The sequence below is a fragment of the Sphingomonas jeddahensis genome, from assembly GCF_001981525.1.
Taxonomy (GTDB): domain Bacteria; phylum Pseudomonadota; class Alphaproteobacteria; order Sphingomonadales; family Sphingomonadaceae; genus Sphingomonas; species Sphingomonas jeddahensis.
The window spans coordinates 1-56539 of record NZ_MPSB01000014.1 but is presented as its reverse complement, the minus strand read 5'-3'; the positions used below and the strand labels follow the sequence as shown (position 1 = coordinate 56539).

Here is a 56539-nt window from a genome sequence, read left to right as displayed (position 1 = left end):
ACCACCGTTCCCGAGGATCTCGCGATCCACAAGACGCTGGCCCGGGTCATCGACGCCAAGCGCAACATGTTCGCCACCGGTGAGAACTTCGACTGGGCGACCGGCGAGGCCCTGGCCTTCGGCTCGCTGCTGTCGGAAGGCTTCGGCGTCCGTCTTTCGGGCCAGGATTCGGGCCGCGGCACGTTCTCGCAGCGTCACGCCGTCTGGGTCGATCAGAACACCGAGAAGCGCTACGTTCCGCTGTGGAGCGTAGAGCACGGCCAGTTTGAGGTGCTCGACAGCCCGCTTTCCGAATATGGCGTGCTCGGTTTCGAATATGGGTACGCGCTCGCCGATCCAAAGACGTTGGTGCTTTGGGAGGCGCAGTTCGGTGACTTCGTCAACGGCGCGCAGATCATGATCGACCAGTTCATAGCGAGCGGGGAGGCCAAGTGGCTGCGCGCCAACGGCCTCGTGATGCTGCTGCCGCATGGCTACGAGGGTCAGGGTCCGGAGCATAGCTCGGCACGTCCGGAGCGGTTCCTGCAACTCTGCGCGCAGGACAATATCCAGGTCGCGAACTGCACCACGCCGGCAAACTATTTCCACCTGCTCCGCCGGCAGATGCACCGCAGCTTCCGCAAGCCGCTGATCGTGATGACGCCCAAGTCGCTGCTGCGCCACAAGCTGGCCGTATCGAGCACGGCGGACTTCCTGGGAGATTCGCACTTCCGCCGCATCCTCTCCGATCCGTCCGCGCCAGCAGATGAGGCGACCAAGCGGCTCGTGCTGTGCACCGGCAAGGTTTCCTACGACCTGATGGAAGCGCGCGACGCCGCAGGCGACACCGGCACGCAGATCGTCCGCATCGAGCAGCTCTACCCCTTCCCCACCGAGGCCCTCGCCAAGCGGATCGCGCGCATGCCGAACCTGGAGGACGTGGTCTGGGCGCAGGAAGAGCCGCGCAACAACGGCTATTGGTTCTTCGTCGAACCGTTCATCGAAGAAGCGCTGGGCGAGGCGGGCTGCGCGATCAAGCGGCCGCGCTACGCCGGTCGTGCGGCGGCGGCTTCGCCGGCGACGGGCCTGATGAAGCGGCACCAGGCGGAGCAGGGTGCGTTGATCGCCGACGCGCTCGGCCACAATGTGCGTGAGGAAATCCGCCGTACGCGGTCCGCCGAGACGACCAAGAAGGCCGGCAGCGCGACCGCTTAAGCTCACCGTAGCTGTTCCCCGGCGAAGGCCGGGGTCCAGTTGCGACTCCGATTGTTGTTCACGCGAAGCGCTCTCCACAGGACGCCTCGCAACTGGGCCCCGGCCTTCGCCGGGGAACAAGGGAAGCGAAAAGATGGCAACCGAAGTTCTGGTCCCCACGCTGGGCGAATCGATCACCGAAGCAACGTTGGGCGAATGGCTCAAGCAGCCGGGCGACAAGGTCGCCGCTGACGAGCCGATCGCCAGCCTGGAAACCGACAAGGTGTCGGTCGAGGTGCCCAGCCCGGTCGCAGGCATCATGGGCCAGCATGCCGTGAAGGTCGGTGACACGGTGGAGGTCGGCGCGATGCTCGCGACGGTGGAGGCTGGCGACGGTGCCGCTGCCGCCGCCCCGGCGCCGCAGCCCGCCGCTACCGAGAGCGCGAAGAGCGCCGTACCGGCAGGCGGCGATCAGCCGGCGCCGGCTGCTGGCGGCTACGGCAATCACGGTGCCACCCCAATCGACAGCGACGCACCGGCCGCACTCAGCCCCTCGGTGCGTCGCGCGATGTTGGAGCATGGCGTGGATCCCGCCACGGTAAAGGGCACCGGCCGCGACGGTCGCATCACCAAGGAAGACGTCGCCACCGCCGCGTCGTCGCGCCCGGCAGCTGCGCCCGCCGCCCCCGTTGCGCCGGCCACCCCGTCGGTCGCCGCCTCGACCGGCCGCAAGGAAGAGCGCGTGCGCATGACGCGCCTGCGCCAGACGATCGCCAAGCGCCTCAAGGAAGCGCAAAACACCGCCGCGATGCTGACGACGTTCAACGACGTCGACATGACCGCGGTGATCGAGGCGCGCGCCAAGTACAAGGACCTGTTCGAGAAGAAGCACGGCGTTCGCCTCGGTTTCATGGGCTTCTTCGTGAAGGCGGCGACCATGGCCCTGAAGGACATCCCGTCGGTCAACGCCTCGATCGAGGGCGACGAGATCGTCTATCACGATTATGCCGACATCTCGGTCGCGGTCTCCTCGCCCGGCGGCCTGGTCGTGCCGGTGATACGCGACGCGCAGGACCTGTCGGTCGCGGGCATCGAAAAGACGATCGGCGACTATGGCAAGCGTGCCAAGGAAGGCACGCTCAAGATGGACGAGATGAAGGGCGGCACCTTCACCATCTCGAACGGCGGCGTGTTCGGCTCACTGATGTCCACCCCGATCATCAACCCGCCGCAGTCGGCCGTGCTCGGCCTGCACCGCATCGAGGATCGTCCGGTCGTGGTGAACGGCCAGATCGTCGTCCGCCCGATGATGTACCTCGCGCTCTCCTACGATCACCGCCTGATCGACGGTCGCGAGGCGGTGACCTTCCTCGTCGCGCTCAAGAACGCGATCGAGGATCCGACCCGCATTCTGATCGATCTGTAAGGTTCATCAAGTTAATCATTGTCGCCCCGGGCTTGACCCGGGGTCCCGCTGCCTTCGCTACGTCGAAGAGGAAGCGGGACCCCGGCTCAAGGCCGGGGTGACGTGCATCTGAAATAGAGTGGAGGTTTCGATGCGCCGCCTTCTCCCGCTTCTCGCCTTCGCCCTGGCCACCCCCGCGCTGGCGCAGCAGCAGCCCGCTCCGATCATGGAACCGGGCGCGATCGAGCGGATGAAGCCCGGCGAATATCTCTGGGCGCCGCAGATCGCCCCCGAAGGCCCGGTCACGATGATCGTCAGCCTCAAGACGCAGCGCGCCTATGTCTATCGCAACGGCGTGCCGATCGGCGTCACCACCGTTTCCTCGGGCAAGCCGGGCCACGCCACCCCGACCGGCGTGTTCACGATCCTCCAGAAACGCGTGGATCACCACTCGAACCTCTACAACAACGCCCCCATGCCTTACATGCAGCGCCTGACCTGGGACGGCATCGCGCTTCACGCCGGCTCGCTCCCCGGCTACCCTGCCAGCCACGGCTGCGTCCGCCTGCCGCTCGCCTTCGCCAAGCAGCTGTATGGCGTGACGAAGCTCGGCCTCACGGTCGTCATCACCGACGAAGGACTGGTGCCCGAAGTGGCGCCCGCGTCCAATCCGCTGACGACGCCCGCGCTCGACGGGCACAAGACACCCACCAGCTACAGCTGGAACCCCGAACTCGCCCCCACCGGCCCCGTGTCGATCATCGTCAGCGGCCGTGATCGCCGCATCGTCGTGATGCGCAACGGTAAGCAGATCGGCACCGCCTCGCTCATGCTTGATGAGCCGATCACCACCACCCAGGCGTTCAACCTGCGCGCGATCGACGCGAATGGCGCCCACTGGACCCGCCTGCCGCTTCCCGGCGGCGGCACGAACGCCGGCGGCGAACTCACCGCCGACGAGCGCACCAAGGGCCATGTGCCGGACGCCTTCCGCCAGAAGCTGGAAGCGATCCTCACCCCCGGTGCGACCATGCTGGTGACGCGCGAGACGCTGGCAACCAGCGGCACCGGCAGCAAGCTCGCGGTTCTCGTTACCGACGAGAAATAATCGCTAGCCTCCCTATATAGCGCCGCGAAGCGCGCGTCCTGCGTGCAGGAGTCATCATGCAGCCGATCATCTCGATCAGGGGCCTCGAAAAGACCTACGCCTCCGGCCACCAAGCGCTCAAGGGCGTGGACCTCGACATCAATCGCGGCGAGATCTTCGCGCTGCTCGGCCCCAACGGCGCCGGCAAGACGACGCTGATCGGCGCGATCTGCGGCCTCGTCACCGCCACAGCAGGTACAGTGACGGTGGACGGCCATGACAATGTCCGCGCCTATCGCGAGGCGCGTGCGCGCATCGGCCTCGTCCCGCAGGAACTCAACACCGACGCGTTCGAGCCGGTCGGCGCCACCGTCAGGTTCAGCCGCGGGTTGTTCGGCCGTCCGCCCAACCCGGCGCTGATCGAGCAGCTTCTCCGCGACCTGTCGCTGTGGGACAAGCGCGATGCGATCATCAAGGAACTGTCCGGCGGCATGAAGCGGCGCGTGATGATCGCCAAGGCGCTGGCGCACGAACCCGAGATCCTGTTCCTCGACGAACCCACCGCCGGCGTCGATGTCGAGCTGCGCCGCGACATGTGGAACATGGTGCGCAAGCTGCGCGAGCGCGGCGTCACCATCATCCTCACCACGCATTACATCGAGGAGGCGGAGGAGATGGCCGACCGCATCGGCGTGATCGACGGCGGCCAGCTGATGCTGGTCGAGGAGAAGCACGCGCTGATGAAGAAGCTCGGCCGCAAGGAGCTGACGATCCAGCTCGCCGAGCCGCTAGCCACGATCCCCTTCGAACTGGCCGACTGGAACCTCGAACTGATCGCCGAGAACCGCGAGCTGCGCTACGTCTTCGATCGCCACGCCGAGCGCACCGGCGTCCCGTCGCTGCTGGCGAAATTGCGCGATCTCGGCATCAACTTCTCCGATCTCAACACGCACCAGAGCTCGCTCGAAGAAATCTTCGTCGGCCTCGTTCACGGAAAGCGCGCAGCATGAGCACCGCCCCCCGCTTCAACTGGCAGGGCGTCTGGGCGCTCTACCGCTTCGAGATGCACCGTTTCCGCCGGACGCTCTGGACGGGGCTGGCGGTGCCGGTCATCACCACGTCGCTCTATTTCGTCGTGTTCGGCTCGGCGATCGGTTCGCGCATGACCGAGGTGAGCGACATTCCATACGGCAGCTTCATCGTCCCCGGCCTGATGATGCTGTCCCTGTTCCAGGAAAGCACCTTCAACGGCGCGTTCGGCATCCACATGCCGCGCTTCACCGGCACGATATACGAGCTGCTATCCGCTCCGATGTCGGCATTCGAGACGGTGCTCGGCTATGTCGGCGCCGCCGCGACCAAGGCGATGCTGGTGGCTGCCATCATCCTCGTCACCGCCAACCTCTTCGTCGATGTTCATGTCGAGCATCCGGCGATCATGCTCGCCTATCTCGTGCTCGTCGCCTGCACCTTCTCGCTGTTCGGCTTCGTGCTCGGCATCTGGGCCAAGGGGTTCGAGCAGCTACAGGTCATCCCGCTGCTGATCGTCACCCCCCTCACCTTCCTCGGCGGCGCCTTCTACTCGCTCGACATGCTGCCAGAGCCGTGGCGGACGGTGACGCTGTTCAACCCTATCGCTTACCTCATCAACGGCTTCCGCTGGACCTTCTTCGGCCAGTCCGACGTCTCCCCTCTCGCCAGCCTCGCGGTGACGGCGGCCTTCTTCGCGATATGCCTCACCACAGTCTGGTGGATCTTCCGCACCGGATACCGCCTGAAGAACTAACGCCACCCCGTCCTCCCCATGCAACGCATGGGGAGGGGGACCAGCGAAGCTGGTGGAGGGGAAAGCCGCAAGCGAAGCGCCTCTGACATTCCCCTCACCCCCGCCTGACGGCAGCGGTCCCCCTCCCCATCTTCGATGGGGAGGATGGCAGCCATTGCGCCGCCCCTCCCAACCGGCAACAAGCACGGGAAACACGGGAGATTCCAATGCGCCGCACCCTCGCCCTGATGCTCTTGCCGCTGCTGCCGCTCGCCGGCGCCGCCGCCCCGGTGCAAGCGCCCGCCGCCGCCCAGCCCGGTGCGCAGGACGCCGCGCTGCTCCAGTTCCTCGATGCCGCCTTCGACGCGCAACTCGCGCTCAGCCCGGAGTCGCAGACGCACCTCGGCTTCAAGACCAACAACGACAGGCTCGACGATTACACCGACGCCGCGGCCACGCGCGCCCGCGATCTCGCCGAACAGCAGCTCAAGCAGATGCGCGCCCGCTTCAAGCCCGATCAGCTCGGCGAAAGCGCCCGGGTCAGCTTTCGCCTGTTCGAACATGAGGTGGAGCGCGGCCGCGAATCCTTCCGCTTCCGCAAGCATCGCTTCCCCGTCTCCACCAACGGCAGCCCCGCCGGCGACATTCCCGTCCTGCTCATCAACAACCACAAGGTCGACAATGTCGCCGACGCGCAGGCGTACATCGCCCGCATCCGCGACACCGAGCGCGTGATGCGCGAAGTCACCGCCACGATGCGTGAACAGGCCGCCGCCGGCATCGTGCCCAACAAGGTGAACTTCGCCCCCGCCCGCGCCGACGCCAGGAAGGTCATCACCGGCGCGCCCTTCGACACCGGCGCGGACTCCACGCTGCTCGCCGACTTCCGCAAGAAGGCCGCCGCGCTCGACGCCCCCGCTGCGACCAAGCAGAAGCTCATCGCCGACGCCACCGCCGCGCTCACCGGCCCGTTCAAGCGCGGCTATGATCTGCTGTTCGTCGCGTTGGACGAGATCGAACCCAAGTCGAAGGGCAATTTCGGCGCGTGGAGCCTACCCGATGGCGCAGCCTATTACGCCGATCGCCTAAAGAGCTCGACCACCACGAACCTGACCGCGGACCAGATCCACGACATCGGCCTGCGCCAGGTCGCCGCAATCCGCCAGGAGATGGAGGCGATCAAGAAAGAGGTCGGCTTCACCGGCACGTTGGAGCAATTCTTTCAGCAGATCCGCACCGATCCGAAGTTCAAATATCCGAACACCGAAGCCGGCCGAGAACAATATCTCACCGACGCGCGTGCGATCATCGCCTCGGTAATGACCGCCGCGCCGCGCTACTTCCGCATTCTGCCGAAGGCGCCGTTGGAGGTCCGCGCGGTCGAGAAATGGCGTGAAGGCACCGCTTCCACCGCCTTCTACAACCCTCCGTCCGCCGACGGCGGGCGTCCGGGCATCTATTACGTCAACCTGGTCGACATGAACCAGACGCAGAAGGTTCAGGTCGCCGGCATCTCCGCACACGAAGGCGCACCCGGCCACCATTTCCAGATCGCGCGTCAGCAGGAACTGGCCGGCATCCCCAAGTTCCGCAAGTTCGGCGGTTATGGCGCGTATATGGAAGGCTGGGGCCTTTATTCGGAGCGGCTCGCCGACGAAATGGGCATCTACAAGGATCCCTATGATCGCTTCGGCATGCTCTCGCTCCAGGTCTGGCGCGCAATCCGGCTAGTGCTCGACACCGGCATCCACGCCAAGCGCTGGGACCGTGACCAGGCGATCGCCTATTTCAAGAATAACAGCTCGGTGTCGGATACCGACATCGCGCGCGAGGTCGACCGCTATTTCAACTGGCCCGGCCAGGCGACCAGCTACATGATCGGCCAGCTCAAGATTGCCGAGCTGCGCCAAAAGGCGCAAAAGGGACTAGGTACCAAGTTCGACATTCGCGACTTCCACGAAGCCGTGCTGAGCCAAGGCGCCCTGCCCCTCGACGTGCTGGAGGAACAGGTCAACCGCTACATCGCCACCAAGCGGGGCTGATCGGGCAAGCGTCAGTGGCACAAAGGCGCGTTGACCGACGCCCCGCCTTTGTGCCACTGACGCTCCCGCCGCGGGTGTAGCTCAATGGTAGAGCAGAAGCTTCCCAAGCTTACGACGAGGGTTCGATTCCCTTCACCCGCTCCAGCACAAACCGCCGTCCACCACCAGCCACGGCAACCGCTGTCCCATCGGCTGGCTGAGCACTGAAGCCGGCGAGCGTCAGCATCGCCGCGAGGCGTCCCGCCACCTCGACCTTCACGCCGTGCTCCGTGGTATGCGGGAAGGCGACGAGCCGGTCGACCAGGCCGCGAAGTGCCGCAGTGCCTCCTGACGTGCCTTCGGATCCGCCAGCTCTTCGTTGAGTTTCACGAGCCGCCGTCGATAGGCGGCGGCGATCGTCGGTGCAGGGCCACGCCGGGGAGCGCCTCCACCTCGGCCAGCTCGGCCGTGGCAAGATCCTGATCGTGCTTGGCCCTGATCCGTTCGCTACCCGGACGCTGTGCCGGAACGGACAGGCCGAGTCAGGACGCGGGAGTGATACGCTCGCGCGGCAATGAGTGACCCGCAGGCGACGGCCCCACGAGCTGGGGGTCCAGCTCCCCTGCTTCGATGGCGGCTTTGAAGGCGTCGAGCATCGCCGGCAGCTCGTCGACCCTCCAGAACGTGACCGACTGGCCACCGATGACGAGCTGCTGGCCATCGGGGCGAGTCGGCGCAAAAGCCATCCCGCCATTACCGTCTTCGGTGATCCACGGCCCGCCGGGATGATCCTCGCGCCCTTCCTCATAAGCTTCACGCGCTCGGCTCAGCTTGTTCAGCATAGCGTACCGCTCAGGAACGGGATCCGGTGCGACACCGATTGCTTCCTTCAAGGCGTCTTTCATAGACATGTCGGGGTCTCGATCGGGGAACGTAGGGTCAGTCTCATCAACCGCGCGACTGCCGGGACAGTTCCTTGCACAGGGCGCGAAGCTGCCGATAAACGGCTCACAACGAGAATGAGGCGGGCTGGCTGCGCGCACCGCTGGCGTGGGCGATGGACTTCGTGTCGCCCCATCCCACCCAGCCTGAGGCGCGTGGAGGGACTGCGGACGCGCCGCTTACGGGAGAGCTACCACAACACCGGAAGCGCGGAAAAGGGCTGCGGCGACAACAGCGCCACAGCCCTTCACTAACGGGCGACCCGGCGACGAGGTTACTTCGGCTCGCCGTTCACCGTCCGCTCGCGCGTGATGACGGGCTTCTCACCGCGCTGCTTGTAGATCGTCATCGAATTCGACCGCACGTCACCTTTCGGGTTCACGTTGGTCATGGACCGCGACCGGGCGCGCTCATCATCGTCCCGAGCCGTTGCGGTCGATCGCTGACGCGCGGTGTTGTTGGCGGTGTTGAAGCGCGCGCTCCCATCGGTCGTCGCCGTGCCACCGTTCGCCGCGGCAGCATCGGCCGTCCCGGAAACCCCGACGGTGCCGTTGTCGCTGATCCCGTCGCTGGTTGTGCCGGCGGAAACGTCGCCCGTCGTCGGCGAGGAAGTGCCCGCGCTGCTGGTGTTCGACTGCGCCGTCGCAGCGCCAGCAAGCATCAGTGCCGGTGCCAGAAGAAGAAGGGTACGCATGAAATTACTCCCGATTGGGTCGCTCGTCGATCGTGACGGTGCAGCCCTTTTCATCACGCTTTACGCGGACGGATCGGCTCTCGCCGTTGGAGGTACTGCTGCTCGACGCCGATGAGCGTCCGTCGCTAGACGAAGAGGCGGAGACCGAACTGCTGGATGACGAGCTGCCCGACGCACGCGAGCTTGCGCTGGCGCTGTTCCTGCCGTCATCCACCATCGTCGTCTCTATCCGGCCGTCAGCGAGATAATGAATTTGCCTGCATTGCGCCGGCGTTGCGGTCGCAAGGGCAAGGATCAGGGCTATTGTCATGAAAAGGCGGGGCGGACCACTCAGGTCCGCCCCTTACCCTTAGTTCTTCGGGGGGGTCGGCTCAGCGTTCGCCGAACTGTCACCGAAGACCTCGCCGGTCGATCCGTTCCGATCGGTCGAACCGTAGGCGTCCACCGACGTTCCGCTCGACGTCGCGCCGCTGCCCGTCGCCGTGCCGCCGGCTGCCACACCGCCGGTCGCCTTGGTGCGGTCGGTATAGATCGAGCCTGCGCCGTAGGTCGACGAAGAACTGCCCGACTGGCGCTGATCACGCTTCGACATACGATCCTGGCGCTTCTGCTTGCCCTGGCTCATGGTGCCGCCTGTTGCGCCACCGGCGACCGAACCCTGCGGGGTTGATGCCGCCACGCCGCCACCAGCGGTGGTCTGGGCGCCTGCGGTAGCACTCAGCAGGCCGGCTGCAGCAACGGTCGCGAACATGGAAGTGATACGCATTCTACTCTCCGATATTTTCGGCCCTCTTACGAGGAGGACGGCGGACAAGCGCACGAGGACCGTAAAGGTTCAACCGATACGGCAAGTTTTTAACTCTACGTTTCCATCCCTGTATTGCGATCATCATGCTGCAGGTGCGAACCTGGGGCGCCGACCTCCACGTCATCAATGTACGTTTCAGATGTGATCACGTCGCACATGTGTGAGCCCCCCGGCAGAGATCGATCGCTTGCGGATCGATCTGCGGAATACGCCTACCTCTGCTTCGTGATAGCCGCGGTCCCACCACAGCGGCGGCCGCAAGCATCCCGGATCGGAAAAAAGCTCCGAATGCTTCGGCAGCACCAACTCGTCGCGCGGCAGGAGGGATCATGGATCACGGCACAACAGGGATGCTGTCCTACGGTCACGAGCGATCGGCCACGTTGGTGCCGCAGCAAGATCCCCTCACCGTCTTTGCTTCTCGGCGCAGTTTCACACCGGGGCGTGATCCGTTGCAATCTGCCTTGGAAGCGATCGCCGCCCTGATAGGGGCGGAAGCGATCGCGCTGCTAACGCGATCCACCGAAAGCGGGAGTGTCGAAACGATCCTGTCTTGCCGGGAGTGCAACATCGCCCCCGGCATCATCCCACATGACGGCGCCTCCTATGTGCCGCTTTGCGAGGCGCAGTGGCTTCGCCTCGGCGGAGAGACAGCGGCGCTGGTGAAGCTTCTTCAACACCCGGATTACAGCGCATGGGCCGTGATCACCGTTCCGGAGGAATGCACCAAGATCGGCTCCCCTTTTCTTGCGCAAATGCCAGCCCTGGTGGCGCTGCTGGCGAGCCACGCCGCGGCGCTGGTGGCCCGAACCGAAGCGCGCGCCCGCAGCGATGCGGTCGCGGGCGCACTGGATCAGCATGATTGCGGCATCTTCATCCTTGGTGGCGATCATGAGATCCTGCACGCCAATCGCGCCGCAATGGCGATGCTGGAGCGCCGGGCCGGGTTGCAAGTCAGCCGCGGGAAGCTGCGGCCGCTTGGCTACAAGGACGCGGTGCGCTTCGAAACCGCGATCGACTGCGTCGTCGATGCGCAGCGCGCGGGCGGCAACGGCCGCTCGAAAGCCATGCTGCTGCTCCTGCCGCTGCCCGAGGGCGCCCGGCGATTGGCGGTGACCATAGCGCCCGCTCGCCAGCACCCGTTGAATGCTTTGGCAAAGAACGCAGCAGCAGTCATTCTGGTCGAGCCTGCCGATGATCGGGTGAACCGAAGCGTTGAGTCTATCTGCCAAGCGTATGAATTATCGCCGGTGGAGAACCAGTTGGTGTGCCATCTCGCCGCCGGGCTGAGCGTCGGCGATGCGGCGATGCGGATGCGCGTGAAGGTGGACACAGCACGCGCCTATCTCAAGCAAGTGTTCGCCAAGACAGGCACGCACCGCCAGGCGTCGCTCCTGCAATTGGTGACCCGCCACCAGCGCGTGATCCAGGGCGATCACCTGTTCGCGGCAACCTGAGGCCGCGAGGGCGCTGCCCGTCGTAACGGCCGCCCTCTACCCATCTGGGAGTGGATCCTTGTCCATCCGGTCAGTGGATTCACCGCGTCTGGGTGGGCCGGCAATTCGATGAATGTCATATGAACAATGCCGCCCGGGGGAGAGCGGCGTCCCAGCGCTGCGATCCTTTGCCTCGGCTGAACACAAGGATCGAAGCGATGAAGACCAAGCTGATCGTGACGACATCGATGGCCGCGCTGCTCGCCGCCACCAATGCCAATGCCCAAACCTCATTGCGCTCCGATGGCGGCACCTCCGCCGCGACGGACAGCAGCATTGCGGTGGGCGACGTTTCCAACAACGGCAATGCCAGCACGGGCGACGTGACCACGACGACCACCAGCACCTCGTCGGAGAACCGCTCCACCAACGACAGCTACGATTCGGCAACGACCGACAATTCAATGCGTGGCGGCCAGAATGGCGACAACATCAACACCAGCAACGCCAACGATCAGCGCAGCCGTACCAGCACCATCGGCGACGTCGCCGTGGCGGATGCCGGCAACAGCGACAGCTACAACACCGATAATTCGGTGGGCGGTCAGGCTGGCAACAACACCACGAACACCACGACCACCACCAACACCAGCAACAACGCCAATGACCAGCGTGACAATTCAGTGACGGTCGGTGACGTGGCGCTGACCGACAATTCGATGAGCGGTGGCCAGAACGGCGATAATGTGAACACCACCACGTCCACCAGCAATGCCAACGATCAGCGCGATAACTCAACCACTTTGGGCGATGTTTCCGTTGACGATACCGGCAACCAGGGCAGCTATAACACCGACAGCTCGATGAACGGTGGCCGCAATGGTGACAATGTGAATACCACCACCACGACAACCAACACCAGTTCGAACGATCAGCGTGATAACTCGACCACGCTGGGCGATGTCGATGTTGCGGATGCCGGAAACAATGGCAGCTACAACGGCGGGAACACCGACAATTCGGTCGGCGGCCAGGCCGGTGACAACACCACCAACACCACGACCAACAACAACGCCAATGATCAGCGTGACAATTCGCTCACCGTCGGGGATCTCGCGGTCGCCGACACCGGTAATCAGGATAGCTACAATGGGGGCAACACCGATAATTCGGTCGGCGGCCAGAACGGCGACAATAACACGACGACCAACAACAACGCCAATGATCAACGCGACAATTCGGTCACGGTGGGCGATGTGTCCGTGGCCGACAATTCGATGAGTGGTGGCCAGAATGGCGACAACACCACGGATTCGAACAACACCACCAACACCACCAACAATTCGAACGATCAGCGCGACAGCTCGGATCGTTCGATCAACGACAGCTACAATGCGCTGACGACCACCGAAACGGCCGGTGACTCGTCGGTCGCCACCAGCCCGACGTTCGGCGACGGTGCGGTGGTGGCTGCCTCTACCCTGTCCAACTACGTTTCGGGCGTGAAGGTCACCTTCGCCGGCACGGCCGGGGAACAGTCCGCCACCAACAACAGCATGACGACGGGCGACACCGCATTCCAGAACTTCGCTGGCATGCAGTCGCTCAACATGAACACCGGCGCCGGCGCCTCGCAGAATGCGAACGTCAGCGTTGCGGTAACGACGGGCGACGTCCTGTCGCGCTGAACGGCCATCGGTGGTGCCGCGGCGGAAACGCCCCGGCACCATTCTTTCGATCGCCTCCTTGAAAGGGGAACAGAGCCATGACGTATCGCGTGATCGCATTGGCCATCTGCTGCGCAGCCGCACCAGCAGGCGCGCAGAACGTCACCCCGTCCGATCCAACACCCACCGCATCGCTCGACGCCTTTTCGGGCACGCCCGCTGTCGCAGACGGAGCATTGGCGCAAGTCGCGGGGCGGGAGGACAGCGGCACGCAGATCGCGATCGCCACCCAACGCAACACGGTCAGCGGCAACAGCGTGGTGGGCCGATCGGTGACCGGCAATGTCGCGATCGACGGCAATGCCTTCCAGAACCTGCAAGGTCTGGCGGTGATCAGCGCCAACAGCGGGAACAATGTCGCCATCAATTCGGCCATGAACGTCACCATCAATCTGGCACCGCGCCCGTGATTCAGCGGTGGGCGGCGGTGGCAGCCGCAGCGGCCCTGCCCGGCTGCGCACCGACCGTGTCGGGCCGGGATCCGCAGTTCGTCACCTCCTCGGCTTTCGGCAGCAACTATTCGGTGCCGGTCGCCTCCCTGTTGGCGCGCAAGTTCAACACCGTGGTGCGTCAGCAATATGATTTCAGCTGTGGTTCGGCCGCATTGGCGACACTGCTTCGCTATCACTACGACATCCCGCGATCCGAAGCCGATGTGTTCACCGGCATGTGGCGCGACGGCGATCAGGCGCAGATCCGGCACGTCGGCTTTTCGCTGCTCGACATGAAGCGCTACCTCGCCGCCGCGGGGTTGCAGGCCGACGGCTACAAGGTCTCGCTGGACGCCATCAGAGATCGTGGGCTGCCCGGCATCGTGCTCATCACCTTTCGAGGCTATCGCCACTTCGTGGTGCTGAAGGGCGTCACCCACGACGAAGTTCTGGTCGGCGATCCTTCCAAGGGGCTTCACACCCTGCCGCGTGCAGCTTTCGAAGAGATGTGGAACGGCATCTACTTCGTGTTGAACGCCGAGGCGAGCACCGGCCAGCGCTACTTCAACGGTGCGGGGCAGTGGGGATTGCTCGCCCGGGCGCCAACCGCCGCGCCGTTCATCGGTCCCCTCAGCACCCAGGCGCTGTCGCTGAGCGCCCCCTTCTACCGGGATTTCTGATGCGCGTTCTCATGTTGTCCGCCCTGCTGCTCGCCACTGGGTCCGTGGCTTTCGCAAAGCCCCTCCCCTTGTCGGATGAGGAGCTTGCCGAAGTAACGGGCAAGTTCATGCTGCCAAACGGCGCCGCCATCGCCATGTCGGTGACGAGCGACACGCTGGTCGACGGACAACTCGTCCTGCGCAGCACGTTAACAGTGAACGATCGCGCGAGCCTGGCCGTGTTCGGATCGGACGGCACGCCGACGCCGCCGCGAGCAACCGCGCGGGCTGGTGCGACCCCGGCCGGCGTGACCATATTGGTCGATCGGCAATCCGGCCTGCGCTCGATCACGCCAACCTATGCCGCGCCCGCCGTCGCCGTGAACGTGAAGGACGGCCCAGCTGCCAGCGGGGCGACCGGCGTGGTCCCGCTGGCGCTCAGACCAGGCATGGCAGTCGAGACGCCGCACGGCGTGGTATCGCTCGCCGCCTCGGGCAACAGGGTAACGCTCAGCGGAAATCAGATCGACGTGACGCATCTGATGGGCCCGGCGATCGCGACCGCCATCACCAACGCCGCCAACGATCGAACGATCGACACGATCACGTCCGTCGATCTTGATCTGACGCGGATCACACCGCTCACCTTGGGCGGCGCACGACTGGGCGCTTCCGATCTCGCGCTCGACGCCACCACTCGGCTGGTTCGATGAGGAGCACCGCTCTTGGCTACGTCGCGTTTGCGGCACTGCTGGCACCTGCGCCCCTCACCGCGCAATCCCGGCAAAGCACCGCAGGGCAGGACTGGCGCGCCGAGCTGGAGCAGGCGCGCGCACAACTCGCTGAGCAGCGCCGGCTGATCGAGGCGCAGGAACGGCGTTTGCGCGCCCTCGAGGCGCGCATCGCACAGGCCCCGCCACCCGCCTCCGCCGCCTTGGTCCAGCAAAGCTCCGCCAGCACGCCGGGCGATCCCGCCACCATCCAGCAACCGACCCTGGCGAGCGTGCCCGTCGAGCGCGTCGGCCGCGCCCCCAGCGGCAGCGATCGCCCGCCGGAAGTCGCCGTTCTCGGTCAGGAGGGCAGCGTTGTTACACGTCGCGGACAACTCACGGTTGAGGCGCAGCTCGATTATGCACGTGCCGATCGCAACCGCGCCCTGTTCCGCGGCATCGAAGTGGTCGAGTCGGTGCTCGTGGGCGAGTTCAACATCAACGAGAACCGACAGGACATCATCACTAGTTCGGCGGCGCTGCGCTATGGCCTGACCGACACGATCGAAGTCGGCGTGCGCGCACCGTTCGTCGCGCGCTGGGACCGCAGCGTGCTGGTCCCGGTGCAAGGCAGCACCAACAACGATGCGGCGCGGGAAATCGATAGCTCGGCGAGTGGCCGGGGGCTCGGCGATATTGAGCTATCGGCCCGCTATCAGTTCCTCACCGGGGGGGCCGGCGTGCCGTTCCTGATCGGCAACCTTCAGGTGGTGGCGCCCACCGGCTCTAATCCCTTCTCCGTTCAACGCACCGCTTCGGGCGAGGCGCTGGAGGCCGCAACAGGCGCCGGTTTCTGGGGCATTTCACCCAGCGTCACCGCCGTGCTGCCCAGCGACCCTGCCGTGCTGTTCGGCACGCTTGGCTACACGCGCAATTTCGGGCGCAGCGTCGATGCCGTGATCGAACCGGTGCAGATCGACTACGTGAAGCCCGGAGATTCGCTGTCCTTCAGCGCGGGGATCGGCATCGCGCTCAACGATCGCACGTCGATCAACCTTGGCTATGCCCATGCCTGGGCGTTCGGTACGCGGACGCGCACGCGCCTGCTCGATCCAGGGCCGAACGATCCCGAGTTCCTGGAGGACACGTCCCGGGATCTTCAGATCGGGCGTTTTCTGTTCGGCGTCACTTATCGCGTCACGGACCGCGCCAGCATCAACTGGTCGGTCGAAATGGGCGCGACTGATGACGCTGCGGATGTCCGCAGCATTCTGCGAATCCCGCTGGTGCTGCTGTCACCCTAAGGCGCAGCCGGCGATGCCCTCACTCTTCCGCTGGGCCGAAATCCGATCGCCGCCGCCGGACGTCGGTGACGCCGCGCTGGCTCAACGCCTGTCGTACGCGGTCGAGCAAGTCGGTGCGGCGATAAGGCTTGCCCAGCACATCCAGTCCCGCGGCCTTTGGACCATCGATCACCAGTTCCTCATTATACCCCGTGGTCATTAGGATCGGCAGCCCCGGATCGATTTCCGCGATCTTCTCGGCCAGCAGCAGTCCGTTGATCCCACCGGGCATGACCAGGTCGGTGAACAACAGGTCGATCGACCCCGGTGGCGCCTGTTCGAACAGCTTCAGCGCGATCTCGCCAGTCTCAGCGGTTGACACGCGATAGCCGGTCGCCTCCAGGATCTCCTTGGCCAGCACGAGAACATCCGAACTGTCTTCCACGATCAGTATGTGCGCGCCGGATGTGCTAGCCGCTTCGGCCGCTCGCGCCACCGGACGCTCCTGCTCTTCGGCGTCGGCACTGGCGACCGGGAACAGCATGCGGATGACAGTCCCGTGATCGACCTCGCTCTCGATCTCGAGCCGCCCGCGGGATTGCTGCACGAAGCCGGAAGCCATGGCAAGGCCCAGGCCTGTGCCCTTGCCCGTCGCCTTGGTGGTGAAGAACGGCTCCACCGCACGTTCGACGACTTGCGGTGGCATGCCGATCCCTTGGTCGCAAACCTCCACCGAGATATACTCGCCGGGCGTTAGGCCGCGGGCTGCTGCATCGCCGTTGAGGCGGACCTTGCCGGTCTTGATCTCGATAACGCCGCCCTCGGGCATCGCATCCCGCGCATTGAGCGCGATGTTCAGCACCGCCATCTCGAACTGGGTTGGATCGAGCACTGCCTTCGGCAAGTTGCGACGGAGGCTCAAATGAAGTTCGACCTGCTTGCCAATCGAACTTTCCATGACATCGGCAAAGGAGGTGATACAGGCACTGACATCGACAGGGCGAGGATCGAGCCGGGTCTTCCGGGCAAATGCCAGCAATTGCCCGGTCAGCTTCGCACCCCTTTCCGCCGCCGAGCGGGCCGACTGAAGGTAACGCAACGTCTGATCATCGTTGACCCGGGTGCTGGCGAGTTCCAGATTGCCGTTCACCACCTGAAGCAGGTTGTTGAAGTCATGCGCCAGCCCGGCAGTGAGCTGCCCCACGGCCTCCATCTTCTGCGCTCGCAGGAACGATTGCTCGCTTTCGCGGCGCCGTGTCACATCCAGTTGGCTGGCGAAGAAATACAATAGCTCGCCCGACGTATCATATACCGGTCCGATAAACACCGCGTTCCAGAACGGCGTGCCATCACGGCGATAGTTGAGGATCTCGATCGCGATCGAATCGCGATTTTCCACGGTCGACCGCAATTGCGCAACCATTTCTCGGTCGGTTTGCGCCCCCTGAAGGAAGCGGCAGTTCCGCCCCAGAACTTCGCTCTCCTCATACAAAGTAAGGTCGAGGAACGCCTTGTTGGCGAACACGATTGGATTGTCGCGCTGATGCGGATCGGTGAGGATCATCGGCATCCGCGTCATTTCGATGGCAGCAAAGAACACGTTGCCGCGATCCTCGAGCCCCGGCTCGGTGATCGTCGCCTCCCGCCAATGGTGCTTGCCCGACGAACCCAGCGGTTCGCGTGCACCAACATCCATGGCACCTCCCGCCGGAACGCCACCGGCCTTCCCGCTTTCGTCGATCTCGCCCGCTTTTCCGCTCACATGCGCTCCATCACCCCGCTGGGACAGCTAAACACCGGGGCGTCCGTTCTGTTGCAGGCCGGTATGGATATACGCGTTCCGGAGGCAAGCGCCTTGACGTCACGATCGCAAAGGCCGGGCCTCGGCTCAACAGCGCGTCGGCCGCCTCACATCTCGAACCGAAGCGAAGCGCGCACCGTGCGCGGCGCCCCGGGATAGATCCACAGCGCGCTGTAGGAGCTTGCGGCATAATGCGCGTCGAACAGATTGTCCGCCTCGAGCCGGAAGCGCAGCCCCTCGGCGATCGGCGCCTCGATCGCCGCCTTCGCCTTGACATAACCGGGGAGCAGCACCGGGGTCGCCGCCACCGATCCGGCACGATCGCCGACATACGCCGCGCCGCCGCTAAGCTGCCACTCGCCCCGCGCCGTCGGAATGCGATGCACCACCAGCAGCGTGCCCGAATGCTCGGGCACGTTGAGCACCTCGGGCGTCGGGAAGGCGACGTCATCCGCCTTCGCATCAAGCCAGGCGTAATTCGCTACGATCTGCCAGCGCCGGCCGAGCCGTGCCGAGGCGTCAAGCTCGATCCCGCGGCTGACCAGACTGCCGACCGGCGCGAGATAGTTCGGATCCGCGGGATCGGTGGTGAGAATGTCCTTCTTGCGGATGTCGAACCAGGTCGCCGCCACGTCGATGCCGGGGAGTTTGGCGGCGATCCCGACTTCATAGCCCTTGCCCGTCTCCGGTCCGAAGCCCGCACCGCTGCTGTCGGTGCCTGTGTTGAGCGAAAAATTCTCGCCCCAGTTCGCATGCACCGCGATCACATCGCTCACGCGGTAACGGCCGCCGACCCGGAAATTCACCGGCTCGTCGATGTTGCGCCCCGTAACGCCCGTGTTGTTGTTGACGATCTTCTGTCGGTAGGGATCGATCCGCGCACCGCCGACCAGCGTCAGCCGATCGGTAACCTCCCACATGTCCTGGATGTAGAAGGTGCTCACCCAGCGGCTTTCGTCATTGTTAGTGAACGGCCGCAGCGGCGCCGCGACTGCTCCATATACCGGATTGAACAGGTCGATCGCATAAGGCGCCGCTTCCGACGGATTGATCCGCATCCAGCGCTCGCCATAATGAAAGCGATAGCCCTTCAGCCCGACGCTCACGCGATGCCGCCCGACCTCACCGGCAAGCTCCAGCCGCGCCGACAGATCGTCCACGCTGAAATCGCGCGAGCGGCGCTGCCGCCACAATGACGTGCCGACGATGCGCGATTGATCCGCCGACAGGCCCTTCAGCGATCCCGTGCGCCAGACCACGCCGCCATTCAGCGTCCAGCCGCCGCCAAGCTCCGCCAGGCCGGTCAGCTGATGCTGGTCATTGCGCGATTTCGTGATGCCGTTCGACGGCTCGCCATAATAATTCGAACGCGGCAGCGCATTGGGATCGCCGTTGATTGCCGGGCTGCCGCGATCGAATGGCGTGTCGAACTGGCTGAACTCGCCGGTATAGGTCAGCCGCAGCGCATCGCTCGGCTGCCAGGTAAGCGAAGGCGAGACGATCCGGCGCCGAAGCGTCACGGTATCACGCCACCCGTCGCTGTCCTCGCCAGCCACCACGATCCGCGCCGCCAGCGTGTCCGTCAGCGGCCCCGTCATGTCAATTTCCGCGCGACGCGTGTTGAACGATCCGTAGCTGATCATGGCATTGGCATGCGGCGCGAAGCGCGGCACCTTCGTCACGATGTTGACGCGCCCGCCCGGATCGACATCGCCGAACAACGCGCCCGCCGGCCCCTTCAGCACCTCGATGCGCTCGGTCGTGGCAGGATCGCGCGGCGGCGCCATGCCCCGGTTCGCCAGAAAGCCGTTCAGATAATATTCGGCGCCTCCGTCCGGCGTACCGAGGAAGCCGCGAACCGCGAAATTATCGATCACGCCGCCGCGGTTGTTCTGCTGGCTGAACCCGCTGACCAGCTCCAGCGCGTCACTCAGCCGATACGTCCCCGCCGCATCCAGAACGTCGCGCTCGATCGACCGGCTCGATTGCGACATGCGTTCGGTGACAAGATCCGACGAAAGCGTGCGGTCAACCGTGCTGCGCGTACCCAGGACAACGATATCGGACCGCTCGGCGGCGTCCTCCGGCTGATCGGCATTGTTCTGGGCCTGCGCGGCCAAAGGCGCTGCCCCGATCATCAGCGCGAGCCCGAAAACGGACGAGCGCAAACCGGCGGAGAAGCTGGCGACGACGAACATGGAAACTCCCTGGCCATGAACCGGCGTCCTGAGCTCACCGGCTTGGTATGTTGCAACATCCCATATAGCTATCTAGCTGCTTTGCAACACAACGATGCGCGCCCACCGGTGGGGTCCGATTATCGCGCGCACGCCTGGACTTTCCGCGGAGAGGCCGATCAACCCGCCTCACGGATCGCCAATGCCCGTTCGAACACCGCTTCGAACATCGGCGCGGTCAGCCGCCCGGTATTCTGGTTGTAGCGGGAGCAATGATAGCTATCGATCAGCAGGCGGCCGTCCGGCATGCGATGCTCCGCCAGATGCCCGAACTTCGCCTTCGGCAGCTTGCCGCCCAGTGCCTTGACGGCCGATTGATGGGCGATTTGCCCCAGCGCGATGAACACGGCCGCGTTGGGCAGCTCGGCTAGCGGCGCCTCCAGATACTGGCGGCAGGTGCGGATTTCCTCGGGCGTCGGCTTGTTCTCGGGCGGCAGACAGCGCACCGCATTGACCAGCATCACGCCGCGTAATTGCAGCCCATCATCCGGCCGCGCCTCGAACTGCCCCTCGCTCAGCCCGTATTTGGCCAGCGTCGCATACAGCAGCTCGCCGGCATAATCCCCGGTGAACGGCCGTCCGGTCCGGTTGGCGCCATGCTTGCCCGGCGCCAGCCCGACGATCACCAACCACGCATTCGGGTCCCCGAACGCCGGCACCGGCGCATTCCACCAATCTGGATATTCAGCGCGCAGCGCGTGGCGAAAACCCCTCAGGCGCGGGCAGAGCGGACAATCCTGGGGCGGTTCGGTCGCCGGCATGGCGGAGGGTGCGAAGTTCATCGCGACCCGATAGGCGGTGAAGCATGACGCGCTCAACCTATGTCGTGGCGGCGGGATCGAACCGACGCGGCCGCCATGGCACGCCCGCCCACGAAGTCGCCGCCGCGCTTGCCGCGCTGCGCGGCGTGGTCGCGGTCGCTCCGATCATCAACAGCGCCCCGCTCGGCCCGTCGATCCGCCGCTTCGCCAACACCGTCGCGATCATTGAGAGCGATGCCTCGCCGCGTGAGCTGCTGCGCACGCTGAAGGCGATTGAACGCCGCTTCGGCCGCCGACGCGGCCAGCGCTGGGGCGCGCGCGTGATCGATCTCGACCTGATCCTATGGTCCGGCGGCACCTATCAAGACAGCGATTTGACGATCCCCCACGCCGCCTTCCGCATGCGCGATTTTGTCCTCGCGCCGCTCGCGCGCTTAGCCCCCTCCTGGCGCGATCCGCTGACGGGACTTACGGTGCGTCAGCTACATGCCCGGTTGACCCGCCGCTGCGCTCTGCCTAGGCGCAGCGGCGCTGGTGCGGGTCCGTAGCTCAGTCGGTAGAGCAAGCGACTTTTAATCGAGAGGTCCCGGGTTCGAGCCCCGGCGGACCCACCAGCGCTTCCGCAAGCGTCATTTCTGCGTTGCCAGATAAGCGATGATGTCTGCGCGGACGAGCGGATCGGCCACGCCTGGAAAGCGCATCGACGTGCCGGGCGCAAAGCGCTGCGGGTTGGTGAGCCACGCGTCCATCCGCTCACGCGTCCAATCACCGCCTACGTCCTGCAGCGCCGCCGTATAGCCGAAGCGCGGGCTGTTTCCGGCGATCGGCGAGCCCACCACTCCGAACAGGTTCGGGCCGTTGCGATCCCCGCCGCCCCGGCGCACCGTGTGACAGGCACCGCATTGGCCAAAGGCGGCGGCGCCAGCTTCGGCATCCGCCACCCGCATCAGCGCGGCGAAAGAGGCACCCGGCCCTGCCGCCCGCCGCCGCTCCTCGCGACCGCTGTCGCTGCACCCCGCCAGCACCATCACCAACGCCGTCAGCGATCCACACCGCCTGTTTCGAAACCCAGATGCCGCCAATTTCGACTCCCCTTCGCCCGAAGCAAACTCTGCGCTCACGTCGGGGGTCCAAACGCTTCGTTTCTGCGTTATGATGCCCGCAAGGGCGCCCGCCCGCCCATTCGTACCGAATTCAGCCAAACCATAAGGAACCGAGGTCCATGTCGGACTTTATCGAAGCCGGAGTGTCGCGCCGCGGCGTGCTCGCCGGAAGCGCCGCCAGCGTGGCGGTTGCCGCCACCCCTGCCCGCGGCGCGCCGCAGTCGCCCGCCAAAGCCTCGGAGCCGCCGATGATGCCTGTCCGCTTCACCGTCAACGGCGAGCAGCGCTCGCTGACGGTCGATACCCGCACCACCCTGCTCGATGCCTTGCGTGAGAACCTCCACCTCACCGGCACCAAGAAGGGCTGCGACCACGGGCAGTGCGGCGCCTGCACCGTCATCGTCGACGGTCAACGGATCAATTCCTGCCTCAGCCTCGCGGTGATGCACGAAGGCGACGAGATCACCACGATCGAAGGCCTCGGCACACCGGAGAAGCTGCACCCGATGCAGGCCGCATTCGTGAAGCACGACGGCTATCAATGCGGCTATTGCACGCCCGGCCAGATCTGCTCGGCCGTCGCGGTGCTGGACGAGATCAAGAAGGGCATTCCCAGCCACGTCCAAGCCGATGTAGCGGAGAAGCCCGGCTTCACCGCGCTTGAAATGCGCGAACGGATGAGCGGCAACATCTGCCGCTGCGGCGCTTATTCCAACATCGCGGATGCGATGGCTGAGGTTGCAGGAGCAAAGGCATGAGGGCCTTCACCTACGAACGCGCGACCGATCCAGTCGCCGCCGCGCGCATCGTCGCGGGTAAGCCGGGCGCCAAGTTCATCGCCGGCGGCACCAACCTCCTCGATCTGATGAAGATCGAGGTGGAAACGCCCACCCACCTCGTCGATGTGCAGGATCTCGATCTCGACAAAATTGAGCAGACGCCCGAGGGCGGGCTGCGCATCGGCGCCTTGGTCAGCAACACCGATCTCGCCGCCGACGAGCGCGTCCGCCGCGACTATGGCGTGCTGACCCGCTCGATCGTCGCCGGTGCCAGCGGCCAGCTGCGCAACAAGGCGTCGACCGCCGGCAACCTGCTCCAGCGCACGCGTTGCCCCTATTTCTACGACATCAACATGCCCTGCAACAAGCGCAAGCCCGGCTCGGGCTGCGCCGCGATCGGCGGCTATTCGCGCCAGCTCGGCCTGATCGGCGTGTCCGACAAGTGCATCGCCACCTTCCCCGGCGACATGGCGGTCGGCCTTCGCGTGCTCGACGCCGTGATCGAGACGATCGACCCGCAGGGCGAGCGTCGCTCGATCCCGATCGCTGACTTCCACCGCCTGTGGGGCGATCGTCCCGAGCAGGACACGGTGCTGCGTCCGGGCGAACTCATCACTCACGTCACCCTGCCCCGCCCGCTCGGCGGCAAGCATTTCTACGAGAAGGTGCGCGACCGCGCCTCCTACGCCTTCGCGCTCGTGTCGGTCGCCGCGGTGATCCAGCCCGACGGCACCGGCCGCGTTGCCTTTGGCGGCGTCGCGCCCCGGCCGTGGCGTGTCGAGGAAGCGGAGGCATTGGTGCCCCAGGGCGCCGCCGCGGTCACCGCGCGCGCCTTCCAAGGCGCCACGCCGACCAAGGACAACGCCTTCAAGCTGCCACTCGCGACCCGCGCGCTGGCATCCGTCATCGCTCAAGCGAAGGCCTGAGACCCATGAAGTTCGAACAAGCCGAGGGAACCAACCCGATCGACCGCCTGAAGGTGATCGGCCGCGCCCACGACCGTATCGATGGCCCGCTGAAGACCAGCGGCCTCGCGCCTTATGCCTATGAGCATCACGACATCGAGAATGTCGCGTACGGCGCGATCGTCGGATCAAGCGTCGCCAAGGGCCGCATAACCCGCATCGACACCGCGGCCGCCAAGGCCGCGCCCGGCGTCATCACGATCGTCACCGCCGCGGAGGCGGGCAAGCTTGGCAAGGGCAAGAACAACACCGCCAAGCTGCTCGCCGGCCCCGAGGTGGAGCATTACCACCAAGCGGTCGCGGTGGTCGTCGCCGAGACATTCGAACAGGCCCGCGCCGCCGCGTCGCTGGTCCGCGTTGATTATGCGCGCGAGAAGGGCCGCTACGATCTTACCGAACAGCTAAAGGTGGCCCCGCTCGTCGGCGGCTCCGGCGGCCCGAACAGCGGCGCCCCGCCCGTCGAGCGCGTCGGCAAGTTCGAAGAAGCGTTCGCCGCCGCGCCGGTGAAGCTCGACGCCGAATATCACACCCCCGATCACAGCCACGCGATGATGGAGCCGCACGCCTCGGTCGCCGCCTGGAACGGCGACGAGCTGACGCTCTGGACCTCCAACCAGATGATCGCCTGGAGCAAGCGCGACGTCGCGCTGACGCTGAACATGCCCGAGGACAAGGTCCGCCTAATCTCGCCATACATCGGCGGCGGCTTCGGCGGAAAGCTGTTCGTCCGCGCCGACGCGCTGATGGCCGCGCTGGGCGCCAAGGCCGCTAAGCGGCCGGTGAAGGTCGCCCTCCCGCGCCCGTTCATCGCCAACAACACCACGCACCGCCCCGCCACGCACCAACGCATCCGAATTGGCGCGATGAAGGACGGCACGATCACCGCCATCGCGCACGAAAGCGGCTCGGGCGACCTGCCTGATGGCGGCCCGGAAACGGCGGTGCAGCAGACCAAATTGCTCTACGCCGGCGCCAACCGCATGACCGCGATGCGCCTCGCCGTGCTCGACCTGCCTGAAGGCAACGCCATGCGCGCGCCGGGCGAAGCGCCGGGCATGATGGCGCTAGAGATCGCCATGGATGAGATGGCGGAAAGGCTCGGCATGGATCCGGTCGAATTCCGCATCAAGAACGACACCCAGGTCGATCCCGAGAAGCCCGAGCGCAAGTTCTCGGAGCGCCAGCTGATCCGCTGCTTGAATGAAGGCGCGGACAAGTTCGGCTGGAACCGCCGCAATGCCAAGCCGGCGCAGGTCCACGACGGTCAGTGGCTGGTCGGCATGGGCGTCGCTGCGGCTTTCCGCAACCACATCAACACCACCTCGGGCGCGCGCGTTCGCCTGTCACGCGACGGCATTGTGACGGTCGAAACCGACATGACCGACATCGGCACCGGCACCTACACGATCATCGCCCAGACCGCGGGCGAGATGATGGGCGTGCCCGCGGAAGCGGTGGTGGTGAAGCTCGGGGACAGCTCCTTCCCCGCCTCCGCCGGCTCTGGCGGCCAATGGGGAGCTGCCAACTCGACCGCCGGCGTCTATGCTGCCTGTGCCAAGCTGCGTGAGCAAGTCGCCCAGCGGCTCGGCTACAATTCGGCCGACGCCGTGTTCGAGGCCGGCCAGGTGAAAAGCGGCAACCGCTCAGCCGCGTTGCGCGACGCCGCCTCCGCCGGCGAGCTGGTCGTTGAGGACAAGATCGAGTTTGGCGATTTGGAGAAGAAGCACCAGCTTTCCACCTTCGGCGCGCACTTCGTCGAGGTCGGCGTGAACGCCTATACCGGCGTCACCCGCATCCGCCGCATGCTAGCGGTCTGCGCCGCCGGGCGCATCCTCAACCCCAAGTCGGCGCGCAGCCAGGTGATCGGCGCGATGACGATGGGCGCGGGCGCCGCGCTGATGGAGGAACTGGCGGTCGACAAGCGTTTCGGCTTCTTCGTCAATCACGATCTCGCCAGCTACGAAGTCCCGGTGCATGCCGACATCCCGCACCAAGAGGTCGTGTTCCTCGATGAGGCGGACGAATATGCCAATCCGATGAAGGCCAAGGGCGTCGGCGAACTCGGCATCTGCGGCGTCGGCGCGGCGGTCGCGAACGCGATCTACAACGCCACCGGCGTGCGCGTCCGCGACTATCCGATCACGCTGGAGAAGCACCTTGAAAAGCTGCCGGCGGTAGCCTGACGTGCCCCATCGTTATCGCGTCACCGTCGAGCCGCTTGATGCCGAGAACACGGCCGCGCCGCTCGTGTTCGAGACGGCGAACCACGACGAGCTCTTCTCGATCGTCGAGCGCATCCGCGCCAAGGCGATCGTGCCCGATGACGAAGCCGCCAGCTTCGCCATCGGGCTGAAGCTGTTCACCGAAACCATGCTCCACCACCGCAACCACCCGCTGTTCGCGAACCTGGCCCCTCACATCGGCACCTTCATGAAGAAGCTAAAGGCGACGCCGGTGGAGGAGAGCTAAATGTCCTCCCCGGCACGGGGAGGATAGCCTATCGCAACGCTGCTCGCACCACCGGCGTCATCCGCCGCACGAGCACCTCCACCCCGCGCGCATTGGGATGCCGCCCGTCCGCCTGGAACAGCGCGGCATTCCCCGCCACGCCCTCCAGAAAAAACGGATACAGCGGCACGCCGTGGCGTCGCGCCAGCCGCGGATACAATCCCTCGAACGCCCGCCGATACGCCGCGCCAAGGTTCGGCGCCGCCCGCATCCCCACGAACAGCACGGGGATCTCGCGTCGCTTCAGCTCGCTGAGGATCAGGTCGAGGTTCTTCTCCGTCGCCTCCGGCGGCAGCCCACGCAGCATGTCGTTGGCGCCAAGCTCGACGATCACCAGGTCCGGCTTGCGCCCCAGCCCGCGCAGCCCCCAGGCGAGCCGCGCACGCCCCTGCGCCGACGTGTCGCCCGCGATGCCGCCATTCTTCACCGTCGCCGCCACGCCGCTCCGGCGCAGCGCCGCCTGCAATCGTACGGTGAACCCCTGCGCCGGCGGCAAGCCATAGCCTGCGGTCAGGCTATCCCCTAGCGCCCAGATCAGCGGCCCGCGCGCCTGCGCCCGCGCCGGCATCGCAGCCACCACCAGCGCCAGCAGGAGCAAATGGACAGCGACCCCGATCGCCCTGTATCCCCGCGTCCGTGACAGCATCCGCTTCTCCATCGCCCGCTACCGGCTCATCTGAGGCCGATAGCCCGATTTCCCATAGCTCCGGCTCCGGTAACACCGTCATTCATGCACGCAATCTGACGCTGGCGCTGGGCAAGCCGCCCGCCCGTACCGAGATCTTGCGCGGCATCGATCTGACGGTGCGTCAGGGCGAAAGCGTCGCGCTCCTTGGCCCCTCCGGCTCGGGCAAGTCCTCGCTCATGGCGTTGCTGTCGGGTATGGAGCAGCCCACCAGCGGCCACGTCCGCGTCGCCGGGCTCGATTTCGATCGGCTCAGCGAAGACCAGCTCGCCGTCGCGCGCCGCGGCCGTATCGGCATCATCCTCCAGGCCTTCCACCTCCTGCCGACGATGACCGCGCTGGAGAATGTCGCCGTCCCGCTCGAACTCGCCGGCACGCCCGACGCCTTTGCCTGCGCCGAAACCGAACTGGCCGCGGTCGGCCTCGGTCACCGCCTCACCCATTATCCCGCGCAGCTCTCGGGCGGCGAGCAGCAGCGCGTCGCCATCGCCCGCGCGCTCGCCCCCCGCCCCGCATTGCTCTTCGCCGACGAGCCGACCGGCAATCTCGACGGCAGCACCGGCGCCGCGATCATGGACCTGCTCTTCGCCCGTCATGCCGAGGCCGGGGCGACGCTGTTCGTCATCACCCACGATCCCGCGCTGGCCGAGCGTTGCGGCCGGGTGATCGCGCTCGCCGACGGCCGCATCGTCAGCGACAGCGCTGCCCCCGTTACCGGGGCATGACCAACGCCTGGCGGCTCGCGATCCGCGACCTGCGCGCGGGCGGGCGGGGCCTGTGGCTGCTGCTCGTCTGCCTGTTTCTCGGCACGGCGGCGCTCGCCGGGATCGGCAGCCTCGCCGCCTCAATCACCGGCGCGCTCGACGAACAGAGCCGCCAGTTGCTTGGCGGCGACCTCGAACTGCGCGTCTCCCAGCGCCGCCCCACCGTCGAGGAGAATGCCGCCTTTGCCGCCTACGGCCGCACCTCGGAGGCGATCCAGGTCAACACCATGGCCCAGCGGCTCGCGGGCGGCACCCCCGCGCTGGTCAACCTGCGCGCGGTGAACGAGGCATGGCCGCTAATCGGCCGCTTCGATCTCCAGCCCGGCGCGCTCAAGCCCCGCCCTCAAGGCGGCGAGGTCGCCATCGCCCCCGCGCTGGCCGAGCGCCTCGACGTCACGGTCGGCGACACCATCCGCATCGGCGCCGCCCGGATGCGTATCATCGGCCTGATCGCTGCCGAGCCCGACACACTGGGCTTCAGCTTCGGCCCCACCGCGCTGGTGGACATGGCCGGCCTCGATGCGACGCAAGTCATTCAGCCCGGCAGCCTCTACCAGACCCGCACCCGCATCCTCCTGCGCCCCGGCCTAGACCCCGCTCAAGTCGGCAACGCGATCGTCCGCCGCTACCCCAGCGCCGGCTTCACCCCGCGCACGCCCGAGGACGCGGCCGGCAACGTCAAGCGCAGCATCGATCAGCTCGGCCAGTTCCTGCTCCTCGTCGGCCTGGCCGCGCTGGCCATCGCCGGCATCGGCATCGGCAGCGGGGTGAGCGCCTACCTCGACCGCAAGGGCCGAATGATCGCCACGCTCAAGGTTCTGGGCGCGCAATCGGGCACGATCGCCGGCCTGTTCCTGATCCAGATCGGCCTCGTCGCGGGGATCGCGGTCACCGCCGGTCTTGCGCTCGGCGCCGCCGTGCCGTGGATCGTCGGCGCGCTTGCCGGCAGCGCGCTGCCCGTGCCCCCGCGGCTCGCGCTTTACCCCGCCCCGCTCGCCACCGCCGCCGGGCCCAGCCTGCTCGTCGCCTTGCTCTTCTCGCTCCCGGCGCTCGCCCGCGCGCGGTCGGTGCCCGCGGCGAGCCTGCTGCGCGACGCCCTAGCCGCCGCCCGCCGGCCCAGCGCCGCCATCCTCGCCGGCATGGCCGCGATCCTCGGCGCCCTCGTCGCACTAGCGGTTGTCACCGCCAGCGACCGCAGCATCGCGCTAGGCTTCGTCGCCGCCACCTTCGTGCTCGTCGTGCTGCTCTGGCTGCTCGGCCTCGCGCTGCGCCGCCTGCTCGCCCGCCTGCCGCGCCCGCGCCGCCCCTTGTTCCGCCTTGCCCTTGCCAACCTCCACCGCCCCGGCGCGCAGACCGACCGGCTGGTGGTCGCGCTCGGCCTCGGCTTCTCCTTGTTCGTCGCGCTGGCGGTGATCGACACCAGCCTCTCGAACGAACTCGCCAGCGCCGCCCCTGCCAAGGCGCCGCGCTTCTTCGCCATCGACGTTCAACCGGAGGACGAACCAACCTTCCGCAGCGCCATCCGCCGGGCCGCGCCCAATGCCACGATCGAAGCGGTGCCGTCGCTCCGCGGCTCGATCGTCGCGCTCAAGGGCCAGCGCGTCGCCGAGCTGAAGACGTTGCCCGAAGGCGCCTGGATCCTGCGCGGCGATCGCACCATCACCTGGTCCTCCACCGTCCCCCCGCGCAACACGGTCGTTGCAGGGAAATGGTGGCCGCGCGACTATAACGGCCCGCCACTCATCTCGCTCGAAGATCGCGCCGCGGAACAGCTCGGCCTCAAGGTCGGCGACAAGATCACCGTCGCCGTCCTCGGCGTCGAGGTGCCGGCGAAGATCGCTGCGCTCCGCAAGGTCGATTGGCAGGGCCTCGGCCTCAACTTCGCGCTGATCTTCTCGCCCGGCTATATTCAGGAAGCACCGCACGGCATCCTCGCCAGCGTCTATGCCCCGCCCGGCCGCGACGGCGCGATCGCCGCCGCGGTTGCGCAAGCACTCCCCTCCGTCACCATGCTGCGCACCGGCGACGTCATTGGGCAGGTCAGCGAGTTGCTCGGCCGGATCGCCCTCGCGATCCGTGCCGCCGCCGCGGTAACGGTGGTCGCCGGCATCGTCGTACTGATCGGCGCCGTCACTGCATCGGGCCAGGCGCGCCGCTACGACACGATCATCCTGAAGCTTCTGGGCGGCAGCCGCGCACAGCTCCTCGCCGGCCAGGCGATCGAATATGCGCTGCTCGCCCTCCTGCTCGCGGCCGTCCCATTGCTGATCGGCACGGCGGGCGGCTGGTATGTCGTCACGCAAGTGCTCGACCTCGGCTGGGCGCCCGACCCGCTCACCGTTGCCGCTACCCTCGCCGTTGCGATAGTGGCGACGCTCGGCGTCGGCGTCGCGAGCAGCCTGCCGGCCCTCAGCGCCACTCCATCGAGCGGGCTTCGCAGCAACTGAACCGCGCGGGCGAGAAGGCGCAGCTACACATCAAATGGAGGCGCGGCTTTTGCCACCCTTGGCTCCCGCCAACCCTCCACCACCGGGAAGTTGGGGTCCCGCCCCGAAGCTCGCCCCCAACCAGCACCAACCGCCGCCGTCTGGCCGGTGCTGCTGCATGATGCAGCACTGACCATCAAAGATCGATGCGCTGGACACCGCGAGATCGGCATAGAATAGAGGCGTCGCCCTGCTCAGGCGACGCCTCCACGTTCTACAACGCCTTCATATTACTGCGGAGAAGCCGTCACCGCGGTAGCGCCCTGACCACTTGCAGATCCTGAACCAGCGGCGGTGGCTCCCCCGTTCAGCGACGGCAAGGAGACGGCGCGCGCGCCGCTGCCTGCCAGCGAACCAGCGCCAAAGACCGCACCTTGGCCCGAGCCACGAGCCTCACCAGCCGTCTGGCCGGCCGCCGACGCTGCGCCGCTGGCACTGCTCTGGGCCATGCCGGATGCGTGGCCAGCCGTCTGACCGACCGCCGACGTTGCGCCGCTGGCATTGCCTTGGGCCCTGCCGGATGCTTGGCCCGCTGTCTGGCCAGCCGCCGACGCTGCGCCGCTCGCACTGCTCTGGGTCATGCCGGATGCTTGGCCAGCCAAAGCCCCAACCGCATCGGTGCCGACGCCCTGCACGCCGACGCTTGCGCTCCTGTTGAACGACTGACTGCCCGATGCAGAGCTACTTCCGCCCAAGGAATTGCCCAGAGCATCGGCCGACGTCACCCTGTTCACAGTTCCAGTGACCGTTCCTGCAAGGCCCGCATCTGCATTCACGGAACCTGATTTGGCATCGACAGACTTGCTGGCGCTGGCACTTCCTGAGCCGGTTACCGAACCGGTGACGCTCTGCGTCGCTGAGCCAACGGGGCCCAGCGTGCCTCCAAGCGACCCAGCACCGTTAAGCGTGCCACTAATGGTTCCACCCAGCGATTCGCCCAAGCCGCCGCCCAACAATTGCGCCTGCACAGGCGAGGCCCCGGCCATCGCAGAGAGGACCAGTGCATTAGCGATGATCAGCTTCTTCATATCGTAGCTCCTTGAGTGGGGAAGTCTCCGATGCTTCCTTCACAAGGCAAACGACCGCTCTTCACGCTTTCATCCCGAAGGAGCGAAATACCGTCCGCAAACGCCCCCCGGCCTTACTAGCGCTTAGCTTGAACATCGCTTGGGGAAACACGGCAGGCCCCGCACACGATGCCTTTGCCGACCTTGCCGCGTCCGCTTATCGCTTCTCGCGTAACCGCTTGAACTGCCGCCGCGCCGCCGCCGCCGATCGCCAACCTTGCGGTTACGAACGGCGCCGCGAAGGAGGTACCTCGCACCGCGGCGTAACCACTCCCCGGCAGGGCCGCGGCCATGTCAGCCCCAGGAGCAGCAAAGTCGAGATGGAGCGGCTTTCCCGCCTCCGGGAGTGCGCGGCTGCGATTATCGACTCCGGTGACAGCGATGACGCCAGGATAGGAGGCCGGGTAGGCCGGAGGCGCCGCCGGCCCGTCGTTCCCAACGGCCGCCACGATCAGGACGCCGCGACCGCGTGCTGCGGCTACGGCGCGTTCCAACAGGGGATTGGATGGCCCGACCAGGCTCATATTGATGACGCGAACTCCGCGCGAGGTCAGCCAACCCAGCGCGCGCGTGATCGTCACCGCCGACCCCTGCGTCGGATCACCGCCATAAACGTCGGCGACGAGAAGTGGAAAGCCGTGGGCCGCGCCCCGAAATTTTCCATCGGCTCCGGCCATCAGCGAAGCGACAGCGGTGCCGTGGCCACTTGGTCGCGCACCGTTGGCAGCGAACCCGCGCTGCTCGATGGCAGCGCCTCGAAGCGATGGATGGTTGGAAACCCCGCCGTCGATCATGCCGATAGCCGCGGGTCGCGACTGTACCGAAGCTGCGGCGGCGGCTCCGCCGAGCGGCATCAGCGACGTACCGGCCGGTTCGAACACATGATCATAATCGAACTCGCCTTCAGGAGCGATCCGCCTCAGACGCGCCAGGCCCTCGCGGGTGTCGTCGCCATCAGGCGGTGCCAGCGTCACGACGCGCAGTGGCACGCCCTCGATCCGCTCGTCACGGAGCACGCGAAATCCCGCGCCGCGCGCTCGGGCCAGTGTGTCCGCCGGCGGATCAATAGCGATGAGTTCGCCTTTGCGCACGGGATTGCCGTCGCGGTCAGCATCAAGGAAGCGCCGATTGTCACGTATCAGCGCGCGCAAACGGGCACGGCGCAGATCAAGCAGACTGGCGGTGTTTCCGCCCACCGTGCTGGCGACGTTGTTGAGGCGGTCAATCACGGGAACAACGACGGTCGAGGTCGGCGAGGCCGGGGTGGTCCCAAGGACGCCTCCCACCACTTGGCCGGGGACGCCGCCAAGGGACGGAAGCAACTGGGCATGTCCTTCACTGCCTGTCATGATCACCGCGCTAAGCGCCAACAGGGTTCGGTGATACGGGCGGGGCACGGCTGTTCCTTCTTTATCGGCTCTCGCGGGATTAAACGTGCCGGCTGTGTCGTTTCATCCGCATGAAGACGGGAAATCCAGTTGAGCGCATTCGAGAAGGGTCTGGAAGACATGCTGCCGCGACTGCGGCGCTTCGCGCATGGGCTTGCGGCCAACCGGGCCGATGCCGACGATCTGACCCAGGTGACGATCGAGCGTGCCCTTCGCGCACGAACGCAATGGCAGGAAGGCAGCCGGCTCGACGCGTGGCTATACCGCATCATGCGCAACTGCTGGATCGATACGGTTCGGTCACGCGCCCGCAGTTGCAAGATTATCGAGTCCGCAGAGGCTGGCGAGCATATCGGGCACGATCCCAGACCTCAGATCGACGCGCGCCTCGATCTGGATCGATTGATGCGCGCGATGGAACGTTTGCCGCTCGAGCAACGCGAGGTGGTGGCTCTCGTCCTCATCGATGGGCTTGGTTATCGCGAAACTGCAGAGCTGTTGGACCTGCCGATCGGCACCGTCTCAAGCCGGCTTGTCCGAGGGCGCACCGCGCTGCTCGCCATGGTCAAGGAGGGCTGACCCATGACCGATGAAGAAGCACTGTTCGCCTATATCGACGGCGAACTTGAGGGCGAGGACCTGATCCGGATCGAGGCGAAGATTGCCGCTGACCCCGTCCTGCAAAAGACCGTGGCCGAACATCGTGCTCTCGCGGCAGAGCTGCAGTGTGCATTCTCAACCATTCTCGACGCGCCGGTCCCACCGCTGCGTCCGGTCACTGCCGCGGCCGACGGCAAAGTGGTTTCTCTAGCAGACGAGCGTTCCCGCCGGGATCGGCGCCTTGTCTCCTGGCGCGCGCCACACTGGGCTGCGATGGCGGCGACCCTGGTAGCGGGCGTCATTGGCGGCGCGGCCTTCAGCGGCAGCGACCGCACGGGATCAGTGGCGGAACGTGAAGGGCAGTTGGTCGCAACAAACTGGCTGGACGATGCTCTCACTACACAGTTGGCCAGCGCGCAGAGCAGCGAGGCGCCCGTAAGGATCGGCCTGACCTTTCGGAATCACGGAGGAGCGATCTGCCGAAGCTTTGCTGCCGAAAACGTGGAGGGGGTGGCCTGCCGCAAGGGAAAGGATTGGCAGCTGGAAGGCTTGTTGTCTCGGGAGCGCGCGAAGACCGGAGACTACCGCCTGGCCGGGAGTTCGGCCACTGCGGCAATCGTCGACAACATGATTTCAGGCGAAGCCATGGATGCGCACCAGGAGAAGGCTGCCGAAGCCGCTGACTGGCAGCCCTGACGAGAATCGATTGCACAATAGCACTCTTTCGAAACCAACCGTCACGACAGCCGTCGGCTATTCCGCGAAGCGGTACTAGGTGTTTGGACCTGCGCAATAGAGGAGGCTCGCGCTCTCGACTTGGTGAAAGCGCCCAAGATAAACCGATTCGGTCTTCATGGGTCTGCTCAAACACAGGTCAAGGAGAAGATCACCCAAGCCAATTGTTTGCTGATGTGAGCTAGAAACATGCAAGACCTCCGCAAACAACCCGCGCACGGTCCGTCGGCATGGGTCGCAGACCAGCGACTTCGTCAAAGTCTGTTTGAGATTTGCGGAAATATCGTCAGGTTAGCGAACGGAGTATCGCAAGCAGCGCTCACTCTGAAGAAGGACGAAGGTACTACCTTCTGCGACTTCCACCGCTTGCTATCCATTTGCTACTTAGCTCCAAACCGCTCTGGTGCGGTCTGGAGCTAAGCGCTTGAAAAGCTTGGCGCGCCCGGAACGATTCGAACGTCCGACCCTCAGATTCGTAGTCTGATGCTCTATCCAGCTGAGCTACGGGCGCGTTGGAGTGGCGTTGATAGAAGCGACTTTCAGATCGCGCAAGAGCGTTGCGCAGAAGTTTTTTTACTTTTGGATCCGGCTCACCAACACGCCCCGCGGGCACGACCTCGACCTCACTGCGTTTGGGCCTTAAGCATACAGCCATGTCGCCGCGCGCCCTTCTCGCTCCCTTCGCCCTCGCGCTGTTCGCTGCCGGCTGCGCCGCTCCCGGCAGCTATCCCTCGCTTCTGCCCCGCGCCGCCGAATCGGCGAGCCTGGAGGAGCCTGTCGTCTCCGCGCCGCCGGCACCCGCAGCCGACCCGGCGCTCGATGCGCGGATCGCCGCCGTCCTGACGAAGCTGGCGGAACGCACGGCGGCATTCGATACGGCAGCAGCTGCCGCGGAGCGTCTCGTTGCCCGCGCCGGCAACGCACCAGCCGGCAGCGAAGCTTGGCTTGACGCACAAGTCGCATTGGCTGAGCTCGACGCCCGTCGGTCGGCCGCGGTGGAGATCGGATCGGACCTCGAGGATCTGGCAAGCGAACGCGCGCTCGCCCTCTTGCCCGATTATGCACAGCTTACCGCCGCCGTGGAGCAGGTCCGCGCCGCCGCTCAATCACAGGCGGCACGGATCACAGCGTTTCAGACGCGGCTCGCGCCCGCCTGATCATTGCGCGCCCGGCTTCACCGGACGCAGCGCGCCGCCTTTCAAATACATCGCGGTGATCGTGATCTCGGTCACGCCGCGTCCCACCGCCACCGCCGTCACCTTGGGCGAAGGCTTGCGACCGAACACAAAATCGAGCAGCGTCACCTTGGGATCGCCCGAAGCACCGCCCCCGTCGGAGCGGTCCGTCTCACCATTGCCGTTCATGTCGTGGCGCAAGTCGATCGCATAGGTGCCTGGTGCGGACGCCGGCATGCAGATCCGGATCGGCCCGCTCGCCGGCGTCGGTATCTCAACACGCGTGATCCAGCCCTTCTTCTCGAACCACGTCGAGGTCGCGCCGCCATAGGTGCGCAGGCGCAACGCGCCGGTCCGCTGCTTCACGCCCACCACATTGACCAGGATGGCTGGCGCATTTCCGCTCGTGCACCGCGCGGCATAAGGGCCAAGGATCGCGCCATTACCCTGCGCGGCGACTGAGCTCGCGGAAAGCATGGCGACAAAAGCGAGTAATGGCAGTGTCTTCATGCTCATCGCTCTGGCAGGCTGTGATGGCGCAATCAGGGCAACTCGTCGGCGAAACTCGGCCGCATTTGGCGTGGCAGCAAGTGTCAGCACACGACCTCACCTCGAGCGGCAATGACATCAGAGGCGCCTTGAGCCTTGCGCCGTTCCCGCGGCGCGCTAAAGGAGCGTCCTCCTGTGCGCAGGGGCGCTTAGCTCAGCTGGTAGAGCGGCTCGTTTACACCGAGTAGGTCGGCGGTTCGAACCCGTCAGCGCCCACCACCCCCGCCATCGACTGATCCCGGGTATTTCGCGGGAAACGTCGTGCAGGCCTCGCCACCGCCAGTGGTCGCTGACGGTTTGCGCTGAGCCCGTCGAAGCGCGCTGCCGGATCACCGACATCCGATCTCCCGTTGGCAGACAATGGCCGGCAGCGGAATGCGCCGGCCCGTCGAAAGCCCGCCCGTCGCTAGCAGGCGGATCAGCCGTGTTGAGTTTCGCTTCAGCGCGAGCTCGCATGAGTCCCGACGAGCTGCCCCTTCCGTCGTGAACCTGTCGAGAGACGCGCAACGATCACGGGCTCGGCCCGAACGCGTCTCGACAGACATCACACGACCGTTGTCCGCGCGCGAACGCTGACCACCAGACCGCGAATCGTAACCTCTGCGCTGCTCAAACCACCGGTAGGCCCAGCGCACGCGCCATGGCGACATAGCGGCGCATTGCGTCCAGCCCGCGCTCGGTAAGCGACATGAAGGCGCGCCGCCGGTCGAAGGGATCGGGCCGGCGTTCGAACAGCCCCGCCTCCGTCAGTCGCGCGATCCAGCGCAGGGCCGTGGTCGGCGCCACCGCCGCCGCGATGCACAGGCTGGAAACGGAGACATGCGCGCGTTCCAGATGGGCGGCGTAAAGGTCGAGCATCATGTCCCAGGCAGGATCCTCGAACAGCCCTGCCCCTACATAACGGTCGCGCAGCCGCCGCGCTCGAACGATTTGGCGGATGTCGGCCGCGCTGATCGCGTGCTCTTCGCTCTGCTGCGCGACATAGTCGAAGCTGGTTTCGGCCACCACGAGCGACCGCGGCTGCTCGTCATGTTTGGAAAGGCGTGCGAGCACATCGGCGATTCGCGCCACTTCGGCGTTGAGCTTGGCAAGTCGCGCGGCTTCCCCCTCACTGACCCGGTCGTGCAGTGCCAACTGCCTGTCGCCCTGCGCTGCTGCGATCGCCCCGATCCAGTCGGCTGGCTCCGGATCGCACAGGATCTGATGGCGCGACAAGATCAGCCCGGCGGCCGCAATGTCGATCTGCTCCGTTCCGATCGCCACAACCATGGGCAGGTCACGTCCCGCCACCAGGCCGTCGAGCCGCGACAATGTGCGGACCAGATCGTCCTCGGATACATCGCGTGCATCGAGCAAGACCAGGGGTCGCGATCCGATATCCGCGATCCGCCGAGTCGCTTCTTCCAGCGGAGAAGCAGCCACGACGCGCCCCCCGGCCAGCGACACCGCCCCCGTTACGGCCAGCTCCCCCCCTGCCCCGCCGTCACCGGGGGCGATCACCACAGCATCGAACCTGCTGTTCAACTCGGCATGATATTCGCGTCCAGTCAGATGCATGCGCCCCTCCGCTCCAATGCGCGACCAAACCCGATCATTCACCTTATTACTTGTCGGCTATCCAACATCCGTAATGGTTTGGCATTGCTGCCATACTGAATTCGTGTCCGATCCGGAGGAGCTTGGATCAATCAAGCGCCTTGACGATCTCCTCAACCATCTTCTTCGCATCGGCCAACAGCATCATGGTGTTGTCGCGGTAGAACACCTCATTGTCGACCCCCGCATAGCCGACACCGCCCATTGATCGTTTTACGAAAAGAACCGTTTTGGCCTTCTCCACATCAAGCACCGGCATGCCATAAATCGGCGACGTTTTGTCGGTCTTTGCCGCCGGATTGGTCACATCGTTGGCGCCGATCACGAAGGCGACGTCGGTCTGCGCGAACTCGGAGTTGATATCCTCCAGTTCGAAAACTTCATCATAGGGTACGTTTGCCTCGGCCAGCAGCACGTTCATGTGCCCCGGCATACGCCCCGCCACGGGGTGAATGGCGTATTTCACCCGCACGCCTTCGGCCTTCAGCTTGTCGCCCATTTCGCGCAGCACGTGTTGCGCCTGCGCAACGGCCATGCCGTAACCAGGCACGATGATGACTTGTTCGGCCTGGCTCATCAGGAAGGCCGCGTCCTCGGCCGAGCCGCGCTTCCACGGCCGGTCGATCTGGGCCGCGCCGCCGCCGCTCGGACCCGACTCCGCGCCGAAGCCCCCCGCAATAACGCTGATGAAGCTGCGGTTCATCGCGCGGCACATGATGTAGCTGAGGATCGCGCCCGAGCTGCCGACCAAGGCGCCGGTGATGATCATCGCGGTGTTGTGCAGCGTGAAGCCCATCGCCGCCGCTGCCCAGCCCGAATAGCTGTTCAGCATCGACACCACGACCGGCATGTCCGCGCCGCCGATCGGGATGATCAGCAGGAAGCCGATCGCGAACGACAGGGCGACAACGATCCAGAAATCCAGCGGCGCCTGAGTCATCCAGAAGGAGAAGGAGAACCAGACGATCATCAGCGCAACGCCAAGATTGATCGCATGGCGCGCCGGCAGCATGATCGGCGCGCCGCCCATGTTGCCGTTGAGCTTGAGGAAGGCGATTACGCTACCTGAGAAGGTGATCGCACCGATTGCGACGCCCAGGATCATCTCGATCCGGCTCACGCCGTGAATGGCGGCAAACGGCGCGCCGATCAGCGGCGTCACGACGTCCGCGATCCCGAACGCCACCGGATTGAGGAACGCTGCGATCGCCACCAGCACCGCGGCCATGCCGACCAGGCTGTGGAAAGCGGCAACGAGCTGCGGCATCGCCGTCATCGCGATGCGCCGCGCGGTGACCACGCCGATCGCCGCGCCGATGCCGATCGCGGCAAGGATCTCGAACATCGCCAGCGCGTCGACGCGCTGGAGGATCGCGGCATAATCATAGCCGCCGACCTCGCCCACCGCGAGCACCGGCATGGTCGGCACATGCGTCGCGAGCGTCGTCAGCACGGCAATGGCCATGCCGATCATGCCATAACGATTGCCGCGCCGGCTGCTCTCCGGGCTGGAAAGCCCGCGTAGCGCCATGATGAAGCACACGCCCGATATCAGATAGGCGAGCGCCACCCAGGGATTGTCCGCGACGTGTTCCACTATCCTCTACCCCCTACTCGTCACCCCGGACTTGATCCGGGGTCCCGCTTGTTTCTACCCACCCCAAAAGGAGCGGAACCCCGGACCAGGCCCGGGATGACGAAATCAGTGTTTGGCGGCCGCCGGCCGCTCCTTCTTCTTGTACATCGCCAGCATGCGCTGGGTGACGGCAAAACCGCCGAAGATATTGACGCTCGCCAGCACCACACCGAGCAGCCCCAGCCACTTGGCGCTTGGGGAACCGCTAGCGGCCGCGGCAATCAGCGCGCCAACGATGATGACCGACGAGATCGCATTGGTCACCGCCATCAGTGGCGTATGCAAGGCCGGCGTGACCGACCAGACCACGAAATAGCCGACGAAGCACGCCAGCACGAAGATCGACAAAATAGCGATGAAGTTCATGATCTACTCCTGATCCTCCCCGGCCCGGGGAGGGGGACCATGCGAAACATGGTGGAGGGCGCGAGCCGAGGCGTTCCCCCGGAACGCTGCCAAAGCAGCATCCCGGGATAGCTCATGGACCGCCGCTGCTTGCAAGCGAGCGTCACCTCCGGACGGATCGGGTGGGGAACGCCCCCTTTACCTCTCGCTTCGCGAGCGGCGCCCCTCACCGTTCCGGAGAGGATCACTGCAAGAGCCTCGCGTTCACGACCTTCCCGTCTCGGGTCAGCCGAACCGCGTCGCCGATCTCCTCGTCCAGCACCGGGCGCCCCTGTTCCTTGTCCCAGAACGCCGACAGGAAGTTGAACAGGTTACGCGAAAACAGCGCGCTGGCATCCGCCGCCAATCGCGAAGGCACGTTGCGATGGCCGACAATCTTCACGCCGTGCCGCACCACAACCTCGCCGGGAACCGCGCCCTCGACGTTGCCACCCTGCTCCACCGCCAGATCAACGATCACGCTGCCCGCGCGCATCGTCGCAACCTGCGCATCGCTGATCAGCCGCGGCGCCGGGCGCCCCGGAATCAATGCGGTGGTGATGACGATATCCTGCTTGGCGATGTGCGCCGACACCAGTTCAGCCTGCGCCGCCTGATATTCCGCGCTCATCTCGGTCGCGTAACCGCCCGATCCCTCGCCCTCGATCCCGGCCACATTCTCGACAAAAATTGGCTTGGCGCCCAGCGACAGGATCTGCTCCTTGGTCGCCGATCGCACGTCGGTGGCGGAGACCTGCGCACCAAGCCGCCGCGCGGTGGCGATCGCCTGAAGCCCGGCGACGCCCACGCCCATCACGAAGACCTTGGCGGCGGAGACCGTCCCCGCCGCGGTCATCATCATCGGAAACGCCCGGCCATATTCGCCCGCGGCGTCAAGCACCGCCTTGTAGCCCGACAGGTTGGATTGCGACGACAGGATGTCCATCGATTGCGCGCGCGTGATCCGCGGCATGAACTCCATCGCCAGCGCCTCGATCCCCGCCGCGGCATAGGCGTCCACCCGCGCCCGCTCGCCGAACGGGTTCAGCCCCGCCGCGAGCCACGCGCCAGGCTTCACGCCCGCCAGCGATGCGGGGTCCGGCCCCTGCACGCCCAAGATGATGTCAGCACCCGCCAGCGCGGTTGCACGATCAACGACGGCAGCGCCGGCGTCGCGATAGGCTTGATCAGCGATCGATGCGTCGGTTCCCGCACCCGCTTCTACGGCGAGTTCGGCCCCCAGCTGAATGAACTTCTTCACCGTCTCCGGTGTTGCTGCCACTCGCCGCTCGCCATCCGCCCCCTCCTTGAGGACAGCGATCTTCATGGCTTACGCGATCAGCCAGACGACGAGCGCGGCAAGCGCCACGCACACCACCGTGCCCCACTTCATCATCCCCATGACCTTGCCGTACGTGGATTCGTGGGTTTTGTAGTCGCCGGGGTTCGTACCGTGCTGGGCCATGGTTATCCTCTTTCCCACTATGTCGGGTGGCGTCTTAATCAGAAGAGCGATGAAGCCTCAAGCCTGCTTAAGCGAGCTTTTACTTGCGTGCTCTAAAGCCGGCATCGGGATGCAACGGGACACACGATGACGCGCAACGGCCAGCGGATGCTGATGCTGATCGACGATGAACCCGCACAGCGCCGTCTGGTGGCGGCGCTGGCGGCCCGTGGCGGCTGGCGTACCTTGTTTGCCGGCGATGCCGAGACCGCGATCGCCACGCTCGGCACGCAGGACGGAATGCAGCTCGATGCGATACTGTTTGATCATTGGGGCGAAGACGCGGACGCCTCCGCGCTGATCGCCGAACTGCGCGTCCGCCGCCCGGCGCTGCCGGTTCTGGTGGTGACGGCGAACGGCTCGGTCGCCCATGCCGTCAACGCGATGCGCGCCGGCGCCACCGATTTCTTGGTCAAGCCGCTTGCCCCCGAACGCCTGCTCCAGGCGCTCGACGCCGCGGTCGCCGGCACCGCGGCGGGCGAGCTTCGCCCGCTGACCGAGAAGATCCCGGCAATGCTCGGCTTCGACGAGATCGTCGGGTCCGCGCCCCAGTTCCGCGCCGCGCTCGCCATCGCCGCCAAGGCCGCCCGCGCCCGAGTCGCGGTGCTGATCGAGGGCGAAAGCGGCGTCGGCAAGGAAGTGGTAGCCGAAGCCGTCCACGCCGCCAGCCCGCGCGCGAAGAAGCCGATGCTGACGGTGGATTGCGGCACCCTGCCCGCCAATCTCATCGACAGCGAATTGTTCGGCCACGAGCCCGGCGCCTTCGCCGGCGCCTTTGATCGCAAGATCGGCAAGTTCGCCGAAGCCGATGGCGGCACCTTGTTCATCGACGAAATCGGCAACATGCCGCTCGAGACCCAGGCACGGCTGCTCGACGCGCTGCAAACCAGCATGGTTCATCCGCTCGGCGCCCGTCATGCGCGCGAGGTCGACGTCCGCGTCATCGCCGCCACCAACAAGCGGCTGGTCGAGGAAGTCGAGGCCGGCCGCTTCCGCGAGGACCTGTATTTCCGCCTCAACGTCGTTCCCGTCACCATCCCGCCGCTGCGCGAGCGCGCGCAGGACATCCCCGCCCTCGCCCGTCACTTGCTTGCCCGGATCGCGCTCCAGCCGGGCCTGCGCCAGTTTGGCATCACCGATGATGCGCTGGCGCTGCTGGTTGATTACGATTGGCCCGGCAACGTCCGCCAGCTTCAGAACGCGCTCTTCCGCGCCGCCGTGCTTTGCGAGGGCGACGCCCTCACCCGCGCCGATTTCCCGCAGATCGCGACGCTCAACGCCCGCCGCATCCGCACGCCCCAGCCGCAGCATATGGCGACATCGGGCGGAGTCGAACTGTTCCGGCCCGACGGCAATTTGCGCGCGCTGGAGGAAATCGAGGCCGACGTCATCCGGCTCGCCATCGGCCATTACCGCGGCCGAATGACCGAAGTCGCTCGCCGCCTCGGCATCGGCCGCTCGACACTGTACCGCAAGCTCGGCGAACTCGGCATCGACAACGCGGCGTAACTATCCTCCCCGGCACGGGGAGGGGGACCAGCCGAAGGCTGGTGGAGGGGCGTGTCCGCCAGCGCCAGCATCAGCGACCCCTCACGCCTCCTCGATCTCCGCCACCCACGCCGGCAGCTCCGCCAGGCTCCCGAGCTCCCGAAATCTCGCGGCATCCACCGGCGGCGGCGCGACCTCATGCGCCCACGCACCCTCCTGCGGCACGAACGCTGCCCAAGCCCCCGCCGCCAGCGCCGGCAGCACGTCCGACCGTATCGAATCGCCTGCCATCAGCGCCCGCTCCGGCGCCACGCCATAACGGGCGAACAACCGCGCGAACGTCTGATCCGTCTTGTCGCTGACGATCTCCACCCCGTGGAACCGCTCGCCCAGCCCCGAGGCGGCAAGCTTCATCTCCTGGTGCAACAGGTCACCCTTGGTCACCAGCACCAGCCGCGCCCGTGCCGCCAGCGCCTCCAGCGTCGCCTCGATCCCATCGAGCAACTCCACCGGATGCGCCAGCAGCGCACGCCCGGCCTCCAGCACGTCGCGCACCGCGCCGGCGTCCGCCCCGAACTCCAGCGCCGTCTCGATCATCGACAGCGTGAAGCTCTTCGCGCCATAGCCGTAGAGCGGCAAGTTACGCACCTCCACCTCCGCCAGCCGCTCGCGCGCAATCCCGGCCTCGGCGAACGGCGCCAGCATCGCCACGAACGCCTCCTCCGCCGCCGCGAAGAAGCGCATGTTGTGCCAAAGCGTGTCGTCGGCATCGAGACAGATGAGATCGATCGGCATGCGCGACGCCATAGCAGCGCGGCGTAGCGTCAGCCATCCGGCAACATTTAGACACGCCTCAAATGCTTGACGCAGCAGCCACGCAAACTTACTAACACGTCTGTCAGTAAGGAGCCGAATCACATGGCCGCAAAGCTTCCTCCCTTCCCCGGCAGCACGGGTCGTCGTGACTGGACCACGGCGCTCGACGCGATCAAGAAGCTGCTCAACAACGGCGATGACACCGTTCAGGTGTTCCGCATCATGCGCGCGCTCAACGTCGGAAGCACCGAGTCCGGCTATGCGCGGCTGCTCGGCACCGAAGAAGGTGGCCGGATCGCGCGCGAACAGGCCGAACTGGCCGAACGCTTCTCGGATCGCACCTGGGTCGATAGTTTCGCGCCCGGCACCGTCGGTGCCGCCTATCGCGATTTCCTAGACAGCACCGGCTATTCGGCCGACGGGCTCGTCGCCGTCAGCCGGGAAGGCAACGCTAACGTCGAGATCGATCACCCCTATGCCTGGTTCGGTCGCCGCACCCGCGACATGCACGACATTTGGCATGTGCTGACCGGCTACAAGGCGGACGAAAGTCTCGGCGAGGCTGCCTTGGTGGCGTTCAGCTACGCGCAGGTCGGTGGCGCCGGCTGGGCGTTCATCGGTTCGGCGGCCGCGCTCAAGAGCCTGCGCATCACCGGCAGCACGCTGTTCGCGCGCGCCGTGATCGAGGGATATCAGCGCGGCAAGGCGGCCAAGTGGCTGGCCGGCGAGGATTACCTCAAGCTCATGCACGAGCCGCTGGGCGCCGCCCGCAAGCGCCTCGGCCTGACCGAACCGGTGATGTACAAGCGCGCGCAGGAAGAACTCGGCGAGGAAATGGCCTCCTACCTCAGCCAGCAGCGGGAAGAAGCCGCCGAGCCGGAACGGCTGGCGGCGTAAGCTATCCTCCCCGATCTGCGGGGAGGGCCGCTTCACGGCTGCTGAGCAAGCGGCCGCTGAAGCGGTGCTGGAGCGGCCCCTCCACTAAGCGCACCATGTTTGGACACACCCCTCCACCCGTCGGCGGTCCCCCTTCCGCGTATCGGGGAGGATCGGGAGAGCCAGCTTGCCGGAACTGCGGATCACATCATTTCGTCGTTTGAATGAAAAAACGGACGCCGGCCTGTTCATCAACCCAGATGCTGAAGTTGCCCGTTTCGGGGCGCGGTAGTTGCAACATCTGTGAAGGCCTGAGCGTTGAGCTCATGCGGCCGGGGGTACCGCATACGCCCAACTCGGCACTGACCCATCAACCGGCCACAACCTCGATCGAGGGCAGGGAACGGCAAGGGGAGATCAACCATTTCTGCGATGTTCATCTGGTACGGGCCAAGCGTGCCACAACGAATTATCTGGGCAGGACGATGACATTGCGCGCGAACCTCGGCTGGGGCCTGCTAGGCGGACTGGCTTTCGCCATTTCCGGCTGCGCTACCCCGCCCGCTCCCGTGGAGCTGCCGCCGATTGTCATGGCGCCCCCACCGCCGCCGCCGGTGATGCCGGCAGGTGGCTATATCGGCATGAAGAGTGCGACCAAGCGTCCCGACGGCAAGTATGTGACGCCCAATCTCGACAACACCGATCAGGCCGCCGTCTGGCATCTGCGCAACGCTTTGAACGTAGCCGCGCTCGGCTGCGACCAGGCGGGCGGCGGGGTCATCGAGCTTTATAACGCGTGGCTCAAGACGCATGCCGCCGTGATCGATCGCTACTACCAGGCCTATATTCGGGAATGGCAGGCGCCGGGTTGGTGGGATTGGCAGCGTGTCTATGATGACAATCAGACGCGCATCTACAATTTCTATGCGCAACCGGCGATGCGCTCGGCCTTTTGCGCAATTGCACGCGAGGAGGTCGCGAAGGTGGGCCAGGTCGCCGATGACGATCTTCCGGCCTTCGCCCGAGCAGCTCTGCTGCGGCTAGACCGCCCGTTCGTCGAATTCTACGCGGCATATGACGCGTGGCGCGACTATTATCAGCCGGATCCGCCCTTGGTGGTTCCACCACCAATGGCGCAAACCACTGAGATACCCGTGGTGGTGCCATCCCCGTCCACGGCGGGGACGCTGAGCGACAATGATTCGGTGGCGGTCGAGACTGAAACACCGTCGGCCGACACCGAAACATCGCCGGCCGACACCGAAACACCTCCGGCTCTCGCGCCCGGCGATGCTCCGATCCCCGCACCCCTTCCGCCTCGGTGACAGGTCGCCACCTTCGGCCCGTCAGTGGCGAGGACGAAGCGCCAACTGTCTATCATGACGGGCTGCCTGGGCGGGGTGCCGGCTCCGGACCTGTAACCCCCGAGAACACGCCTTTCCCCACCTCGCCTGCCAGCTTCTGTGTGGCGGCTTTAAGGCCATCACGCCAGGCGAGACGAGCGTCCGCTATCGGGCGTTTTCGGCCCTGCCCGCTTTCGGGATGGCCATAGCCGATCCGGAACAGCAGATCCTGGGAGGAAAGCGGACGTTCCGCTTTTAGGTGGTGACCCGCGTAAACGGGCGTTCGCCGGATGAATTGACAAACAAGTTCTCGCATGGCTGATTATGCCCATGGGGAATGCGATCTCCCCACGAGGCGTCAGCTAAAGAATCGCGTCCAGCTCATCACGCAAAGGACGCGCCATGCCTGCTCACAATGCCATCACGCCCGACAAGCTCACGCGCCTGATCGGGCTGCCTGGCTCGCCGCGCATCATCGACCTGCGCGACGCGCCATCTGAAGCGATCCCCGGATCGCGCTATCCCGACAGCAAGGACCCGACCCGCTGGGGCCGCCATGGCGACACCATCGTCGTCGACGCCGATGGTCGCGGCGCGGCGGTGTCTGCCGCAGCGATCCTGCGCAGCGAAGGCATCTCTGCCGAGGTGCTCGAAGGCGGGTTCGCCGCCTGGGCCGACGCCGGACTGCCGACAGTCTCTTTTGCCCACCTTCCCAGACGCCACGAAGATGGGGGGACCTGGTGGGTGACCCGATCGCGCCCCAAGGTCGATCGGATCGCTTGCCCGTGGCTGATCCGCCGGTTCGTGGATCCCGAAGCCCGCTTCCTGTTCGTGGCGCCTGCCGAAGTGCTGACCGTCGCTGCACAGCAACAGGCGGAGCCGTTCGACATTGCCGACGAGCGCGTATTCTGGAGCCATCGCGGCGAGCTCTGCACCTTCGACCTGATGGTCGAGGCATTTGGGCTCGGCGCGCATGCGCCGCTGGTGCGCCTCGCTGCCATCGTCCGCGGCGCCGACACCGATCGGTGCGATCTTGTGCCGGAAGCCGCGGGCCTGCTCGCCATCTCCCTCGGCCTGTCCCGCATCCACAGCGACGATCACGCTCAACTTGAAGCAGGCATGGCCGTGTACGATGCGCTTTACCGCTGGTGCCGCGATGCCCAGGCCGAGAAACATGATTGGTCCTCGCACCAGCCTGCGCGCGGCAAGGTGTCGGCATGACCGCGGCGGCGACGATCGGCGTTGCAGCGCCGACCCGGCCCGAGCCAGTCACGCTTGGCAAGGCATTTTGGGTGTGGTTGCGCATCGCGCTGCTGTCTTTCGGCGGGCCGGCCGGGCAGATCGCGGTGATGCATCGCATCCTTGTCGACGAGAAGCGATGGATCGGCGAGCAGCGTTTCCTCCACGCGCTCAATTATTGCATGCTGCTGCCGGGCCCCGAGGCGCAGCAACTCGCCACCTATATCGGATGGCTGATGCACAGAACGAAAGGCGGCATCATTGCCGGCGTGCTGTTCATCCTGCCCGGTGCGGCCGCGATCATGGCGCTTAGCTGGGTCTATGTACTGTACGGACGCGTCGGCATTGTTTCCGCCTTGTTCTTCGGCCTCAAAGCCGCCGTGCTGGCCGTCGTGCTGCAGGCCGTGGTGCGGATCGGAGGGCGCGCGCTGAAGACGACGCCCTCGCGAGCGCTCGCTGCTGCGGCCTTCGTGCTGATCTTCTTTCTCGGTGCGCCGTTCCCGCTGATTGTGCTCGGCGCCGGCCTGATCGGCTGGTGGTCGGGCAAGCGGGGTCATGCCGCGTTTCGCGGCGGCGGTCATGGGGCCTCGAAGGATGCCACGGTCGCCGACGCCGACACGCTGCTCGGCGAGGACCTGCCAGCGCATGCGCAGCCAACATGGCGCGAGACGATGCAAACCGCGCTTGTCTGGCTGGCCTTGTGGCTTGTTCCCGTCGCGGCGCTGCTCATCGCGCTCGGTCCGGACAACGTGTTCAGCCGCATCGCCATCTTCTTCTCGACCATGGCAATGGTGACCTTCGGGGGCGCTTATGCCGTGCTCGCCTATGTCGCGCAGCAGGCAGTGGAGAACTATGCCTGGCTAAGCCCGACCGAGATGCTCGACGGCCTGGGCATGGCCGAGACGACCCCGGGCCCGCTGATCATGGTGCTCCAGTTCGTCGGGTTTCTGGGCGCCTACCGTGATGCCGGCGACCTCTCGCCGCTGCTGGCAGCAACGCTTGGCGGGCTGCTAGCCACCTGGGTGACGTTTGTTCCCTGCTTCCTATGGATCTTCCTGGGGGCGCCATTCATCGAGCGTCTCCGGGGGAACGCTGCGGTCGCTGGCGCCCTGTCGGCGATCACTGCGGCCGTGGTTGGCGTGGTGCTCAACCTGGCCGTGTGGTTCGCGCTCCACACGCTGTTTCGCGACACAGCGATGGTAAGACTAGGGCCATTCCAATTCGACGCGCCGGTTCTCGGCAGCATAGACCCTTGGGCGAGCCTGCTTGCCGGGGCAGCCGTGATCACGGTTTTCACTCTTCGGGCCAATGTCATCGTAACGCTGCTTGGTACTTCGTCCGCGGGCATCGCTCTCCACCTCCTGGGTGCGCTCGGATGATAGCCTGCGGCAGATGAATGAGGGTCCGCTTGCGGGAGCGAAACGAACCGAGCCGAAGGCGAACATGGGGCGTTTTCGGCCTGCCCGCTTTCGGGATGGCCATAGCCGATCCGGAACGGCAGATTCTGGGGTTAGCTGCCGTTTCGCCAATCCCGCACCGAACGGCGGAACGCTCGCCAAAGGCTAGCGAACATCACGAAAAAGATACCAATCGCCCACGCTATGGCAAGACACATCCAAGCCTTCCAAGCGATTCCTCTATCCCAGCCCGCTTCGTCCGATAGGATCAGTGGGATGATCGGCGCTGATGCAACCAGAAAGAACTTAGCTCGACCCTTTCCGACTTTCGGTAGCCCGCAAGACGCTTTCCCATCGTCTTACGGTTGGTCATCTGCCATAGCGCAGCCTCTTGGTGACTGCTCTAGCGGCTTAACAGACGTTTGATCGCACGATGAGGCATCGCTACCTTGATAGCCTAGTCTCGACTGTCCGCGATTGGACGTGAACCGACGTACAAAGTCGGTCGTCACCCTGAACTTGTTTCAGCATCCACCCTGCCACAAGCAGCAGGGCCGCAGATGGATGGGTGGACCCTGAAACAAGTTCAGGGTGACGCCGGATCGTGGACAAACCGCCACCCGCCCCAACCGTCATTCCCGCGCAGGCGGGGATCCATATACGCTGGAGCAAGCAAGTAACCGCGCCGCTCGCTGACGCGTCCAGCAACAACAAGCTCAGGGGCACCGCCTCCTCCGCACCCCACACCCCGCTTCCCCCAGCCGCGCTCTCCCCTTAAAGCCCGACCGATGATCCGCCGGCTCGTGCTGACCGATGTTCGCAGCCATGCCGCGCTGGCGCTCGCGCCGCAGCCCGGCTTTGTGCTGCTCACCGGCCCAAATGGCGCGGGTAAGACCAATGTGCTGGAGGCGGTGTCGCTGCTCGCTCCCGGCCGCGGCTTGCGGCGGGCGAGCCTTGGCGAGATCGCGCGCCGCGATGGCCCCGGCGGGTTCGGAGTCGCCGCCACCCTTCCCGATCCCACTGGTGTCGCCACGACGGAGATCGCCACCGGCACGCTCCCCAGCGCGCCCGAGCGGCGGGTGGTGCGGATCAACGGCGCCGCCAACGCCGGCAATGCGCTCGCCGAATGGCTATCGGTCCTGTGGCTCACCCCCGCGATGGACCGGCTGTTCGTCGAGCCCGCCGGCGAGCGCCGCCGCTTTCTCGATCGCCTCGCGCTCGCGCTCGCACCTGCGCATGCGCAGGAGACGACCCGCTACGAGGCCGCAATGCGCGCGCGCAACAAATTGCTTGGCGAGCCCTATCCCGATCGCGAATGGCTGTCGGCGCTCGAGGCGCAAATGGCGCAGCATGGCACTGCGATCGACGCCGCGCGGCGCGAGACCATCGCCATCGTCTCCGAACGACTGGAACAAGCCGCCACTGGCGATTTCCCGCGCGCCGCGCTCGCCCTCGGCGGATGGAGCGGCAGCGCGGAGCAGTTGCTGCACGAATTGCGCGCCGGTCGCTCGCGCGATGCCGCCGCCGGCCGCACCCTCACCGGCCCGCACCGCGCCGATCTCCACGTCCGCCATCTCGACAAGAATATCCCGGCAGCGCAGGCCTCCACCGGCGAGCAGAAGGCGCTGCTGCTCGCGATCGTCCTCGCTCACGCCGCTTTGGTCGGCGAGCGCCGCGACCAACCGCCGATCCTCCTACTCGACGAAGTCGCCGCTCATCTCGACCCCGCGCGCCGCGCCGCCTTGTTCAATCGCCTCGCCGGGCAGGCGCAGGTCTGGATGACCGGCACCGAACCCGCCCTGTTCGCCGCGATCGGCGAAGACGCAACGCGGATCGAACTGGGGTAAGGTATCCGCTTCTCCGTGATCCCGGACTTGATCCGGGATCCCGCTTCTTCTTCTACTCAACGGTGGCAAAAGCAGCGGGACCCCCGGGCAAAGCCCGGGGTGACGGAAGCTCCCCGCGTCAACCCCGCACAATCAAACAGGGATGGACGCCCGCCCCCACCCCGCTACCATCCCGTTCATGGAGAGACCCCAGGATCGACCGGCACCAGCCGGCGAGTGGAGCCGCGGCTGGCCCGTCGTGGCCGCGGCGATGATCGGCATCGGCACCGGGCCGGGGCTGTTCCAGAATCTGTCGAGCCTGTTCATCAGCGGCCCGGTCGCGGATTTCGGCTGGAGCCGCGGCGACATCGCCACCGCTGCCGGCCTCGGCCTGCTCGGCGGCCTCGCCGTGCCCTTCCTCGGCCGTGTCGCCGACCGGATCGGCGCCCGCGCGATCATCATCGTGTCGATGCTGCTGCTTGGCCTGGTCTATGCCGGCCTGGCCTCGCTCACCGGCCCCTTGTGGCAATATCAGGCGCTGGTCTTCGGTCTCGCGCTCACCGTCCCCGGCACCAGTTCGATCGTCTACGGCAAGCTGATCGCCCAGCGCTTCGAGGCGCGCCGCGGCATTGCGCTCGGCGTTGCCACATCAGGCATTTCGATTACCTCACTGACGCTGGCTCCGGTGCTCGGCTGGGTGATCGCCGCTTACGGCTGGCGCGTCGGCTTCCTCGCGCTGGGCGCGATCGTCGCGGTGCTCGCGCTTCCCGCTGTCTTGCTCCTCCTGCGCCGCGAACGTGCCGCGCCGACCCGTCCCGATCCGCACGCCCCCAACGCCGCCGAACCTGTGGACGGCATGACCGGCGCCGAAACGCGCCGCGACAGCCGCTACTGGCGGCTTGGCCTGTCCGCCGCCTTGATCAACATCGCCAGCGTCGGCCTCGTTACTTCGCTGGTCCCCTTCGGCACCGACCGCGGTCTCGCCCCGGGCGAGGCTGCGCTGCTCGTCACCGCCTTCGCCTTCAGCCAGGTGGTCGGCCGCCTGGTCATGGGCGCGCTGGTCGACCGTTTCCGGCCGCAGGCGACCGCCGCCGCCTTTGCCGCCATTTCCGCGCTCGCCTTCGTCGGCCTGCAACTTCCCGCCCCCGGCTTTGCGCTGATACTGGTGCTCGTCTTCCTGGCCGGGCTGATGAACGGCGCCGAGCACGATCTGCTGCCCTTCCTCGCCGCCCGCCTGTTCGGTCTGCGTGCTTATGGCGAGTTGTACGGCCTGCTCGTGATGATCTCGCTGTTCGGCACCGCAATCGGCATCACCGCCTTTGGCCGCCTCCACGACGCCACTGGCCATTACGGCGCGGCGCTCGCCCTCGCCGCCGCCGCGCTGGGCCTTGCCGCGCTGCTATTCCTCAGCCTGCGCGAACGCCCGCTCCCCCACGTTCAGGCGCACGCCCATCCCGCCTGAGGCACCCTATTTCGCTTCCGTTACACCGCCGCCGTGCCTATATAATGGTCATGGCAGATCAGCAGAATTCCAACGATTACGGCGCCTCTTCGATCAAGGTGCTGAAGGGCCTCGACGCGGTTCGCAAGCGTCCCGGCATGTACATCGGCGATACCGACGACGGCTCGGGCCTCCACCACATGGTGTTCGAGGTCAGCGACAACGCGATCGACGAAGCGCTGGCCGGCCATTGCGACCGGATCGACATCACGCTGAATGCCGACGGCTCGGTCAGCGTCACTGACAACGGCCGCGGCATCCCCACCGGCATCCACCCCGAGGAAGGCGTCTCGGCCGCCGAGGTCATCATGACCCAGCTCCACGCCGGCGGTAAGTTCGAGAACACCTCGGACGACAACGCCTACAAGGTCTCCGGCGGCCTCCACGGCGTCGGCGTCTCGGTTGTCAACGCGCTCTCCGAATTCCTCGACCTCACCATCTGGCGCGACGGCGAGGAACATTACATGCGCTTCGCCCACGGCGATGCCGTCGCCCCGCTCAAGGTCGTCGGCAAGGCGGAAGGGAAGAAGGGCACGCGCGTCACCTTCCTCCCCTCCCCCGCCACCTTCAAGATCACCGAGTTCGATTTCGACAAGCTCGAGCACCGTTATCGCGAGCTCGCCTTCCTCAACTCCGGCGTCCGCCTGTTCCTCACCGACGCGCGCCACGAGGAGCCGAAAACCGTCGAACTCTATTACGAAGGCGGCATCGCCGCGTTCGTGAAGTGGCTGGATCGCACCAAGGCGCCGCTCTTCCCCGAGCCGATCGCGATCAGCGGCCAGCGTGACGACATCGGCATCGACGTCGCGCTCCAGTGGAACGACTCTTATTACGAGAACGTCCTGTGCTTCACCAACAACATCCCGCAGCGTGACGGCGGCACCCACCTCGCCGCCTTCCGCTCGGCGCTGACCCGCACGCTCAACGCTTATGCCGACAAGTCCGGCCTGCTGAAGAAGGAGAAGATCTCCCTTACCGGCGACGACATGCGCGAAGGCCTCACCGCAATCGTCTCGGTCAAGCTGCCCGACCCCAAATTCTCGTCGCAGACCAAGGACAAGCTCGTCAGCTCCGAGGTCCGCCAGCCGCTCGAAAGCCTGCTCGCCGACAAGATGGCCGACTGGCTGGAAGAGAACCCCCAGAACGCCCGCCAGATCATCCAGAAGGTGATCGACGCCGCCGCCGCGCGCGAGGCCGCCCGCAAGGCCCGCGATGCCAGCCGCAAGACGGTGATGGGCTCGATGGGCGGCCTTCCCGGCAAGCTGCACGATTGCCGCGAAAAGGATCCCGCCAAGTCCGAACTGTTCATCGTGGAGGGCGACTCGGCCGGCGGCTCGGCCAAGTCGGGCCGCAACAGCGAATATCAGGCGATCCTCCCGATCCGCGGCAAGATCCTCAACGTCGAGCGCGCGCGCACCGATCGCATGCTCTCGTCGAAGGAGATCATTTCGCTGATCCAGGCGATGGGCACCGGCATCGGCCGCGACGAGTTCAACCTCGACAAATTGCGCTACCACAAGATCGTCATCATGACGGACGCGGACGTCGACGGCGCGCACATCCGCACGCTGCTGCTGACCTTCTTCTACCGCCAGATGCCCGATCTGATCGCGGCCGGGCACCTCTATATCGCCCAGCCGCCGCTCTATAAGGCGACCCGCGGCAAGGCGATCGAGTACCTCAAGGACGAAGGCGCGCTGGACGATTACCTCGTCCGCAACGGCGCGGGCGGCACCACGCTCGACGGCGTCGGCACCGGCGCGCCCTTGTTCAACCTCGTCGAGCACGCCCGCCGCTTGCGCACGCTGATGCGCTACGTGCCGCGCCGCTACGATCCGGTGATCATCGAGACGCTGGCGCTGGGCGGCGCGCTCGATCCGCAGATCGCCCCCGAGGAACGCGCGCAGCGCCTCGCGCAGGTCACCCGCCGCCTCGACCAGGGCGATCCCGAGGCACGCTGGACGGCGCAGATGACGAGCGAAGGCGGCTTCCACTTCCAGCGTTTCTGGCGCGGCGTGACCGACCATCACATCGTCGAGGCGGCGTTCGTCTCCTCGGCCGAGGCGCGCAAGCTCCACACCCTCGCCGCCGAGCACGCAGACCTCTACGACCACGCGCGCAAGCTCGTGTCGCTCAAGGCCGCCGACCGCACCGAGGAGCCCACCGCGGCCACGACGCTCGACGGGGCGATCGAGGATGCCAATGGGGACGGCGAAGCCGATGAGGCACTGGTGATCGGCAAGGGCGAAACCCTCGTCACCCGCCCGTCACAGCTGCTGGAAGCGATCCTCGCCGCCGGCCGCAAGGGCCTCGCGATCCAGCGCTACAAGGGCCTGGGCGAAATGAACGCCGAGCAATTGTGGGAAACCACGCTCGACCCCAACAACCGCTCGATGCTCAAGGTGGCGATCGACCAGGCGGACGTGGCGGACGAGATCTTCACGCGCCTGATGGGCGACGTGGTGGAGCCACGCCGCGAGTTCATTCAGGAGAATGCGCTGTCAGTGGCGAATTTGGACGTTTGATGGGTTGCGGGCGGCTTAAAGGCCGCCCTTGTAAGCAACAACGTGCTCTATCAACCTCGTTCAAATTGAGAAAATAGGTTATTGCATGACCTTGTTCCAGTCGATGTCGTGGCCGAGCACTGCCAGTTCTTTCGCGAGCGCTGCCTTCCAACCCCCACCTGGATCCATCGTCTGATACACGACACCCGACCAATCTGTCGGCACCTCGATTTGGCCGCGCATAAGCGCGCAGACATGCCCTCTACCAAGGCGGCCAACAAAGTATCCGAGTTCAAGTATCACGTTCTGTCGCGCTCTTGGACTCGACGGTTCACCTAGCTTGCCGCCGTAATCGTCCGGGGTAAGCAGCACTACGGCAAAGCTTACATCCGAGTGAGCCTCGATCTTTTCTATGATAGTACGACCCTGATTAGCTTGCTCATGCAAGATAATGGCTTCGAGCCCGATCTTCTCCAAATATCGAGCGACAGTCTCTCTGGCACCTTCGTCATGACCATGCACCACGAACACTCTCTTCGAAAGAGCAGGAGCAAGCTTAGTTACAGTTGTTGCACCAGAATCGACAAAATCTCTGTACTCCCTAGCGAAGGGTATTATCAGCTGGGCAATTAACGATCTCAGGTTACCGTCGTGCTTATTACCTGAGTGATAATAATAATACCCAAAGTTAAGCATAAAGTCCGGATTTTCTGCAAACCTCTTGATCAACAGCAACTGTAATCCGAGCGTTTCATCCTGACTATCGGGCCAGTCAATTCGCCCACTTCCAATCATACTTCCCCGGGTTCGCGGGTTCTCGGACAGGAATTTGTCTAAGTCCAACCCACGAATGAGCTTTTCATTATATTCAACAAGGTCTTCATGCCATAGGAGCTTATTAAGTTTCTTTATAGGATGGGTGTAAGTAGAGTAGTTTGAGCTTTGAAGATCGAGAACAACACCATTTATCCGCGCGAATAAATCTCTACTCGTCATTCAAACCACCCTCTTGAAGCCGGAGTTCGGCAGCTTTATCCAAGATACCGATCCGATACCGCTCCTTCATCTCGGACACGAGAGGAGCGACGATGGGGTTCTTCGAATATTTACCTAATCGAGAGTCTATCATGTTTTCGGCTTCCGCGATGGCAGCCTCTATGCTGGACGGTTCGTACGGGTTGAACTGAACATTCCCGAGGTCGCCCTCGATAGCGGAGAGAGCCTTTTGAGCGTCAGCGATCGTTTTCGTAAGATCGTCTAAGCCTTTCACCCTGATCACGGATTTCATCCCTCCTGTCGATCCTACGGTATACACCTGTAGCCTTTAACTACGAATACATGTTCCGTGGTCATTTAAACAGTCGAAATGGAGAGCGCTTTGTCGATCATTGTCCACAATCTCGTGCGCGTTTCGTACAAATCGACAGATCCGTAGGTCAAACAAATCACTGAAGGTCGTCGGAACGCCTCAAGTTTACATTCTGCTCGATAAGGTTTCGTGTTCCTGACAAGAGTAGATCGGCATTGCGCTAGCTCCCCCACCCGCAATCCCCTACTCGGGCTGTCCCCAACAGGACGCATCCATGCCCACCCTCCGCCGCCTCCTCGCCAAGGCCGACCGCTTCCTCTTGCTGCTCACCGCCACCGTAGCGCTTGCCGCGATCCTCCCCGCGCGCGGAGCCGCGGTACCGGTCGTCGAGCACATCACCACGCTCGCCGTCGCCCTGCTCTTCCTCCTCTACGGCGCCCGCCTCGCGCCGCAGGCGATCTGGGCGGGGATCGCCCACTGGCGGCTCCAGAGCCTCGTGTTCGCCAGCACCTACATCCTCTTCCCGCTGATCGGCCTTGGCATCGCGGCGCTGGCGGGACGCATGCTGGCGCCCGATCTCGTCGCCGGGCTGGTCTATCTCTGCCTGCTGCCCTCCACCGTGCAATCCTCGATCGCTTTCACGTCGATCGCGCGCGGCAACGTGCCCGCGGCCTTGTGCAGCGCCTCGCTGTCCAACCTCCTCGGCGTGGTCATCACGCCGCTGCTCGTCGCGCAGCTGCTCGCCGGATCGGCCAACGGCCTGTCGTTGCAGGCGATCGAGGATATCGCGCTGCAGATCCTGGCGCCCTTCCTCGTCGGCATGGCGCTGCGCCCGCTGATCGGCGCCTGGCTGGTCGCGCATCCGCGGCTCACCACAGTGGTCGATCGCGGCTCGGTGCTGGTGGTCGTCTATGCCGCGTTCAGCGCCGGCGTGGTCGCGGGGCTGTGGACTCAGCTCTCCGCCGCCAGCCTCGCCGCGGTGATCGCGATCGCCTGCGCGGTGCTGGCACTGGTCCTCGCCCTGACGACCTGGGCCGCCCGCGCGCTCCGCTTCAACAAGGAGGATGAGATCGCGATCGTCTTCTGCGGCTCCAAGAAGAGCATGGCGAGCGGCATCCCGATGGCCGCGATCCTCTTCCCCGGCCACGCCGTCGGCCTGATCGTCCTGCCGCTGATGATCTTTCACCAGATCCAGCTGTTCGTCTGCGCCTGGCTCGCGCAGCGCTGTGCCAAGCGGCCCACCTGATTCCTCCCCGGCACGGGGAGGGAGACCAGCCGCAGGCTGGTGGAGGGGCGGCTCCACGAACGATCCGCTGCGGGGAAGCGCCCCTCCACCCCCGCCCACGGCGGCGGTCCCCCTCCCCGTCCCGGGGAGG

52 protein-coding genes and 4 tRNA genes (1 of these 56 cut by a window edge) are annotated in these 56539 nt (G+C 65.6%); 35 read left to right on the top strand and 21 right to left on the bottom strand.

Annotated elements, in window-relative coordinates:
- From SPHI_RS13110 to SPHI_RS13080, 7 genes are all read left to right on the top strand, one after another.
- Positions 1–1194 carry the 3' end of a 2-oxoglutarate dehydrogenase E1 component gene (locus SPHI_RS13110; RefSeq protein ID WP_076745404.1) on the top strand. The gene continues 1782 nt to the left of window position 1, outside the view, so the window shows 1194 of its 2976 coding nt (coding positions 1783–2976); its start codon lies off the left edge, out of view; it ends in the stop codon at positions 1192–1194.
- A 133-nt stretch (positions 1195–1327) separates the two neighbouring features.
- A complete protein-coding gene (gene odhB / locus SPHI_RS13105; protein WP_076745403.1) occupies positions 1328–2599 on the top strand; it encodes a 2-oxoglutarate dehydrogenase complex dihydrolipoyllysine-residue succinyltransferase in 1272 nt (423 codons plus the stop codon).
- A 130-nt stretch (positions 2600–2729) separates the two neighbouring features.
- Complete coding sequence (locus tag SPHI_RS13100) at positions 2730–3686, top strand: L,D-transpeptidase (protein ID WP_083719993.1); 957 nt, start codon at positions 2730–2732, stop codon at positions 3684–3686.
- Positions 3687–3742: 56 nt separating this feature from the next.
- Positions 3743–4675: an ABC transporter ATP-binding protein gene (locus SPHI_RS13095; protein ID WP_076745402.1), complete on the top strand. Its 933-nt coding sequence runs from the start codon at positions 3743–3745 to the stop codon at positions 4673–4675.
- Positions 4672–5451: an ABC transporter permease gene (locus SPHI_RS13090; RefSeq protein ID WP_076745401.1), complete on the top strand. Its 780-nt coding sequence runs from the start codon at positions 4672–4674 to the stop codon at positions 5449–5451. Before SPHI_RS13095 ends, SPHI_RS13090 begins: the two co-directional genes overlap by 4 nt.
- 206 nt (positions 5452–5657) lie before the next feature.
- A complete protein-coding gene (locus SPHI_RS13085) occupies positions 5658–7472 on the top strand; it encodes a DUF885 domain-containing protein (protein WP_198927873.1) in 1815 nt (604 codons plus the stop codon).
- Between the two features lie 70 nt (positions 7473–7542).
- Positions 7543–7616 (top strand) — tRNA-Gly (locus SPHI_RS13080).
- On the opposite strand, the gene SPHI_RS15020 is transcribed toward SPHI_RS13080, so the two are convergent.
- The 3 genes from SPHI_RS15020 to SPHI_RS13070 all read right to left on the bottom strand — a co-directional run bounded on the left by SPHI_RS15020 (position 7582) and on the right by SPHI_RS13070 (position 9087).
- Positions 7582–7731: a hypothetical protein gene (locus SPHI_RS15020; protein ID WP_158049714.1), complete on the bottom strand. Its 150-nt coding sequence runs from the start codon at positions 7729–7731 to the stop codon at positions 7582–7584. The two genes, SPHI_RS13080 and SPHI_RS15020, sit on opposite strands and share 35 nt — an antisense overlap.
- Positions 7732–7993: 262 nt before the next feature.
- A complete protein-coding gene (locus SPHI_RS13075; protein WP_076745399.1) occupies positions 7994–8293 on the bottom strand; it encodes a hypothetical protein in 300 nt (99 codons plus the stop codon).
- A gap of 374 nt (positions 8294–8667) precedes the next feature.
- Positions 8668–9087 (bottom strand): hypothetical protein, encoded by a 420-nt coding sequence (locus SPHI_RS13070; RefSeq protein ID WP_076745398.1) that lies wholly within the window; start codon positions 9085–9087, stop codon positions 8668–8670.
- Positions 9088–9173: 86 nt separating this feature from the next.
- Between SPHI_RS13070 and SPHI_RS15015 the strand changes: the two genes are divergently transcribed.
- Entirely contained in the window at positions 9174–9335 is a 162-nt protein-coding gene (locus SPHI_RS15015; RefSeq protein ID WP_158049712.1) for a hypothetical protein, read from the top strand.
- Between the two features lie 101 nt (positions 9336–9436).
- On the opposite strand, the gene SPHI_RS13060 is transcribed toward SPHI_RS15015, so the two are convergent.
- Entirely contained in the window at positions 9437–9853 is a 417-nt protein-coding gene (locus SPHI_RS13060) for a hypothetical protein (protein ID WP_076745396.1), read from the bottom strand.
- Positions 9854–10347: 494 nt separating this feature from the next.
- Between SPHI_RS13060 and SPHI_RS13055 the strand changes: the two genes are divergently transcribed.
- The 6 genes from SPHI_RS13055 to SPHI_RS15350 all read left to right on the top strand — a co-directional run bounded on the left by SPHI_RS13055 (position 10348) and on the right by SPHI_RS15350 (position 16162).
- Positions 10348–11352: a helix-turn-helix transcriptional regulator gene (locus SPHI_RS13055; RefSeq protein ID WP_144036203.1), complete on the top strand. Its 1005-nt coding sequence runs from the start codon at positions 10348–10350 to the stop codon at positions 11350–11352.
- Between the two features lie 197 nt (positions 11353–11549).
- Positions 11550–13019 carry a hypothetical protein gene (locus SPHI_RS13050; RefSeq protein WP_076745394.1) on the top strand — a complete coding sequence of 490 codons (1470 nt, stop codon included), beginning with the start codon at positions 11550–11552 and terminating at the stop codon, positions 13017–13019.
- Between the two features lie 77 nt (positions 13020–13096).
- Entirely contained in the window at positions 13097–13468 is a 372-nt protein-coding gene (locus SPHI_RS13045) for a hypothetical protein (RefSeq protein ID WP_076745393.1), read from the top strand.
- A 17-nt stretch (positions 13469–13485) separates the two neighbouring features.
- Positions 13486–14169: a C39 family peptidase gene (locus tag SPHI_RS13040; protein ID WP_233130924.1), complete on the top strand. Its 684-nt coding sequence runs from the start codon at positions 13486–13488 to the stop codon at positions 14167–14169.
- Positions 14169–14861: a hypothetical protein gene (locus SPHI_RS13035; RefSeq protein ID WP_076745392.1), complete on the top strand. Its 693-nt coding sequence runs from the start codon at positions 14169–14171 to the stop codon at positions 14859–14861. Before SPHI_RS13040 ends, SPHI_RS13035 begins: the two co-directional genes overlap by 1 nt.
- Positions 14858–16162, top strand: a complete 1305-nt coding sequence (locus SPHI_RS15350; protein WP_076745391.1) for a transporter — start codon at positions 14858–14860, stop codon at positions 16160–16162. Before SPHI_RS13035 ends, SPHI_RS15350 begins: the two co-directional genes overlap by 4 nt.
- 19 nt (positions 16163–16181) lie before the next feature.
- Here SPHI_RS15350 and SPHI_RS13025 read toward each other — a convergent pair whose 3' ends face one another.
- From SPHI_RS13025 to SPHI_RS13015, 3 genes are all read right to left on the bottom strand, one after another.
- Entirely contained in the window at positions 16182–17903 is a 1722-nt protein-coding gene (locus tag SPHI_RS13025) for a histidine kinase famiy protein (protein WP_332888924.1), read from the bottom strand.
- Positions 17904–18049: 146 nt separating this feature from the next.
- The gene (locus tag SPHI_RS13020) at positions 18050–20140 is read right to left on the bottom strand and encodes a TonB-dependent siderophore receptor (protein ID WP_076745389.1); all 2091 of its coding nucleotides are present in this window, start codon (positions 20138–20140) and stop codon (positions 18050–18052) included.
- 158 nt (positions 20141–20298) lie between these two features.
- On the bottom strand, positions 20299–20961 hold the full coding sequence (locus SPHI_RS13015) for a uracil-DNA glycosylase (RefSeq protein ID WP_076745388.1): 663 nt from the start codon (positions 20959–20961) through the stop codon (positions 20299–20301).
- Between the two features lie 23 nt (positions 20962–20984).
- Between SPHI_RS13015 and folK the strand changes: the two genes are divergently transcribed.
- Positions 20985–21488 (top strand): 2-amino-4-hydroxy-6-hydroxymethyldihydropteridine diphosphokinase, encoded by a 504-nt coding sequence (gene folK, locus SPHI_RS13010; protein ID WP_076745387.1) that lies wholly within the window; start codon positions 20985–20987, stop codon positions 21486–21488.
- A tRNA-Lys gene (locus tag SPHI_RS13005) sits at positions 21479–21554 on the top strand. Before folK ends, SPHI_RS13005 begins: the two co-directional genes overlap by 10 nt.
- A gap of 15 nt (positions 21555–21569) precedes the next feature.
- Here SPHI_RS13005 and SPHI_RS13000 read toward each other — a convergent pair.
- Positions 21570–21968 carry a c-type cytochrome gene (locus SPHI_RS13000; protein WP_076745386.1) on the bottom strand — a complete coding sequence of 133 codons (399 nt, stop codon included), beginning with the start codon at positions 21966–21968 and terminating at the stop codon, positions 21570–21572.
- Positions 21969–22162: 194 nt separating this feature from the next.
- Between SPHI_RS13000 and paoA the strand changes: the two genes are divergently transcribed.
- Genes paoA through SPHI_RS12980 form a run of 4 tightly spaced genes read left to right on the top strand, consistent with a single transcriptional unit; the run spans position 22163 to position 26256 of the window.
- Positions 22163–22801, top strand: a complete 639-nt coding sequence (paoA, locus tag SPHI_RS12995; protein ID WP_076745385.1) for an aldehyde dehydrogenase iron-sulfur subunit PaoA — start codon at positions 22163–22165, stop codon at positions 22799–22801.
- Positions 22798–23748 (top strand): FAD binding domain-containing protein, encoded by a 951-nt coding sequence (locus SPHI_RS12990; protein WP_076745384.1) that lies wholly within the window; start codon positions 22798–22800, stop codon positions 23746–23748. The genes paoA and SPHI_RS12990 overlap by 4 nt, the downstream gene beginning before the upstream one ends.
- 5 nt (positions 23749–23753) lie before the next feature.
- On the top strand, positions 23754–25970 hold the full coding sequence (paoC, locus tag SPHI_RS12985; RefSeq protein WP_076745383.1) for an aldehyde oxidoreductase molybdenum-binding subunit PaoC: 2217 nt from the start codon (positions 23754–23756) through the stop codon (positions 25968–25970).
- 1 nt (position 25971) lies between these two features.
- Positions 25972–26256: a DUF3861 domain-containing protein gene (locus SPHI_RS12980; protein WP_076745382.1), complete on the top strand. Its 285-nt coding sequence runs from the start codon at positions 25972–25974 to the stop codon at positions 26254–26256.
- Between the two features lie 28 nt (positions 26257–26284).
- Here SPHI_RS12980 and SPHI_RS12975 read toward each other — a convergent pair whose 3' ends face one another.
- On the bottom strand, positions 26285–26941 hold the full coding sequence (locus tag SPHI_RS12975; RefSeq protein WP_076745381.1) for an arylesterase: 657 nt from the start codon (positions 26939–26941) through the stop codon (positions 26285–26287).
- A gap of 47 nt (positions 26942–26988) precedes the next feature.
- Between SPHI_RS12975 and SPHI_RS12970 the strand changes: the two genes are divergently transcribed.
- Both SPHI_RS12970 and SPHI_RS12965 read left to right on the top strand, forming a co-directional pair.
- Positions 26989–27705 (top strand): ABC transporter ATP-binding protein, encoded by a 717-nt coding sequence (locus tag SPHI_RS12970; RefSeq protein ID WP_076745416.1) that lies wholly within the window; start codon positions 26989–26991, stop codon positions 27703–27705.
- Complete coding sequence (locus SPHI_RS12965; protein ID WP_076745380.1) at positions 27702–30191, top strand: ABC transporter permease; 2490 nt, start codon at positions 27702–27704, stop codon at positions 30189–30191. The genes SPHI_RS12970 and SPHI_RS12965 overlap by 4 nt, the downstream gene beginning before the upstream one ends.
- A 269-nt stretch (positions 30192–30460) precedes the next feature.
- Here SPHI_RS12965 and SPHI_RS14905 read toward each other — a convergent pair whose 3' ends face one another.
- Together SPHI_RS14905 and SPHI_RS12960 are read right to left on the bottom strand one after the other, a co-directional pair.
- Positions 30461–31258, bottom strand: a complete 798-nt coding sequence (locus SPHI_RS14905) for a hypothetical protein (RefSeq protein WP_144036202.1) — start codon at positions 31256–31258, stop codon at positions 30461–30463.
- A 116-nt stretch (positions 31259–31374) separates the two neighbouring features.
- Positions 31375–32619, bottom strand: coding sequence for a S8 family serine peptidase (locus SPHI_RS12960; protein WP_233130923.1), 1245 nt, complete (start codon positions 32617–32619; stop codon positions 31375–31377).
- A gap of 186 nt (positions 32620–32805) precedes the next feature.
- Between SPHI_RS12960 and SPHI_RS12955 the strand changes: the two genes are divergently transcribed.
- Complete coding sequence (locus SPHI_RS12955; protein ID WP_233130925.1) at positions 32806–33264, top strand: RNA polymerase sigma factor; 459 nt, start codon at positions 32806–32808, stop codon at positions 33262–33264.
- 3 nt (positions 33265–33267) lie between these two features.
- Positions 33268–33981: an anti-sigma factor family protein gene (locus SPHI_RS12950; protein WP_076745377.1), complete on the top strand. Its 714-nt coding sequence runs from the start codon at positions 33268–33270 to the stop codon at positions 33979–33981.
- 473 nt (positions 33982–34454) lie between these two features.
- Here the strand turns inward: SPHI_RS12950 and SPHI_RS12945 are convergent.
- Positions 34455–34531 (bottom strand) — tRNA-Arg (locus SPHI_RS12945).
- Positions 34532–34673: 142 nt separating this feature from the next.
- Here SPHI_RS12945 and SPHI_RS12940 point away from each other — a divergent pair.
- Positions 34674–35177: a hypothetical protein gene (locus SPHI_RS12940; RefSeq protein WP_076745376.1), complete on the top strand. Its 504-nt coding sequence runs from the start codon at positions 34674–34676 to the stop codon at positions 35175–35177.
- On the opposite strand, the gene SPHI_RS12935 is transcribed toward SPHI_RS12940, so the two are convergent.
- The gene (locus SPHI_RS12935) at positions 35178–35705 is read right to left on the bottom strand and encodes a DUF2141 domain-containing protein (protein ID WP_158049710.1); all 528 of its coding nucleotides are present in this window, start codon (positions 35703–35705) and stop codon (positions 35178–35180) included.
- Positions 35706–35887: 182 nt separating this feature from the next.
- Between SPHI_RS12935 and SPHI_RS12930 the strand changes: the two genes are divergently transcribed.
- Positions 35888–35963, top strand: a tRNA-Val gene (locus SPHI_RS12930).
- Between the two features lie 390 nt (positions 35964–36353).
- On the opposite strand, the gene SPHI_RS12925 is transcribed toward SPHI_RS12930, so the two are convergent.
- From SPHI_RS12925 to SPHI_RS12905, 5 genes are all read right to left on the bottom strand, one after another.
- Positions 36354–37301 (bottom strand): winged helix DNA-binding protein, encoded by a 948-nt coding sequence (locus SPHI_RS12925; RefSeq protein WP_076745374.1) that lies wholly within the window; start codon positions 37299–37301, stop codon positions 36354–36356.
- A gap of 127 nt (positions 37302–37428) precedes the next feature.
- Positions 37429–38937, bottom strand: a complete 1509-nt coding sequence (locus SPHI_RS12920; protein WP_076745373.1) for an NAD(P)(+) transhydrogenase (Re/Si-specific) subunit beta — start codon at positions 38935–38937, stop codon at positions 37429–37431.
- A 105-nt stretch (positions 38938–39042) separates the two neighbouring features.
- Positions 39043–39342: an NAD(P) transhydrogenase subunit alpha gene (locus SPHI_RS12915; protein WP_076745372.1), complete on the bottom strand. Its 300-nt coding sequence runs from the start codon at positions 39340–39342 to the stop codon at positions 39043–39045.
- A gap of 223 nt (positions 39343–39565) precedes the next feature.
- Positions 39566–40687 carry a Re/Si-specific NAD(P)(+) transhydrogenase subunit alpha gene (locus tag SPHI_RS12910; RefSeq protein WP_076745371.1) on the bottom strand — a complete coding sequence of 374 codons (1122 nt, stop codon included), beginning with the start codon at positions 40685–40687 and terminating at the stop codon, positions 39566–39568.
- A gap of 3 nt (positions 40688–40690) precedes the next feature.
- Complete coding sequence (locus tag SPHI_RS12905; protein WP_083719988.1) at positions 40691–40825, bottom strand: aa3-type cytochrome c oxidase subunit IV; 135 nt, start codon at positions 40823–40825, stop codon at positions 40691–40693.
- A gap of 126 nt (positions 40826–40951) precedes the next feature.
- Here SPHI_RS12905 and SPHI_RS12900 point away from each other — a divergent pair, with 126 nt between their 5' ends.
- Complete coding sequence (locus SPHI_RS12900) at positions 40952–42373, top strand: sigma-54-dependent transcriptional regulator (RefSeq protein ID WP_076745370.1); 1422 nt, start codon at positions 40952–40954, stop codon at positions 42371–42373.
- 81 nt (positions 42374–42454) lie between these two features.
- Here SPHI_RS12900 and SPHI_RS12895 read toward each other — a convergent pair whose 3' ends face one another.
- The gene (locus tag SPHI_RS12895; protein WP_076745415.1) at positions 42455–43147 is read right to left on the bottom strand and encodes an HAD family hydrolase; all 693 of its coding nucleotides are present in this window, start codon (positions 43145–43147) and stop codon (positions 42455–42457) included.
- Positions 43148–43270: 123 nt separating this feature from the next.
- Between SPHI_RS12895 and SPHI_RS12890 the strand changes: the two genes are divergently transcribed.
- From SPHI_RS12890 to gyrB, 7 genes are all read left to right on the top strand, one after another.
- The gene (locus SPHI_RS12890) at positions 43271–44065 is read left to right on the top strand and encodes a Coq4 family protein (protein WP_076745369.1); all 795 of its coding nucleotides are present in this window, start codon (positions 43271–43273) and stop codon (positions 44063–44065) included.
- A 239-nt stretch (positions 44066–44304) separates the two neighbouring features.
- Entirely contained in the window at positions 44305–45369 is a 1065-nt protein-coding gene (locus SPHI_RS12885) for a hypothetical protein (protein WP_076745368.1), read from the top strand.
- A gap of 420 nt (positions 45370–45789) precedes the next feature.
- Positions 45790–46608, top strand: coding sequence for a chromate resistance protein ChrB domain-containing protein (locus tag SPHI_RS12880; protein ID WP_076745367.1), 819 nt, complete (start codon positions 45790–45792; stop codon positions 46606–46608).
- Positions 46605–48005, top strand: a complete 1401-nt coding sequence (chrA, locus tag SPHI_RS12875; RefSeq protein ID WP_076745366.1) for a chromate efflux transporter — start codon at positions 46605–46607, stop codon at positions 48003–48005. The genes SPHI_RS12880 and chrA overlap by 4 nt, the downstream gene beginning before the upstream one ends.
- An 806-nt stretch (positions 48006–48811) precedes the next feature.
- On the top strand, positions 48812–49870 hold the full coding sequence (recF, locus tag SPHI_RS12870; RefSeq protein WP_076745365.1) for a DNA replication/repair protein RecF: 1059 nt from the start codon (positions 48812–48814) through the stop codon (positions 49868–49870).
- Between the two features lie 178 nt (positions 49871–50048).
- Positions 50049–51311, top strand: a complete 1263-nt coding sequence (locus SPHI_RS12865) for an MFS transporter (protein ID WP_158049708.1) — start codon at positions 50049–50051, stop codon at positions 51309–51311.
- 50 nt (positions 51312–51361) lie between these two features.
- Complete coding sequence (gene gyrB / locus SPHI_RS12860; RefSeq protein WP_076745414.1) at positions 51362–53875, top strand: DNA topoisomerase (ATP-hydrolyzing) subunit B; 2514 nt, start codon at positions 51362–51364, stop codon at positions 53873–53875.
- A gap of 78 nt (positions 53876–53953) precedes the next feature.
- Here gyrB and SPHI_RS12855 read toward each other — a convergent pair whose 3' ends face one another.
- Together SPHI_RS12855 and SPHI_RS12850 are read right to left on the bottom strand one after the other, a co-directional pair.
- On the bottom strand, positions 53954–54850 hold the full coding sequence (locus tag SPHI_RS12855; RefSeq protein ID WP_076745363.1) for a TIR domain-containing protein: 897 nt from the start codon (positions 54848–54850) through the stop codon (positions 53954–53956).
- Positions 54840–55142 carry a hypothetical protein gene (locus tag SPHI_RS12850; RefSeq protein WP_233130922.1) on the bottom strand — a complete coding sequence of 101 codons (303 nt, stop codon included), beginning with the start codon at positions 55140–55142 and terminating at the stop codon, positions 54840–54842. Before SPHI_RS12850 ends, SPHI_RS12855 begins: the two co-directional genes overlap by 11 nt.
- A gap of 295 nt (positions 55143–55437) precedes the next feature.
- Here SPHI_RS12850 and SPHI_RS12845 point away from each other — a divergent pair, with 295 nt between their 5' ends.
- Entirely contained in the window at positions 55438–56409 is a 972-nt protein-coding gene (locus tag SPHI_RS12845) for a bile acid:sodium symporter family protein (protein ID WP_076745362.1), read from the top strand.
- Positions 56410–56539: the final 130 nt, after the last annotated feature.

Excerpts from the sequence above, each read along its gene's own strand:
- SPHI_RS13100 (WP_083719993.1), top strand. The coding sequence starts at position 2,730 with ATGCGCCGCCTTCTCCCGCTTCTCGCCTTCGCCCTGGCCACCCCCGCG.
- SPHI_RS12880 (WP_076745367.1), top strand. The coding sequence starts at position 45,790 with ATGCCTGCTCACAATGCCATCACGCCCGACAAGCTCACGCGCCTGATC.
- SPHI_RS12855 (WP_076745363.1), bottom strand. The coding sequence starts at position 54,850 with ATGACGAGTAGAGATTTATTCGCGCGGATAAATGGTGTTGTTCTCGAT.
- chrA (WP_076745366.1), top strand. The coding sequence starts at position 46,605 with ATGACCGCGGCGGCGACGATCGGCGTTGCAGCGCCGACCCGGCCCGAG.
- odhB (WP_076745403.1), top strand. The coding sequence starts at position 1,328 with ATGGCAACCGAAGTTCTGGTCCCCACGCTGGGCGAATCGATCACCGAA.
- SPHI_RS12885 (WP_076745368.1), top strand. The coding sequence starts at position 44,305 with ATGCTGAAGTTGCCCGTTTCGGGGCGCGGTAGTTGCAACATCTGTGAA.
- SPHI_RS12975 (WP_076745381.1), bottom strand. The coding sequence starts at position 26,941 with ATGCTGTCACGGACGCGGGGATACAGGGCGATCGGGGTCGCTGTCCAT.
- paoC (WP_076745383.1), top strand. The coding sequence starts at position 23,754 with ATGAAGTTCGAACAAGCCGAGGGAACCAACCCGATCGACCGCCTGAAG.
- paoA (WP_076745385.1), top strand. The coding sequence starts at position 22,163 with ATGTCGGACTTTATCGAAGCCGGAGTGTCGCGCCGCGGCGTGCTCGCC.
- SPHI_RS13035 (WP_076745392.1), top strand. The coding sequence starts at position 14,169 with ATGCGCGTTCTCATGTTGTCCGCCCTGCTGCTCGCCACTGGGTCCGTG.
- SPHI_RS12905 (WP_083719988.1), bottom strand. The coding sequence starts at position 40,825 with ATGGCCCAGCACGGTACGAACCCCGGCGACTACAAAACCCACGAATCC.
- folK (WP_076745387.1), top strand. The coding sequence starts at position 20,985 with ATGACGCGCTCAACCTATGTCGTGGCGGCGGGATCGAACCGACGCGGC.
- SPHI_RS12865 (WP_158049708.1), top strand. The coding sequence starts at position 50,049 with ATGGAGAGACCCCAGGATCGACCGGCACCAGCCGGCGAGTGGAGCCGC.
- SPHI_RS12950 (WP_076745377.1), top strand. The coding sequence starts at position 33,268 with ATGACCGATGAAGAAGCACTGTTCGCCTATATCGACGGCGAACTTGAG.
- SPHI_RS12850 (WP_233130922.1), bottom strand. The coding sequence starts at position 55,142 with ATGAAATCCGTGATCAGGGTGAAAGGCTTAGACGATCTTACGAAAACG.
- gyrB (WP_076745414.1), top strand. The coding sequence starts at position 51,362 with ATGGCAGATCAGCAGAATTCCAACGATTACGGCGCCTCTTCGATCAAG.
- SPHI_RS12900 (WP_076745370.1), top strand. The coding sequence starts at position 40,952 with ATGACGCGCAACGGCCAGCGGATGCTGATGCTGATCGACGATGAACCC.
- SPHI_RS12890 (WP_076745369.1), top strand. The coding sequence starts at position 43,271 with ATGGCCGCAAAGCTTCCTCCCTTCCCCGGCAGCACGGGTCGTCGTGAC.
- SPHI_RS12925 (WP_076745374.1), bottom strand. The coding sequence starts at position 37,301 with ATGCATCTGACTGGACGCGAATATCATGCCGAGTTGAACAGCAGGTTC.
- SPHI_RS12845 (WP_076745362.1), top strand. The coding sequence starts at position 55,438 with ATGCCCACCCTCCGCCGCCTCCTCGCCAAGGCCGACCGCTTCCTCTTG.
- SPHI_RS13070 (WP_076745398.1), bottom strand. The coding sequence starts at position 9,087 with ATGCGTACCCTTCTTCTTCTGGCACCGGCACTGATGCTTGCTGGCGCT.
- SPHI_RS12965 (WP_076745380.1), top strand. The coding sequence starts at position 27,702 with ATGACCAACGCCTGGCGGCTCGCGATCCGCGACCTGCGCGCGGGCGGG.
- SPHI_RS13085 (WP_198927873.1), top strand. The coding sequence starts at position 5,658 with ATGCGCCGCACCCTCGCCCTGATGCTCTTGCCGCTGCTGCCGCTCGCC.
- SPHI_RS12940 (WP_076745376.1), top strand. The coding sequence starts at position 34,674 with ATGTCGCCGCGCGCCCTTCTCGCTCCCTTCGCCCTCGCGCTGTTCGCT.
- SPHI_RS12915 (WP_076745372.1), bottom strand. The coding sequence starts at position 39,342 with ATGAACTTCATCGCTATTTTGTCGATCTTCGTGCTGGCGTGCTTCGTC.
- SPHI_RS13050 (WP_076745394.1), top strand. The coding sequence starts at position 11,550 with ATGAAGACCAAGCTGATCGTGACGACATCGATGGCCGCGCTGCTCGCC.
- SPHI_RS13045 (WP_076745393.1), top strand. The coding sequence starts at position 13,097 with ATGACGTATCGCGTGATCGCATTGGCCATCTGCTGCGCAGCCGCACCA.
- SPHI_RS13075 (WP_076745399.1), bottom strand. The coding sequence starts at position 8,293 with ATGCTGAACAAGCTGAGCCGAGCGCGTGAAGCTTATGAGGAAGGGCGC.
- SPHI_RS13000 (WP_076745386.1), bottom strand. The coding sequence starts at position 21,968 with ATGGTGCTGGCGGGGTGCAGCGACAGCGGTCGCGAGGAGCGGCGGCGG.
- SPHI_RS13015 (WP_076745388.1), bottom strand. The coding sequence starts at position 20,961 with ATGAACTTCGCACCCTCCGCCATGCCGGCGACCGAACCGCCCCAGGAT.
- recF (WP_076745365.1), top strand. The coding sequence starts at position 48,812 with ATGATCCGCCGGCTCGTGCTGACCGATGTTCGCAGCCATGCCGCGCTG.
- SPHI_RS13095 (WP_076745402.1), top strand. The coding sequence starts at position 3,743 with ATGCAGCCGATCATCTCGATCAGGGGCCTCGAAAAGACCTACGCCTCC.
- SPHI_RS13060 (WP_076745396.1), bottom strand. The coding sequence starts at position 9,853 with ATGCGTATCACTTCCATGTTCGCGACCGTTGCTGCAGCCGGCCTGCTG.
- SPHI_RS12955 (WP_233130925.1), top strand. The coding sequence starts at position 32,806 with ATGCTGCCGCGACTGCGGCGCTTCGCGCATGGGCTTGCGGCCAACCGG.
- SPHI_RS13090 (WP_076745401.1), top strand. The coding sequence starts at position 4,672 with ATGAGCACCGCCCCCCGCTTCAACTGGCAGGGCGTCTGGGCGCTCTAC.
- SPHI_RS12935 (WP_158049710.1), bottom strand. The coding sequence starts at position 35,705 with ATGAAGACACTGCCATTACTCGCTTTTGTCGCCATGCTTTCCGCGAGC.
- SPHI_RS14905 (WP_144036202.1), bottom strand. The coding sequence starts at position 31,258 with ATGAAGAAGCTGATCATCGCTAATGCACTGGTCCTCTCTGCGATGGCC.
- SPHI_RS12990 (WP_076745384.1), top strand. The coding sequence starts at position 22,798 with ATGAGGGCCTTCACCTACGAACGCGCGACCGATCCAGTCGCCGCCGCG.
- SPHI_RS12910 (WP_076745371.1), bottom strand. The coding sequence starts at position 40,687 with ATGAAGATCGCTGTCCTCAAGGAGGGGGCGGATGGCGAGCGGCGAGTG.
- SPHI_RS13020 (WP_076745389.1), bottom strand. The coding sequence starts at position 20,140 with ATGTTCGTCGTCGCCAGCTTCTCCGCCGGTTTGCGCTCGTCCGTTTTC.
- SPHI_RS12895 (WP_076745415.1), bottom strand. The coding sequence starts at position 43,147 with ATGCCGATCGATCTCATCTGTCTCGATGCCGACGACACGCTTTGGCAC.
- SPHI_RS15350 (WP_076745391.1), top strand. The coding sequence starts at position 14,858 with ATGAGGAGCACCGCTCTTGGCTACGTCGCGTTTGCGGCACTGCTGGCA.